The 57,671-nt window shown below is 65.0% G+C and carries 48 protein-coding genes (2 of these 48 cut by a window edge); 30 read left to right on the top strand and 18 right to left on the bottom strand.

All coding sequences use genetic code 11. From position 1 onward, the window contains the following. From HD842_RS10360 to HD842_RS10330, 7 genes are all read right to left on the bottom strand, one after another. A protein-coding gene (locus HD842_RS10360; RefSeq protein WP_183554103.1) for a cold-shock protein crosses the window boundary here: on the bottom strand, positions 1-98 show its beginning. The gene continues 109 nt to the left of window position 1, outside the view; 98 of the gene's 207 nt are visible here — the first part of the coding sequence; the start codon lies at positions 96-98; its stop codon lies beyond the left edge, outside the window. 193 nt (positions 99-291) lie between these two features. Continuing rightward, complete coding sequence (locus HD842_RS10355) at positions 292-1,710, bottom strand: hypothetical protein (RefSeq protein ID WP_183554101.1); 1,419 nt, start codon at positions 1,708-1,710, stop codon at positions 292-294. A gap of 38 nt (positions 1,711-1,748) precedes the next feature. Beyond that, complete coding sequence (locus HD842_RS10350) at positions 1,749-2,285, bottom strand: hypothetical protein (protein ID WP_183554099.1); 537 nt, start codon at positions 2,283-2,285, stop codon at positions 1,749-1,751. Between the two features lie 11 nt (positions 2,286-2,296). Further along, positions 2,297-2,986 carry a C39 family peptidase gene (locus HD842_RS10345; protein WP_370660821.1) on the bottom strand — a complete coding sequence of 230 codons (690 nt, stop codon included), beginning with the start codon at positions 2,984-2,986 and terminating at the stop codon, positions 2,297-2,299. Then, entirely contained in the window at positions 2,983-3,384 is a 402-nt protein-coding gene (locus HD842_RS10340) for a hypothetical protein (protein WP_183554097.1), read from the bottom strand. Before HD842_RS10340 ends, HD842_RS10345 begins: the two co-directional genes overlap by 4 nt. A gap of 100 nt (positions 3,385-3,484) precedes the next feature. Further along, positions 3,485-5,704: a hypothetical protein gene (locus tag HD842_RS10335; RefSeq protein ID WP_183554095.1), complete on the bottom strand. Its 2,220-nt coding sequence runs from the start codon at positions 5,702-5,704 to the stop codon at positions 3,485-3,487. 376 nt (positions 5,705-6,080) lie between these two features. Continuing rightward, positions 6,081-7,415 (bottom strand): sigma-54 dependent transcriptional regulator, encoded by a 1,335-nt coding sequence (locus HD842_RS10330; protein WP_370660820.1) that lies wholly within the window; start codon positions 7,413-7,415, stop codon positions 6,081-6,083. A gap of 491 nt (positions 7,416-7,906) precedes the next feature. Between HD842_RS10330 and ubiE the strand changes: the two genes are divergently transcribed. From ubiE to HD842_RS10270, 12 genes are all read left to right on the top strand, one after another. Then, complete coding sequence (gene ubiE / locus HD842_RS10325) at positions 7,907-8,641, top strand: bifunctional demethylmenaquinone methyltransferase/2-methoxy-6-polyprenyl-1,4-benzoquinol methylase UbiE (RefSeq protein ID WP_183554091.1); 735 nt, start codon at positions 7,907-7,909, stop codon at positions 8,639-8,641. 33 nt (positions 8,642-8,674) lie between these two features. Continuing rightward, the gene (locus tag HD842_RS10320; protein ID WP_183554089.1) at positions 8,675-9,667 is read left to right on the top strand and encodes a Tim44 domain-containing protein; all 993 of its coding nucleotides are present in this window, start codon (positions 8,675-8,677) and stop codon (positions 9,665-9,667) included. 131 nt (positions 9,668-9,798) lie between these two features. Further along, complete coding sequence (locus HD842_RS10315) at positions 9,799-10,488, top strand: ubiquinone biosynthesis accessory factor UbiJ (protein ID WP_183554087.1); 690 nt, start codon at positions 9,799-9,801, stop codon at positions 10,486-10,488. Then, a complete protein-coding gene (gene ubiB / locus HD842_RS10310; RefSeq protein ID WP_183554085.1) occupies positions 10,485-12,041 on the top strand; it encodes a ubiquinone biosynthesis regulatory protein kinase UbiB in 1,557 nt (518 codons plus the stop codon). The genes HD842_RS10315 and ubiB overlap by 4 nt, the downstream gene beginning before the upstream one ends. 380 nt (positions 12,042-12,421) lie before the next feature. Beyond that, complete coding sequence (locus tag HD842_RS10305; RefSeq protein ID WP_183554083.1) at positions 12,422-12,781, top strand: FmdB family zinc ribbon protein; 360 nt, start codon at positions 12,422-12,424, stop codon at positions 12,779-12,781. Positions 12,782-12,828: 47 nt separating this feature from the next. Continuing rightward, positions 12,829-13,455 (top strand): DUF502 domain-containing protein, encoded by a 627-nt coding sequence (locus HD842_RS10300; protein WP_183554081.1) that lies wholly within the window; start codon positions 12,829-12,831, stop codon positions 13,453-13,455. 67 nt (positions 13,456-13,522) lie between these two features. Continuing rightward, positions 13,523-15,325: an aspartate--tRNA ligase gene (gene aspS, locus HD842_RS10295; protein WP_229424711.1), complete on the top strand. Its 1,803-nt coding sequence runs from the start codon at positions 13,523-13,525 to the stop codon at positions 15,323-15,325. Positions 15,326-15,372: 47 nt separating this feature from the next. Beyond that, entirely contained in the window at positions 15,373-15,843 is a 471-nt protein-coding gene (gene nudB, locus HD842_RS10290; protein WP_183555273.1) for a dihydroneopterin triphosphate diphosphatase, read from the top strand. A gap of 338 nt (positions 15,844-16,181) precedes the next feature. Further along, positions 16,182-16,391, top strand: a complete 210-nt coding sequence (locus HD842_RS10285; protein WP_183554079.1) for a hypothetical protein — start codon at positions 16,182-16,184, stop codon at positions 16,389-16,391. Positions 16,392-16,524: 133 nt separating this feature from the next. Beyond that, positions 16,525-17,337 carry an endonuclease/exonuclease/phosphatase family protein gene (locus HD842_RS10280; RefSeq protein WP_183554077.1) on the top strand — a complete coding sequence of 271 codons (813 nt, stop codon included), beginning with the start codon at positions 16,525-16,527 and terminating at the stop codon, positions 17,335-17,337. 4 nt (positions 17,338-17,341) lie between these two features. Further along, a complete protein-coding gene (clsB, locus tag HD842_RS10275; protein WP_183554075.1) occupies positions 17,342-18,502 on the top strand; it encodes a cardiolipin synthase ClsB in 1,161 nt (386 codons plus the stop codon). Positions 18,503-18,514: 12 nt separating this feature from the next. After that, positions 18,515-18,901, top strand: a complete 387-nt coding sequence (locus tag HD842_RS10270; protein WP_183554073.1) for an RNA-binding S4 domain-containing protein — start codon at positions 18,515-18,517, stop codon at positions 18,899-18,901. A gap of 12 nt (positions 18,902-18,913) precedes the next feature. Here HD842_RS10270 and HD842_RS10265 read toward each other — a convergent pair whose 3' ends face one another. Next, positions 18,914-19,324 (bottom strand): hypothetical protein, encoded by a 411-nt coding sequence (locus HD842_RS10265; protein WP_183554071.1) that lies wholly within the window; start codon positions 19,322-19,324, stop codon positions 18,914-18,916. A gap of 339 nt (positions 19,325-19,663) precedes the next feature. Between HD842_RS10265 and HD842_RS10260 the strand changes: the two genes are divergently transcribed. The 6 genes from HD842_RS10260 (at position 19,664) to HD842_RS10235 (ending at position 27,143) form a co-directional block, all read left to right on the top strand. Next, positions 19,664-20,281 carry a TetR/AcrR family transcriptional regulator gene (locus tag HD842_RS10260; RefSeq protein WP_183554069.1) on the top strand — a complete coding sequence of 206 codons (618 nt, stop codon included), beginning with the start codon at positions 19,664-19,666 and terminating at the stop codon, positions 20,279-20,281. A 48-nt stretch (positions 20,282-20,329) separates the two neighbouring features. Continuing rightward, the gene (locus HD842_RS10255) at positions 20,330-22,120 is read left to right on the top strand and encodes an acyl-CoA dehydrogenase C-terminal domain-containing protein (RefSeq protein WP_183554066.1); all 1,791 of its coding nucleotides are present in this window, start codon (positions 20,330-20,332) and stop codon (positions 22,118-22,120) included. 137 nt (positions 22,121-22,257) lie between these two features. Then, on the top strand, positions 22,258-24,654 hold the full coding sequence (locus tag HD842_RS10250; RefSeq protein ID WP_183554064.1) for a 3-hydroxyacyl-CoA dehydrogenase/enoyl-CoA hydratase family protein: 2,397 nt from the start codon (positions 22,258-22,260) through the stop codon (positions 24,652-24,654). A 24-nt stretch (positions 24,655-24,678) separates the two neighbouring features. Beyond that, positions 24,679-25,875: an acetyl-CoA C-acyltransferase gene (locus tag HD842_RS10245; protein WP_183554062.1), complete on the top strand. Its 1,197-nt coding sequence runs from the start codon at positions 24,679-24,681 to the stop codon at positions 25,873-25,875. Between the two features lie 141 nt (positions 25,876-26,016). Next, positions 26,017-26,790 carry an enoyl-CoA hydratase gene (locus HD842_RS10240; RefSeq protein WP_183554060.1) on the top strand — a complete coding sequence of 258 codons (774 nt, stop codon included), beginning with the start codon at positions 26,017-26,019 and terminating at the stop codon, positions 26,788-26,790. Between the two features lie 116 nt (positions 26,791-26,906). Next, the gene (locus HD842_RS10235) at positions 26,907-27,143 is read left to right on the top strand and encodes a hypothetical protein (RefSeq protein WP_183554058.1); all 237 of its coding nucleotides are present in this window, start codon (positions 26,907-26,909) and stop codon (positions 27,141-27,143) included. Positions 27,144-27,176: 33 nt separating this feature from the next. On the opposite strand, the gene HD842_RS10230 is transcribed toward HD842_RS10235, so the two are convergent. From HD842_RS10230 to HD842_RS10215, 4 genes are all read right to left on the bottom strand, one after another. Next, a complete protein-coding gene (locus HD842_RS10230) occupies positions 27,177-27,620 on the bottom strand; it encodes a phosphate ABC transporter substrate-binding protein (RefSeq protein WP_221290443.1) in 444 nt (147 codons plus the stop codon). Between the two features lie 5 nt (positions 27,621-27,625). Next, positions 27,626-28,879 carry a hypothetical protein gene (locus HD842_RS10225; protein WP_183554054.1) on the bottom strand — a complete coding sequence of 418 codons (1,254 nt, stop codon included), beginning with the start codon at positions 28,877-28,879 and terminating at the stop codon, positions 27,626-27,628. A gap of 21 nt (positions 28,880-28,900) precedes the next feature. Next, a complete protein-coding gene (locus HD842_RS10220) occupies positions 28,901-30,340 on the bottom strand; it encodes a methyl-accepting chemotaxis protein (RefSeq protein ID WP_183554052.1) in 1,440 nt (479 codons plus the stop codon). Positions 30,341-30,647: 307 nt separating this feature from the next. Then, entirely contained in the window at positions 30,648-31,652 is a 1,005-nt protein-coding gene (locus HD842_RS10215) for a PEP-CTERM sorting domain-containing protein (RefSeq protein WP_183554050.1), read from the bottom strand. A gap of 496 nt (positions 31,653-32,148) precedes the next feature. Between HD842_RS10215 and HD842_RS10210 the strand changes: the two genes are divergently transcribed. The 8 genes from HD842_RS10210 (at position 32,149) to HD842_RS10175 (ending at position 45,483) form a co-directional block, all read left to right on the top strand. Beyond that, complete coding sequence (locus HD842_RS10210; RefSeq protein WP_183554048.1) at positions 32,149-33,504, top strand: sugar MFS transporter; 1,356 nt, start codon at positions 32,149-32,151, stop codon at positions 33,502-33,504. Between the two features lie 76 nt (positions 33,505-33,580). Continuing rightward, entirely contained in the window at positions 33,581-36,235 is a 2,655-nt protein-coding gene (locus HD842_RS10205) for a TonB-dependent receptor (protein ID WP_229424710.1), read from the top strand. Between the two features lie 37 nt (positions 36,236-36,272). Further along, positions 36,273-37,988, top strand: coding sequence for a hypothetical protein (locus tag HD842_RS10200; RefSeq protein ID WP_183554046.1), 1,716 nt, complete (start codon positions 36,273-36,275; stop codon positions 37,986-37,988). Between the two features lie 13 nt (positions 37,989-38,001). Continuing rightward, positions 38,002-39,246, top strand: a complete 1,245-nt coding sequence (locus HD842_RS10195) for an ABC transporter substrate-binding protein (protein ID WP_229424709.1) — start codon at positions 38,002-38,004, stop codon at positions 39,244-39,246. A 36-nt stretch (positions 39,247-39,282) separates the two neighbouring features. After that, complete coding sequence (locus tag HD842_RS10190) at positions 39,283-41,865, top strand: family 20 glycosylhydrolase (protein ID WP_229424708.1); 2,583 nt, start codon at positions 39,283-39,285, stop codon at positions 41,863-41,865. Between the two features lie 91 nt (positions 41,866-41,956). After that, positions 41,957-43,324, top strand: a complete 1,368-nt coding sequence (locus HD842_RS10185; RefSeq protein WP_370660819.1) for an ABC transporter substrate-binding protein — start codon at positions 41,957-41,959, stop codon at positions 43,322-43,324. After that, a complete protein-coding gene (locus tag HD842_RS10180) occupies positions 43,296-44,003 on the top strand; it encodes a response regulator (RefSeq protein ID WP_183554044.1) in 708 nt (235 codons plus the stop codon). Before HD842_RS10185 ends, HD842_RS10180 begins: the two co-directional genes overlap by 29 nt. 25 nt (positions 44,004-44,028) lie before the next feature. Then, positions 44,029-45,483 (top strand): ATP-binding protein, encoded by a 1,455-nt coding sequence (locus HD842_RS10175; protein ID WP_183554042.1) that lies wholly within the window; start codon positions 44,029-44,031, stop codon positions 45,481-45,483. A gap of 39 nt (positions 45,484-45,522) precedes the next feature. Here HD842_RS10175 and HD842_RS10170 read toward each other — a convergent pair whose 3' ends face one another. From HD842_RS10170 to HD842_RS10155, 4 genes are all read right to left on the bottom strand, one after another. Further along, positions 45,523-46,806, bottom strand: a complete 1,284-nt coding sequence (locus HD842_RS10170) for a ComEC/Rec2 family competence protein (protein WP_183554040.1) — start codon at positions 46,804-46,806, stop codon at positions 45,523-45,525. Beyond that, complete coding sequence (locus HD842_RS10165) at positions 46,806-49,160, bottom strand: TonB-dependent receptor domain-containing protein (RefSeq protein ID WP_183554038.1); 2,355 nt, start codon at positions 49,158-49,160, stop codon at positions 46,806-46,808. Before HD842_RS10165 ends, HD842_RS10170 begins: the two co-directional genes overlap by 1 nt. 113 nt (positions 49,161-49,273) lie before the next feature. Continuing rightward, positions 49,274-50,215, bottom strand: coding sequence for a FecR family protein (locus HD842_RS10160; protein WP_183554036.1), 942 nt, complete (start codon positions 50,213-50,215; stop codon positions 49,274-49,276). Between the two features lie 22 nt (positions 50,216-50,237). After that, positions 50,238-50,795, bottom strand: coding sequence for an RNA polymerase sigma factor (locus tag HD842_RS10155; protein WP_183554034.1), 558 nt, complete (start codon positions 50,793-50,795; stop codon positions 50,238-50,240). A 154-nt stretch (positions 50,796-50,949) separates the two neighbouring features. On the opposite strand from HD842_RS10155, the gene HD842_RS10150 reads away from it, so the two are divergent. Then, positions 50,950-52,008, top strand: a complete 1,059-nt coding sequence (locus HD842_RS10150; protein ID WP_183554032.1) for an alpha/beta hydrolase — start codon at positions 50,950-50,952, stop codon at positions 52,006-52,008. Here the strand turns inward: HD842_RS10150 and HD842_RS10145 are convergent. After that, positions 51,947-52,519: a hypothetical protein gene (locus tag HD842_RS10145; protein ID WP_183554030.1), complete on the bottom strand. Its 573-nt coding sequence runs from the start codon at positions 52,517-52,519 to the stop codon at positions 51,947-51,949. The genes HD842_RS10150 and HD842_RS10145 overlap by 62 nt on opposite strands. A gap of 81 nt (positions 52,520-52,600) precedes the next feature. After that, positions 52,601-53,173: a GbsR/MarR family transcriptional regulator gene (locus HD842_RS10140; protein WP_183554028.1), complete on the bottom strand. Its 573-nt coding sequence runs from the start codon at positions 53,171-53,173 to the stop codon at positions 52,601-52,603. A gap of 288 nt (positions 53,174-53,461) precedes the next feature. Between HD842_RS10140 and cydD the strand changes: the two genes are divergently transcribed. The 3 genes in view from cydD to HD842_RS10125 are tightly spaced (at most 50 nt apart) and all read left to right on the top strand, a layout consistent with a single transcriptional unit that may run on beyond the window. Beyond that, entirely contained in the window at positions 53,462-55,147 is a 1,686-nt protein-coding gene (gene cydD, locus HD842_RS10135; protein ID WP_183554026.1) for a thiol reductant ABC exporter subunit CydD, read from the top strand. 50 nt (positions 55,148-55,197) lie between these two features. Further along, positions 55,198-56,934, top strand: a complete 1,737-nt coding sequence (locus tag HD842_RS10130; protein WP_183554024.1) for an amino acid ABC transporter ATP-binding/permease protein — start codon at positions 55,198-55,200, stop codon at positions 56,932-56,934. Between the two features lie 42 nt (positions 56,935-56,976). After that, positions 56,977-57,671, top strand: the start of a protein-coding gene (locus tag HD842_RS10125; protein ID WP_183554022.1) for a cytochrome ubiquinol oxidase subunit I. Its footprint extends 916 nt past the window's final position; only the first 695 of its 1,611 coding nucleotides appear in the window; the start codon lies at positions 56,977-56,979; the stop codon falls past the right edge of the window.

Below are 57,671 nucleotides of genomic sequence, written 5' to 3'. Positions count from 1 at the left end.
GCCGAGAAGTGCGCGAACAGATCTTCGCCGCCGCCGTCAGGCGTGATGAAACCGAAACCTTTTGCGTCATTGAACCACTTAACAATGCCAGTCGCCATTTTTATTCCCTCAAAAATTAATTTTACGTTGATGCCCTGTTTGCGTACCTAGGACAAAAACCAGGGTGACGCCTTACATTGCGAATCTGATTATAGGGCAAACTCTTAAAACGGAAGCAAGATTTTTCAATCGTCTCCGTATTTACCACAAGTCATCCCCCCTGCATGACCGATTTCAGGAATAAATTTCTGGTTAGAAAGTCATTGGCAAACGCAGCGTCAGGGTCACGTCCGGTGTGTCACGCGTGACGCCGGCGCCGACGGCGATGTTGAGCGAACGCTTCGGGCTCAGGCGGTAGGAATAGCCCAGCAGCAGCGTACCCAGCTGCGTGCGTACGGAGCCGATCGAGGTCGCGCCGTTCTGGCGCATGCGCCCGATCGTGCTGTGGTCGTAGCCCAGGCTCAGCGACGCCTTGTCGTTGAGCGCCAGGCCCATGCCGAAGTTAAAGCCCAGCACGGCGCCTGGTTGCAGCGAGCCGAGCGGTTCGCGCTCGCCATTGCGTACCAGGCGCGTCACGTCGTCGCGCTTGAAGTTGTGCACGTAGCTCAGGTTGCCGAAGAAGACGGCCGGATCAGACGGATACAGCCAGGTCAGCGTGGCTTGCAGCGAGTGGAAGCCCGAGCCGGTAGGCAGGTCCAGCGGCAGGCCGGTGCCGGTGACGTTCTCGCCGATGCAGCGGCGCTCGCAATCGGTGACCACTTCGAACGGATCGCGGCCGGTGCGGCTCTTGTAGCGCAGGCCGGCGATGTAATAGCCCTTGTCGGCGCCGCCGTTATTGAGCTGGTAGCGGCCGGCCACTTCGACGTCGCCCATGCCCTTGCCGGTCGTGTCGAACACGCGTTCGACTGCCGTGCCGGTGAATATTTCCCGGCTGACGGTGGCATCGGAGCGATACACATACGGCACCTTGACCTCGACTTCCATCCGGTTGCTGAGGCCGGTGCGGCCGGTGATCGCAGTGGTGAAGGTATTGCGTTTGATTTCACGCACGTCCACCAGGCCGATCAGCAGGGCCGGAATCACCGTGTAGCCGACCAGCGCCACGCGGTTGCTCGACGAGTAGCCGTATTGCATCGACGGCTCGAGCACATAGGTGCCGGGCGCCGTGAGCACGCCCGGCTGGTCGCCGATCGGTGCGACTTCCGGCGGCCGGTTCGGTTGCTGGCGGCTGGTGTTTTGCGCCTGCGCCGGCGCGGCGGGCTGGGCCGGTACGGGGGCGGGCACGCCGGGCTGGTCAGGGCGCTGCTGTGGCGGCAGCGGCGCCGGCACGCCCGTCACTGCTGGCGGCAATACGGGTGGCAACACGGGCGGCTCGGCCACCGGTGCCTGGCCGCTCATCGCGCCGCCCATGCCGCGTTGCTGCGACAGCAGTACGCCATTGGACGGCGTCCCCATGCGCTGCAATTGCTCGCGCTGGGCCTGGACTTCCAGCAGCAGGCGATTGACCAGCGCGCGTTGCTGCGCCAGCTCGTCCTTCAGCTGCGACAGTTCGGCAGAGGATGGCTGTGCGCCATTGTTCGACAGGGGAGCAACTTGTTGAGCGAGTGCAGGCGGCGCCAGAAGGGCGGCCGCCAGGCCCGCAGCGCCGAGCCGCGCGACGTGTGGATACATCCAGATTCTCCAGAGTGAGTGGTGGTGGTGTTGAACATTCATAGTCCGCCCGGGGAACGCACGACGGCGTCCCGGATCGTCGACTGGAAATTGATGTCCTTGATCAGCGACATGCTGTTGACGGTCGACGAAATGGTGGTCGCCGTGCGGATATCCTGGCCGCTGAGCGTGTTCTGGACCAGCGTCGCACCGTTGGGCAGGTTGAGGTCGGCAGCGGCATAGTTGTTGCCGCCGATCTGGATCATCCGCGCTGCGCCCAGCGCGTCCTGGGTCAGGCGCGCCTGCTCGGCCGTCATGGCCGCCAGGTCGGGGATGGCGATATTCGTGCGCGCCATGATTTCGCCATTGACCGACACGACGCGCTCGATGCCGAGCGACAGCGAGAGGCCACCAGCTACCTCGAAGCCGCCACGGGCGGCGTCCAGCGTGGTGGCGGCGACCGGCGTGCCAAGTACCGGTACGACCGGCTCGGTGGCCTGGGCGCCCGGTAGCGTGCCCATCAGCAGGCTCAGCAGGCTCAGCAGGCCCAGCAGGCCCGGCAAGGCGGTGTGCAAAGGGTAGGGTGGAAGGCGCATGGTGGTCCCCGTTAAAAATCGCCCGGCCCGAACTTGGGCAGGGTTGCGCTAAGCTGGTCCTGGTGCATGCCGGTGCCCAGCGGCGCACGCGGCGCGCCACGCCAGTCTTCCGGTGTGTTGAAGGCAACCTGGTCCTTGTGGCTGTGGATCACGAACAAGATCTTGTTGCGCCAGATTTCCTGGAACCGTTCCATGCTCACGACGCGGTTGCCGGTGGACGGGTCGCCGATCAGGATGCGGCCGTCTTCGGCGCCCTTGATGACCACGAAATGGTTGAAGCCACGGTCGGTGATCAGGACAATGGCCGGCAGTTTTTCGGCGATCAGTTTTTCAATGGGCAGCTTGAAGCCGTCGGCGCGAAAGCCGCGCGTGGCGAGAAAGCGCTGCATGTCGAGCAGCGAAAAACCTTCTTTGTGAATCTTGGCCTGGTCGCCGCTGGCATACATCTGCTGGAACACGTCCTGTTCGGGCGTGGGCGTCTGGTAGTGGTGCGACAGCAAGGTGGCCAGCGCGGCGGCGCCGCAGCTGTAGTCATATTGCTGGCGCAGCGTGCGCTGGAATTTGATGTCCTTGAGACTGGTTACCGGCACGTTGACGCGCCCGACGCCGGCCAGGTCCAGTGCATGCGCACTGTGCGGCGCAAGCAGGGCGCCGCACAGTGCGATGTGCAGCATCAAGTGAGGGCTGGGTGTCATGCTCATTGCAATTGCAGGTTGATGACGGTCGCGTTCTGGATCAGGACGTTCGCGCCGGAATTCTGGATCACGACTGGCAAGCCCGACGCGTTGGCGAACGAGCCGCCGCTGATCACGTTCATGCCGGTGGTCACGTTGGTGGCCGTGTTGTTGCCGACCGTGCCGCCCAGCGTCGCTTCGGTGGTGATGATGTCGGTGCCGCCGCGCAGGTCGCCCAGGACAGCGGCGTCGGTGGTCTTGCCCCAGCCGCTTGCGAGATCGTCGTCGGGGGCCGGCGCCACGTTCACGGTCGACAAAAAGCGCACCGCTACTGGCAATCTGGCCGGCTCGGTGACCTGGGCTGCTGCTGGCAGAGCAGCGCCTGCCGTCAGCAAGAGAAATCCAATCTGGTGTAGTTGTTTCATGATGCCTCGCTCGAAAGGACCGCCATGCGGGCAAAGCGCCGCATGGCGGGAGTGCAGGGCGCGCAGCGTGATCGCTGCCCGTCCTGCACCCGTTACCTGATCACTGGCCTGCGCCGCCGACGTTCATGTTCGACTGCACGTTGACGCTTTGCTGGATCAGCGAGGAGAAGCCGTTGTTCTGGCTGATGATCGAGATGCCGGCTGCCGACTGGGCAATGTTGTTCATCGAGTTCGACATGTCGAACGAGCCCGAGCTGACGTTGTTGGTGCCGCCATTGCCGCCCATGCCGGCGCCGCCGAAGCCGCCGGTACCTGCACCGGCCGTCATTTCGCCGCCCGAGCCGCCTGCGCCCGACGTGGTTGCACCACCAGCGCCGCCGCTGCCGCCGGCGCCCGAGCTTGCATCACCCGAGGTGGCCGAGCCGCCCGTGGCCGAACCGCCCGTGGACGCGCCGCCTGCGCCGCTGGCGCCGGTCGATGCGGTCGCTTCTGCGCCCGAACCGCCCATGCCGCCCGCGCCCGCCGTACCGCCCTGGCCCGCGCCACCAGCGCCGCCAGTGCCGGTCGCACCGTTGCCGCCCATGCCAGCCGTGCCTGCTGCGCCCGAGCCGCCGGCGCCTGCCGTGCCGGTGGCGCCTGCGCCGCCCGTGCCGGCCAGTGCCGCGCCGGCGCCGCCGGTGCCGCCGGTCGAGGTGCCGCCTGCTGCGCCGCTACCCGAGGTATTCGACGAAGCGGCGCCCGAGCCGCCCGCGCCGCCGGCTGAACCGGCACCGCCCGCACCCGCCATCGAGTCGCCCGCGCCATTGGTGCTGGCGCCGCTGGTCGGGCTGCCGGCCGTGCTGGTGCCGCCGGTATTGGTCGATGCGCCGCTGGCGCCGCCGGCTGCTGCCGGATCGCTGCCCGGCGTGCCGCCGGCGCCCGTCGTTGCCATGGCATCGCCGATGCTGGCACCGCCGCCGCTGGCGCCATTCGAGGCTGTCAGGCTCGAACCGGCCGAGGTGCCGCCCATGCCGCCTGCGCCGCCCGAGCCGCCTGCACCACCTGCACCGCCCCATGCCGAGCCGGTATTGCCACCCGCGCCGCCTGCGCCGCCCATGGCCGCACCGGTGCCGCCGCCATTGCCGCCAGCCAGCGAGCCGGTCGAGCCGCCTGCGCCGCCCGTGGCCCCGCCGCCTGCCGCGCCCGAGCCGCCATTGGCCCCGCCGCCCATTGCACCCGCGCCGCCCGTGCCGGCGCCGCCTGCAGCGCCATTGCCGCCGGCAGCGTAGCCACCCATGGCGCCGGATGCACCTGCGCCGCCCGTGGCGCCTGCAGCACCCGTCGCCCCGCCGGCGCCGCCAGCGGCGTTACCGACGCTCGATGAGCCCGTCGAGGCCGTACCAGCAGCAGCGTAGCCGCCCGCGCCGCCTGACGCGCCTGCCGCGCCCGAGGCTGCCCCGCCGGCTGCACCGGTGCCGCTGGCCCCGCCGCCATAGCCCACGCCGCCTGCAGCGCCGGAACCGGATGCGCCGTTCGCGCCACCCGTGTTCTGTGCGGTGTTGCCGATATTGCTGATGTTATTGCCGCTGACATTGCCGGTCAGGGCGCTGGTCGACGTTGCCGAGGAGGTGTTGAACGAGTTCGCGACCGACGAGCTGGCGCTGCCGCCGTTGTTGGCTGCCGCGGCGCCGGCCACTTCGGCATTGGCGTCACCCGAGCTGTTGTTCTGCCCCGAGCTGTCCTGGCTGCTGTCGCTGCTGTTGTTGGTTGTGGTGGTAGTCGCGATGTCCGTCGTGTCGTTGCTGTCGATCTGCATATTGCGCGTGTCGGACTGGTTGCTGGTCTGGCTGTTGCTGTTGTTCGTCGTGGTGTTCGTGACGCGGTTGTCCGAGTTGTCCACCTGGTTGTTGCTTGTGGTGTTGGTGGTGTTCGTGTTGGTACGCTGGCTGTTATCGGTCTGCGTATTGGTGTTGTTCGCAGTGTTGGTATTCGTGTTCGTGCTGTTACTGGTCGACGTATTGTTGCTGTCGGTCTGGCTGTTGTTGGTGTTCGTGCTGGTACTGTTACTGGTGGCCGTGTTGTTGCTGTCGGTCTGGCTGTTATTGGTGTTGGTCGCGATGTTGTTGCTGTTCGCCTGGGTGTTGTCAGTGTTGGTGCTCGTTGTGATGTTATTGCTGTTGCGGGAGTCGGTCAGCGAGCTGTTGTCCGTATTGGTATTGGTGGTATTGGTGATCGTCGACGTTTGGGTATTGCCGCCACGGACGTCGTTCACGGTGTTCTCTTGGGCGTGGGCCATGCTGAAAGCCAGGGCGATCGCGGTTGCCAGGATAGTGCGCTTCATTATTGCTCCCCTAATATCACGGTTTAAGTATCCCGAGGTCTCGTGACGCCCGGTCCACTTCCGTATTAGCAGGTCTTGTGCCAGCACAGGCCGCTTGAGCAAGTCATTGATTTTGTAGGACTAATTTGATGAGCTCGCAAGGCCGATCGCCGAACGATGAAGCACACCAATAGCTGAAACGACAAGTGTCTCTGTCCTGTGACACTGTTGCAGAATTGATCAAGAAACTGTATCAAATTGCAACCGCCAGACCGGGTTGACAGAGTGAAGAAGGCGCTTCAGCGTGCTGCCTCTCGGCAAGCACGCTGCATAAAAACCCTGTGAATTCAAGGACAAACCCGGTAGGACGGGGCCGACGCCGGGCGAGGATTGGCGCCTACACCGAAATCTCGTGCTTGGCCATCAGGCGATACAGCGTCATGCGCGATACACCCAGTTCGCGCGCTGCCCGGCTGATGTTGTTGCCGCTGCGGGCCAGGCTTTCGCCGATGGCCACGCGTTCGGCGCTCAGGCGCGATGTGCCCAGGCCAACGCCGTTCGGGCAGATGGGCCCGACACCCGGCAAATCGAGGTCTTCCGGCATCACGAGGCGATGCTCGGCCAACACCATGGCGCGGCGCATGCGGTTGATCAGCTCGCGGACATTGCCGGGCCAGTCGTAGCGCGCCATCGCCTGCAAGGCTTCGCGGCTCACGCCCTTGAGTTGTGGACTGCGTTCGCTGGCGAACTTGTTGAAGATGAGATCGGTCAGCAACGGCAAGTCTTCCTTGCGTTCCCGCAGCGCCGGTACGCGGATGGGAAACACGCTGAGGCGGTAGTACAAGTCTTCGCGGAAGCGGCCGTCGGCCACGGCCTGGGGCAGGTCGACGTGGGTGGCGGTGATCACGCGTGCATCGACCGCGATGGTGCGGGTGCCGCCGACCCGGTAGATCACGCGCTCTTGCAGGAAACGCAGCAAGCTTGCCTGGAGGTCCAGCGGCAGGTCGCCGATCTCGTCGAGGAAAATGCTGCCGCCCGATGCCGCTTCGAGCAGGCCCTGCTTGTCGCGCATGGCGCCGGTAAAGGCGCCCCGTTCGTGGCCGAACAGTTCCGAATGGATCAGCGTCGGCGCCATGGCCGCACAATTGATGGCGATGAACGGGCCGGTGGCGCGCGGCGAGCGCAGGTGGATTTCCTGCGCGGCCAGCTCCTTGCCGCTGCCGCTCTCACCGCAGATCAGGACCGGTGCGTCGACGGCGGCGATCTTGTCGATGTGCGAGCGCAGGCGGGCGATCGCGGCCGAGGCGCCGTCGATGTGGCTCACGCGCAGTGCGCCATCGTGCAGCGCCGGCCGCGTGGCCATGCTCGCCATGCCGTGGGCGTGGCCCAGCGAGTGCTGCAGCCGCAGCGTATCGACCGGCAGCGTATGAAAGTCGACCAGATGCGCCGCAATCAGTTCGCGCAGGGCCGGCTGGACGAGGCGGTGCGCGTCGAACACGCCAACCCAGCGCACATGGTGGTGCTGGTGCAGGAAACGTTCGAGCTCGGCATCGTCTGCGCTGTCGCTGCTGTCGAGCAGCAGGCCAACGCCATAGTGTTGCTGGGACAAGACCTTGCGCGCCGCAGCGGGATGCTCGACGACGCAGACATCCCAGCCGGGCAGGGCGCCATGGCAGGCGCGGGCGTGCGCACTGCCTTCACGCGTAATGCAGATAAGACGTTTTACAGGCACCGGTATCCTCATCAAACTGGTTGGCACCCGCTACGCTGTGATGCATCCCGGCACACCATGGGGAACATGCAACGTCGATGGGCGCAACGACCGGCGCTTGCCGGCTGGAAGATCGTGTTAATTAAACCAAAAATGCAGCACGCATGGCGCACAGCTATTGATAAAAGTCTAAGGAGAAATGCGATATTGAATTGAAAGTTTGATTTTTCGCATAACAATTTGAAAATAGAGTTTGTCTGTTGCTAATGATCTTAGTCGCGGCGAGCGGCTTGGAAAAGAGGCACGTGCGATGATTTTCTCTTAATCGCACACTGTGGCGCAGATGCGTTGTGGGTAACCAACAAGCGTAAAAAGTTGAATCCAACCGGGCGCAGGGCGCGTAATCCCCTTGCTGGCGCCTGTGTTGAACGCGCTGGTGACAGTCAGCTCAGCAGCGCGGCCCTCGCGCCGGGTCCTTGTATAATGTGGCAACCCCCAACCTGCATGCCACTATGACAAACACCACCCACTTCGGCTACAAGACCGTCGCCGAGGACCAGAAGGTCCAGGAAGTCGCCAAGGTCTTCCACTCGGTCGCCGCGAAGTACGATGTCATGAACGATCTGATGTCGGCCGGCCTGCACCGCGCCTGGAAACTGTTCACGATCGCGCAGGCGGGCGTGCGGCCCGGCTTCAAGGTGCTCGATATCGCCGGCGGCACGGGCGACCTGGCCAAGGCTTTCGCCAAGCAGGCCGGCAAGACGGGCGAAGTCTGGCTCACCGACATCAACGAGTCGATGCTGCGCGTTGGCCGTGACCGTCTCTTGAATAAAGGACTTGTCACCCCAACCATGTTGTGTAACGCCGAAAAGTTGCCGTTCCCGGACAATTACTTCGACCGGGTCAGCGTGGCCTTTGGCCTGCGCAACATGACGCACAAGGATCAGGCACTGGCCGAAATGCGCCGCGTGCTCAAGCCGGGCGGCAAATTGCTGGTGCTCGAATTCTCGAAAGTGATCGCGCCACTGCAAAAGCCGTATGACGTGTATTCGTTCTCGGTGTTGCCGTGGCTGGGCCAGCGGATTGCCGGCGACGCTGAAAGCTATCGCTACCTGGCCGAATCGATCCGCATGCACCCCGATCAGGACACCCTGAAGGGCATGCTGGAGGACGCGGGACTGGAGCGGGTCCAGTATTTCAACCTGACGGCGGGTGTGGCCGCTTTGCACACCGGTATCAAGCTGTAGTTTTAACTGAAGTTCCAATAAAGGACGGAGACAATGAAAAAATTCCTGGTCACGACGCTTCTCGCAGTCACCGCATTCTCGATGGTGGCCGAGGCCTACGCACGCCCGATGGGCGGCAAGCGCTCGGTCGGCCGCCAGTCGCAGGCCGTGCGCCAGATGCCGGCCCCGGCACCGGCGCCCGCACAGAGCATGCAGCGCCAGACCCCGAACCAGGCCGCACCAGCTGCTGCCGGCGCGGGCGCCGCGGGTGCTGCGGCCGCCGCCAAGAAGCCAAGCATGATGCGCAACATCCTCGGCGGCGCACTGCTGGGCCTCGGTCTGGGCATGCTGCTGTCGCACCTGGGGATTGGCGGCGCGATGGCCAGCATCATCGCGGGCATCCTGATGTTCGCGCTGTTCGGCCTTGTCATCATGTTCCTGGTACGCATGTTCCGCCGCAAGGACACGCCGGCCAATCCATCTGCAGCCGGTTTCAGCGGCGGCTTCAAGCCGCAGGCGGCCGGTGGTGTTGGCACGCCTGAAATCGGTTCCGGTCTGCGTCCGCAGCCCACCGCATTCCAGGGCGGCGTGGCACTGGAAAAGGACCGCGGCGGCCTGAATGCAGCGAATTTCGGTAATGTCGCTACTCCGGCAGCGCACCAGCAATGGGGCGTACCGGCCGACTTCGACAGCGAAAGCTTCCTGCGTCATGCGAAGTCGTCGTTCATCCGCATGCAGGCAGCCTGGGATCGTGGCGACACGAACGATCTGCGCGAATTCACGTCGCCTGAAGTCTTCGCTGAACTCAAGCTGCAGATCCAGGAACGCGGCGCCGTCGCTGATTTCACCGACGTCGTCAATGTCGATGCGCAGTTGCTGGGCATCGAGCAGACAGCCACCGATTACCTGGCGAGCGTGCAGTTCAACGCCATGATCCGCAGCGCGAAAGACGCATTGCCAGAGCCGTTCGTCGAGGTCTGGAACATGTCCAAGCCGCTGTCGGGCGCGGGTGGCTGGGTGCTGGCTGGCATTCAGCAGCCGAACTAAGTACGCCGCAGGCGAACCGGAATTATTTTGTTTGCCGATTCCGTAACACCGGGTGCATGCCCGGCGAACTGGTAAGATCAAAACCGCCCGAATCACTCCGGGCGGTTTTGTTTTTTGAGGGTAGTCCCGCCATGTTTCCGAATCTTCCATCCCTGTCGACCTTGTCACCCCAGCATGCGCTGACCGTGCCTGCCGTTGCCGCAATCAATCACCTGCTGGCCCAGGAAGCCTGGGCTCGCGCTGCGCTCGCGCGCCATGTCGGCAAGCAGGCATGCATCGATGCCGGTGTGGCCCAGCTGCGCGTGCTGGTGGCGCCTGACGGCCTGTTCGAGGCCAGCCAGGATGCAGCGCCGGCCAACGTCACCATCCGCATCAAGCCGGCCGACCTGCCGCTGATCGCGCAAGACCGCACGCGCGCGCTGTCGTACGTGAAGATCGAGGGCGATGCCGAATTTGCCAACGTGATTTCGCAGCTGGCCAACGGCCTGCGCTGGGATGCCGAGTACGACCTCGAGCGTGTCGTCGGGCCGGTGGCCGCCTACCGCCTGCACCAGGGCGCGCGCCGCACCGTCAGTGGCCTGGGCGAAGCAGGGCGTCGCCTGGCCGAGAATCTCGCTGAATTCCTGGCCGACGAGCGGCCGGTGCTGGTGCGGCCGGTCCAGCGCGACGCCTTTGCCGCCGATGTCGTGCGCCTGCGCGACGATGTCGAGCGCAGCGCCAAGCGCATCGCGCGGCTCGAACATGCGCTGGCCCAGCGCAGCGCCGCCAAACCTTCTTCCACCTTTGCTGTAAGCGCAGACCAGAATCCGGATCGTCGATGATATTGAAATTCCTGCGCCTGCTGCGCATTCTCACCGTCTTCACCAAGTACGGCCTGGACGAAATTGCCGTCACCAGCATCAACGCTCCGCGCACCGCGCGCCTGATGAACACGTTCTTCTTCTGGCGCACGATCACGTCGCCGCGCGCCGTGCGGCTGCGCCAGGCGCTCGAAGAACTGGGGCCGATCTTCGTGAAGTTCGGCCAGGTGCTGTCGACCCGGCGCGACCTGGTGCCGCCCGATATCGCCGATGAGCTCGCCATGCTGCAGGATCGCGTGCCGCCATTCGGCTCCGACCTGGCGGTGGCGCAGATCACGCGTTCGCTCGGCACCCATCCCGACCAGCTGTTCGCCCACTTCGAGCGCGAGCCGATCGCTTCGGCGTCGATCGCCCAGGTGCACTTCGCCACGCTCAAGAACGGCAAGGAAGTCGCCGTCAAGGTGCTGCGCCCGGGCATGAAGAAGCTGATCGACGAAGACATGGCGCTGATGCGCATGGCTGCGAACCTGATCGAAAAGGTCTGGAGCGAAGCGCGGCGCCTGAAGCCGCGCGAAGTCGTGGCCGAATTCGACAAATACCTGCACGACGAGCTCGACCTGATGCGCGAGGCCGCCAACGCCAGCCAGCTGCGCCGCAACTTCGCCGATTCGACGCTGCTGATGGTGCCCGAGATGTACTGGGACTATTGCTCGAGCAGCGTGATCGTCATGGAGCGCATGCACGGCTTGCCGGTGTCGCAGATCGATCGCCTGGCCGCGGCCGGCGTCGACCTCAAGAAGCTGTCGCGCGATGGTGTGGAGATTTTCTTCACGCAGGTGTTCCGTGACGGCTTCTTCCACGCCGACATGCACCCTGGGAATATTCTGGTGTCGACCGCGCCGGAAACGCTGGGCCGCTACATCGCGCTCGACTTCGGCATCGTCGGCACGCTGACCGACTTCGACAAGGATTACCTGTCGCAGAACTTTTTGGCCTTCTTCCAGCGCGACTACAAGCGCGTGGCCGAAGCCCACATCGAGTCGGGCTGGGCGCCGCCGAGCACGCGCGTGGACGAACTCGAGTCGGCCGTGCGGGCCTGCTGCGAACCGATCTTCGACCGGCCCCTGAAGGACATCTCGTTCGGCCAGATCCTGCTGCGCCTGTTCCAGACCTCGCGCCGCTTCAATGTCGAGGTGCAGCCGCAACTGGTGCTGCTGCAAAAGACGCTGCTCAATATCGAAGGCCTGGGCCGCCAGCTCGACCCGGATCTGGACTTGTGGAAGACGGCCAAGCCGTACCTGGAGCGCTGGATGGCCGAGCAGGTGGGTTGGCAAGGCCTGGTCGAGCGCCTGAAGGCCGAAGCGCCGCGCTACGCCCAGATCTTCCCGCAACTGCCGCGCCTCGTGCACCAGGCGCTGGAGCGCGAGTCGAAAGGGCACCATCCGCACATCGCCAACAGCGAGATGATGGCGATGCTGGTGGTTGAGCAGCGCCGCACCAATCGCATGCTGACGTTCCTGACCTTGCTGGCGACGGGCGCCTGCACCGCGCTGGCTGCGCTGTACTTCCTCTGAGAGCAACCAAGTAGGGTGGACGGGTTTCCCGTCCACGCGTTCACCTGACCGCGCCCAAGAAAAAAGCCCGCGTGAGCGGGCTTGATAAGCTGTGTTCTTTTATGGGCTGCGCTGATACGAACATCTCGCAGCCTTCTGTTTCTTGTGTTCTCGCAGTGGCAGAGCTTTCCTGCGACCAACATCCGGTAAAGAAGCCGTATTAAATCACCGATGCTGTGCACGAGCAAACAGTTCGCCTGCTGACGTGGTGAAAAACAACACGATGCTGCTGCCATTTGCCGAATGCGGCGCTGTCTTGTACCCGGGCCGCCGCAATGCCGTAAATGCTGCGGCAAAAGCTTTATAATTCAGGGTTTTGAAGATTTTTGCGGAGCACCAGAATGCCGATTTATGCCTATCGCTGCGAAGAATGCGGTTTTTCCAAAGATGTACTGCAAAAGATATCGGACCCGGTCCTGACCGTCTGCCCGTCCTGCGCCAAGCCATCGTTCAAGAAGCAGGTGACTGCAGCCGGTTTCCAGCTCAAGGGCTCGGGCTGGTACGTGACCGATTTCCGTGGCGGCACGCCGCCTGCCACTGGCACCGCTGCGGGCACGGGCGGCGCTGACACGGGCGCAGCGGCCGCGCCGGCTGCCGCAGCTGCACCGGCCACGCCAGCGCCCGCTGGGCCTGCTACGCCTGCTACAAACAGCAGCAGCGGTGGCAGCACCAGCGGTGGCGGCGACAAAAGCAGCACCTGAGCCCGGCGCGTCCCTGCGCCGCGCCAACAAGAATAACGGGATATCCGATGCGTAAATATTTCATCACCGGCCTGCTGGTGCTGGTACCCCTGGCCATTACGGCCTGGGTCCTGAGCCTGATCATCAGCACGCTCGACCAGTCGCTGATGTTCGTGCCGGCCGCCTGGCAGCCGCGCCAGTTCATCGGCATGGACGTGCCGGGCATCGGCGCGGTGCTGACGCTGGCCATCGTGTTCGTCACGGGCCTGCTTACCAACAACCTGGTCGGCAAGTACATCGTGCGCGTGGGCGAGCGCCTGCTCAAGCGCGTGCCGGTCGTCAGCTCGCTGTACGGCAGCGTCAAGCAGGTGTCCGACACGCTGTTCTCGTCGTCCGGCAATGCCTTTCGCCAGGCGGTGCTGATCCCGTATCCGCACGCCGACTCGTATACGATCGCGTTTCTGACCGGCGTGCCGGGCGGCGACGTGACCAACCACCTGGTGGGCGACTTCGTGAGCGTGTACGTACCCACGACGCCAAACCCCACCTCGGGCTTTTTCCTGATGATGGAACGCAGCCGCGTGAAAGAACTCGACATGACTGTCGACGCGGCGCTCAAGTACATCGTCTCGATGGGCGTGGTCGCACCGAGCCACGTGCCGCTCGGCGCCGCCAATCCTGCGGCAGTCAAATAACGCATCACAGAATCTGGGCCGCCCGCGATGGCGGCGCCGACAAATCAATCAACCTGGAACGAAAACTATGTCCACCATGCGTACCAATTACTGCGGCCTCGTCACCGAGGAACTGCTGGGCCAAACCGTCAACCTGTGCGGCTGGGTGCATCGCCGCCGCGACCACGGCGGGGTGATCTTCATCGACCTGCGCGACCGCGAAGGCCTGGTGCAGGTGGTCTGCCATCCGGACAACGCCGCCGTCTTCAAGGCAGCCGAGCACGTGCGTAATGAGTATTGCCTGCGCATCGTCGGCACCGTGACCAACCGTCTGGCCGGCACCGTCAACGCCAACCTGGCCTCGGGCAAGATCGAAGTCACCGCGACCGAAGTCGAAGTGCTCAACGCCTCGGTGCCGGTGCCGTTCCAGCTGGACGACGACAACCTGTCGGAAACCACCCGCCTGACGCACCGCGTGCTCGACCTGCGCCGCGGCCAGATGCAGCACAACCTGAAGCTGCGCTACAAGGTGTCGATGGAAGTGCGCAAGTACCTCGACAACCTGGGCTTCATCGACATCGAAACCCCGATGCTGACCAAGTCGACCCCGGAAGGCGCGCGCGATTACCTGGTGCCGTCGCGCGTCAACGCGGGCAACTTCTTCGCACTGCCGCAGTCGCCACAGCTGTTCAAGCAGCTGCTGATGGTCGCCAACTTCGACCGTTACTACCAGATCACCAAGTGCTTCCGCGACGAAGATCTGCGCGCTGACCGCCAGCCTGAATTCACCCAGATCGACTGCGAAACCTCGTTCCTGACCGAACAAGAGATCCGCGACATGTTCGAAGAAATGATGCGCGTCGTGTTCAAGAACACGACCGGCATCGAACTGCCGAACCCGTTCCCAGTGATGGACTTTGCCACCGCGATGGCGATGTACGGTTCGGACAAGCCGGACATGCGCGTCAAGCTCGAATTCACCGAGCTGACCGAACTGATGAAGACGGTCGAGTTCAAGGTCTTCAACAGCGCCGCCAACCTGCCTAACGGCCGTGTGGTCGGCATGCGCGTGCCGCAGGGCGGCTCGATGCCGCGTTCCGAGATCGACGCGTACACCCAGTTCGTCGCGATCTACGGCGCCCGTGGTCTGGCCTACATCAAGGTCAACGAGAAAGCCAAGGGCCGTGACGGCCTGCAGTCGCCGATCGTCAAGAACCTGTCCGATGAAGTCTTGGCGCAAATCCTGGAACTGACGGGCGCGCAGGACGGCGACCTGATCTTCTTCGGCGCCGACAAGGCCAAGGTCGTCAACGACGCCCTGGGCGCGCTGCGCGTGAAGATCGGTCACTCGGAATTCGGCAAGAAGGCCGGCCTGTTCGACGACGTCTGGTCGCCGCTGTGGGTCATCGACTTCCCGATGTTCGAACACGACGAAGACGGCGATCGCTGGACCGCAACCCACCACCCGTTCACGGCCCCGAAAGACGGCCACGAAGACATGCTCGAGACCAATCCGGGCGCCTGTATCGCCAAGGCCTACGACATGGTCCTGAACGGCTGGGAACTGGGCGGCGGTTCGATCCGTATCCACCGCGAAGAAGTCCAGAGCAAGGTGTTCCGCGCGCTGAAGATCGACGCCGAAGAAGCGCAGCTCAAGTTTGGCTTCCTGCTGGACGCGCTGCAATACGGCGCGCCGCCGCACGGTGGCCTGGCCTTCGGCCTGGATCGCCTGATCACGCTGATGACGGGCTCCGAGTCGATCCGCGACGTGATCGCGTTCCCGAAAACGCAGCGCGCGCAGTGCTTGCTGACCAATGCACCGTCCGAAGTCGACGAGAAGCAATTGAAAGAGCTGCACATCCGCCTGCGTAACGAACCGAAGGTGGCGTAATGGCGGGCGGGGGAGGTGGCCTGGCTGCCAACCCCGCTCTTTCTGTCATGCAAGCCTACAAGATCCCTGAATCGGTGCTGGTCGTCATCCACACGTCCGAGCTGGACGTGCTGGTGATCGAACGCGCCGGTCAGCCGGGCTTCTGGCAATCGGTCACCGGCTCGCTCGACCGGCTCGACGAGCCGCTGCTGGAGACCGCCGCGCGCGAACTGTTCGAAGAGACCGGCATCGTGGCTGACGGCGAGCAGATCGTCCTGTGTGACTGGCAGTTATCCAATATCTATGAAATCTACCCCCTCTGGCGCCACCGCTACGCCCCCGGCGTGACGCAGAACACCGAGCACGTGTTTTCCGTCTGCGTGCCGCGCGACATCCCCATCATCCTCAGTCCACGCGAGCACATCGCCCACGCCTGGCTGCCCTACCTGGAAGCGGCCGATCGCTGCTTCTCGGCCTCGAATGCCGAAGCCATCCTGCAGCTGCCGCGCCAGCTCGCGCCCAATCCCAAAAGCAAATAAAATTTCTTAAAAGAAGCATATTTGCAGTAAATCATCATTGAATATTGCTTTTACGGAGCAATAAAATGACGTTTTACAGCAAAAGTACGTAAGTGCTTTTTTTAATTTGACTCTGTTCGCTAACACTCACATACACACCAAAAAGTGAACGTTCTCCTATGAAGATACATTTCGCGACACTTGGTGACACGTTTCGCGAGTGAATTAAATATGGTAGGTAACGGACAGGCACCATATATTCCACGGTTGACAGTCAGAAATCAGTAGTCTAAGGTCAATAGTTCACCCAGTGTGAATTTTCGATGTGCAACTTTTAAGTGGATGATTCTGAGAGAAAAATGGATAACTTCAAACTGAATAGCGACAAGAAAGTAAAAGCAATCACACTCGGCGACGATTGCATCTATATCGACCTGATGGATGGCCTGCGCCTGTGTGGCCCAATGGCGCCCCGCGCGCAAAAGGATGAGGCGGCTGCACACCGCCCGCGCCGCATGATCGTCTCGGGCCACGAAGCAGTGTACGACCAGGCGCATGCGATCGCCTGAAGGTAGTTTGTTACTATTGGTTTCTAAAAAGAGTGCGAGAACTGGCAACCTGCCGAACGCGCCAGCGCTTTAATAAGCGCACGATTGGGTCCGTTTCACGAGAACGGCAGTCCGATCCGGGTAGAATGTTCCCATGAAAATTCGTGTGGCCACCTACAACATTCACAAGGGCGTTTCCTCGCTGCGCAGCACGCCCCGCGTGATCGCACTGAAGAAAGCGATCGCTGAATTCGACGCCAATGTCGTCTTCCTGCAAGAAGTCCAGGGCCGGCACGACCGGCACCAGGCACGCTTCGGCAAGGAAGACCGTGGCCATCGGCACTGGCCTGAAACAGCCCAGTACGATTATTTTGCCTCCGACCTGCACCACACGGCGTATGGCATGAACGCGGTCTACGACCACGGTCACCATGGCAATGCGCTGCTCAGTACCTACCCGATCGAAAACTCGCACAACCACGATGTCTCGGACCACGCCTACGAGCAGCGCGGCATCCTGCACTGCGTGCTGGGTACGCCCGAGTGTCCGGTGCACTGCTATGTCGTGCACCTGGGCCTGTTCGAAGGCGGGCGAGGGCGCCAGACGCAGTCGCTGATCGATGCCGTCAATTCGTCGGCGCCCAATGGCGAGCCGGTCATCATCGCTGGCGACTTCAACGACTGGCGCAACACCTTGAGCGACAAGCTGCGCGCCGGCCTGGGCGTGTGCGAAGTGTTCGACGAGCTGAGCCCGCGCTCGCCGATGGGCGACATGGTGCGCGGCTGGGCCGGGCGCAAGCCGCGCCTGGCGCCGGCGCGCACGTTCCCGGCGATGCTGCCGTGGTTCCGCCTGGACCGCATCTACGTGCGCGGCTTCAAGGTCAACTCGGCGCAAGTGATGCACGGCCCCCTGTGGGCCAAGCTGTCCGACCACGCACCGATCGTGGCGGAACTCGAGCTGGCCTGAGGCCATGCGCAGCGTCACCTTCGTCGACGATAACGACATCACGCTGTTGGAGAGCGGCGTTGCGTTCTTCCCGGCGCTGATCGCCGCGCTCGACGCTGCCCGGCACGAAGTCCTGTTCGAAACCTATATCTTTGCCGAAGACGACACGGGCGACGCCGTGCGCGATGCGCTCGCGCGCGCGGCCCAACGCGGCGTCAAGGTGCGGGTGCTGGTCGACTGGTTCGGCACCGGCCACCGCGTCACCTCCCGGCTGGGCCAGGTGCTGACCCAGGCCGGCGCCCAGTACCGCGTCTTCAATCCGCTGTGCAAGCGCGGCATCGCCCGCTCGCACCGCAAGATCACTGTGATCGACCGCGAAGTCGCGTTTGTCGGCGGCATCAATGTCAACGACGACTGGCTGTGCGACCACGCCGACGGCCACCGCCTGCCGGCGCCGCGCTGGGATTTCACGGCATTGCTGCGCGGGCCGATCGTCGCGCAGATCCACCACGAAGCGCAGGGCCAGTGGACCCGCACCGGCCGCCTGCGGCTGCGCAAGCGCCTGGAACTGTTCCGCGAAATGCGCAAGCAACCGCCGCCCTCGTGCGCCAGTCCCGCGCGCGCCGCCTTCGTTGTGCGTGACAACCTGCGCAACCGCACCACCATCCAGCGTGCCTACCTGCAGGCGCTGGGCCATGCGCGCCACAGCGTGCTGCTGGCCACGCCGTACTTCGCGCCGGGCCGCAAGTTTCGCAAGGCGCTCGCGCATGCGGCGCAGCGCGGCGTCGCCGTCACGCTCCTGATCGGGGTGGGCGAGTTCGCGATCCAGGACGCGGTGGCGCAATCGTTCTATCCGAAACTGCTGGCCGATGGCATCCGCGTGGTCGAATACTGCAAGACACAACTGCATGCGAAGGTGGCGGTGGTGGACGACTACTGGGCCACGGTCGGCTCGAGCAACTGCGACGGCCTGTCGCTGTTCGTGAACCAGGAAGCCAATATCGTCGTCGACGATCCGGTGTTTGCCGCGTCGATGCGCGCGCACATCGAACGGGGCATCGCGGACGGGGTCGAAGTCTGTCCGCAGGAATTTGCCGACATCGGCTGGCTGCGCCGCGCCGTCAACGGCTGTGCGTATGTCGGCTACAAACTGGTGATGCGCGTGTGCGCCATCGGGTATGCGTAATAAGGGATAACGATGGACAAAGACAAAGAAAATGTCCGGCTGGACAAATGGCTGTGGGCAGCACGCTTTTTCAAGACACGCTCGCTGGCCCAGGATGCGGTCGAGCGCGGGCGGGTGCGGATCGACGGCGAGCCGGTCAAGCCGGCGCGCACGGTCAAGATCAACGACAAGATGCTGATCGATAACGGCTCGGACCGCTGGGAGATCATCGTCGCCGCCATCTCGGGCGCGCGCGGCGGCGCCCCGGTGGCGCGCACGCTGTATTTCGAAACCGACGAGAGCATCGCCAAGCGCGAACTCGACAAAGTCGCGCGGCGCCTGTATCCGGAGCCGAGCTTGGAGATCAAGGGACGGCCGACCAAGCGCGATCGCCGTGCGATGGAGCAGGCAGGCGAATAGACGTGGCGGGCGTTAGCGCATGACCAGCAAAGCCACGACCAGCGCGACGATCACCAGCACGATGGCGAATACCCGGATGCTCTTGCCGGATCGGGGGCGCACATGCTGCGCCGGTGGTGCGCTTTCGAGCGCCCGGTTCGAGGCCACGACATCGACGGCCTTGTCGACGACGACCTGCGCCGTGCCCTGGTCCAGGCCGCGCCGGACCAGGTCGGCAACCGCGTCGTCCGCCGTCGTACCGCTGTCCAGCCGCGCACACGCATGGCCGAGCAGCACCAGAAAGTGCTGCATCGAATCCGCGCCGCTCGTTGCTGCCTGAGCGGGTTCGGCGCCACCTTCCTGCAACGAGAAGGCGCGGATGGCCAGCTGCAGTTCGCTGTCGTCCGGTTCGACGACCTGTTCAATCTGATAGTTGCCGCTCATGCTGTGGACCTTTCGTCTGCGCGCTGGATGTTGCCAAGTTTGTTGCTCGATTATTAATGGTAACAGTCAAGCTGCATCGAGGTGCGCCGTGCTTGTAAATCACGCACCGGACACCCCGAAAATGCTGTACCTTTAGCAGATGAAACAACTGTTTTCTGCCGCTCGCCTGCAAGCCGGGCCGTCAGCAAAAGGCGCTTTCTCCGGGTGTCGCGGGTTGTTTTTCATCAATAGAACCGCACCTCTAAGTTCCCGTTTGACATTCCAGGCCCGATAGATAATAGTACGAGCGTTCGGATTTTTTCGAGACCAGGGGAAGCTATCAGTACTTCAGCAAAATTCATGCGCAAGGGCGAGCAGACGCGGGCGGCAATTCTCGACGTCGCGCTCGAACTCGCCAGCCGCAACGGCCTCGAAGGCTTGACGATTGGCCTGCTGGCCGACCGGATGAGCATGAGCAAGTCCGGCGTGTTCGCGCACTTCGGTTCGCGCGAAGACCTGCAACTCGAGGTGGTCAAGCTGTACCACCATCGCTTCGAGCAAGAGGTTTTCTATCCGAGCATCAAGGAAACCCGTGGCCTGCCGCGCCTGGTGGCGATGTACACGCGCTGGGTCAAGCGGGTGTCGGTCGAAATCGCGTCCGGGTGCATCTATATCAGTGGCGCCGTCGAATACGACGACCGCGAAGGGCCGATCCGCGAAGAGCTGGTGTCGATGGTCCGCGCGTGGCAGGGCGCCTTGCTGCGCAGCGTGGAGCAGGCAATGGAACTGCGGCACCTGCACACCGGTTTCGATGCCGAACAGCTGGTGTTTGAAATGCACGGCCTGATCCTGGCGCTGCACCACGATGCGCGTTTCCTGCGCAATCCGGGCGCCGTCGAACGGGCCCGGGCCGGCTTTGAACGCCTGATCGAGAATTACCGCAATTCCCAACAATCGCAAGACCACCAGGCGGCATAAGGCCGCCTGTCACGTCCAACAATCGTCACACCTCTTCAGGAGAAAACCATGGGTCAGTACGTCGCGCCAATCCGGGATATGCAGTTCGTTCTGCACGAGTTCCTCAATGTCACCGAAGAATTCAAGAATCTGCCGAAATACCAGGAAATCGATACCGACATCATCAACCAGGTACTCGAAGAAGGTGCAAAATTCACCCAGGAAGTGCTGTTCCCGCTGAACCACTCGGGCGACCGCGAAGGCTGCACGTTCAATGCTGCCGACAAGAGCGTGACCACGCCGAAGGGCTTCAAGCAGGCGTATAAACAGTATGTCGAAGGCGGCTGGGCTGCGCTCGCGTGCGATCCGGAATACGGCGGCCAGGGCCTGCCGATCACGCTGAATAACTCGTTCTACGAGATGCTCAATTCGTCGAACCAGGCCTGGTCGATGTACCCGGGCCTGTCGCACGGCGCCTACGAGTGCCTGCTCGAGCACGGCACCGACGACCAGAAACGCCTGTACCTGCCAAAGCTCGTCTCGGGTGAATGGACCGGTACCATGTGCCTGACCGAAGCGCACTGCGGCACCGACCTGGGCCTGTTGCGTTCGAAAGCCGAACCGCAAGGCGACGGCACCTACCTGATCACCGGCTCGAAGATCTTCATCTCGGCCGGTGAACACGATATCTCGGACAACATCGTCCACCTGGTGCTGGCGCGCCTGCCGGATGCACCGGAAGGCTCGAAAGGCATCTCGCTGTTCCTGGTGCCGAAGTTCATGCCGAACGAAGACGGCTCGATCGGCGAGCGTAATGGCATCGCCTGCGGCGCCATCGAAGAAAAGATGGGCATCCACGGCAACTCGACCTGCCAGATGAACCTGGACAACGCACGCGCCACGCTGATCGGCCAGCCGCACAAGGGCCTGCAGGCAATGTTCGTGTTCATGAACGCGGCCCGCCTGGGCGTGGGCATGCAGTCGCTGGGCCTCACCGAAGTGGCGTACCAGAATGCGCTGGCGTATGCAAAAGACCGCATCCAGATGCGCAGCCTCTCGGGCGTGAAAGCACCGGACAAGCCAGCCGACCCGATCATCGTGCACCCGGACGTGCGCCGCATGCTCTTGACCGCAAAAGCCTTCGCTGAAGGCGGCCGCGCGTTCTCGTCGTACGTCGCGCTGCAGATCGACCGCGAACTGAACCACACCGATGAAGACGTGCGCAAGGAAGCCGCTGACGAAGTCGCGCTGCTCACGCCAATCATCAAGGCATTCATCACCGATAACGGCTGGATCGCGACCTCCGAAGCGATGCAGGTCTACGGCGGCCACGGCTACATCGCCGAATGGGGCATGGAGCAGTACGTGCGTGACGCGCGCATCAACATGATCTATGAAGGCACCAACACGATCCAGTCGCTGGACCTGCTGGGCCGCAAGATCCTGATGGACAACGGCGCCAAGCTGCGCAAGTTCGGCGAGAAGATCAAGAGCTTTGTCGAAGACAATGGCCTGGACGAGAACATGTCCGAATTCGTCACGCCACTGGGCGAGCTGGGCGACAAGGTCACCAAGCTGACGATGGAAATCGGCATGAAGGCGTTCCAGAATCCAGACGAAGTGGGCGCGGCCGCCGTGCCTTACCTGCGCGTAGCCGGTCACCTGGTCTACAGCTACCTGTTCGCGCAGCAAGCCAAGATCGCACTGGCCAAGCTCGATTCGGGCGACCGCTTCTATGAATCGAAGCTGGCGACGATCCGCTTCTACTTCGCACGTCTGTATCCGGAAACCGCGATGCTGATCCGCCAGGCACGCTCGGGCGCCGCGAACCTGACGGCGCTGGACGCCGACCTGTTCTAACACTACGTCACGCTGATAGACCATCGCCGTCGTTCCCGCGCAGGCGGGAACCCAAGTTTAGCGCAGCGGTAACGCCGGCAAACTGAGGTTCCCGCCTTCGCGGGAACGACGTGCCAACCAAGGATTAAGGAATCTACATGTCCAATTTCATCGTCAAGAAAGTCGCCGTGCTGGGCGCCGGCGTGATGGGCGCGCAAATCGCCGCCCACTGCGTGAACGCCAAGGTGCCAGTCGTGCTGTTCGACCTGCCTGCAAAAGAGGGGCCGAAGAACGGCATCGTCCTGCGCGCCATCGAGAACCTGAAAAAGCTCTCGCCAGCCCCGCTGGGCAACAAGGATGACGCGGCCCTGATCGAAGTGGCCAACTACGAGGACAACCTCGACGTGCTGGCCGGTTGCGACCTGATCATCGAAGCCATCGCCGAGCGCATGGACTGGAAACACGACCTGTACGCCAAGGTCGCGCCGCACATCGCGCCAAACGCGATCTTCGCGTCGAACACGTCGGGCCTGTCGATCAACAAGCTGGCCGAAGGCTTCGACGCCGAACTGAAGGCGCGCTTCTGCGGCGTGCACTTCTTCAACCCGCCGCGCTACATGCACCTGGTCGAACTGATCCCGACCACGGACACCCGTCCTGACATCCTGGACCAGCTCGAGACCTTCCTGACCTCGACGCTGGGCAAGGGCGTCGTGCGCGCGAAAGACACGCCGAACTTCATCGCCAACCGTGTCGGTATCTTCGGCATGCTGGCCACGATCGTCGAAGCCGAGAAATTCGGCCTGTCGGTCGACGTGGTCGATGACCTGACCGGCGCCAAGCTGGGCCGCGCCAAGTCGGGCACCTTCCGCACTGCAGACGTGGTCGGCCTGGACACGATGGGCCATGTGATCAAGACCATGCAGGACAACCTGAAGGACGACCCGTTCTTCAGCGTCTACAAGACGCCGGACATCCTGGCCAAGCTGATCGAAAAAGGTGCGCTGGGCCAGAAATCCGGCGCCGGCTTCTACAAGAAGGTCGGCAAGGAGATCCAGCGCCTGGACTTCGCCACGGGTGAGTACGTCACCGGCGGCGCCAAGGCAGCCGACATCGTTGGCCGCATCCTGAAAGAGAAAGACCCGGTCAAGAAGTTCAAGGCCATGCGCGAATCGACCAATCCACAGGCGCAGTTCCTGTGGGCGATCTTCCGTGACGCGTTCCACTACATCGCGTTCCACCTCGAATCGATCGCTGACAATGCGCGCGACATCGACTTCGCCATGCGCTGGGGCTTCGGCTGGAGCGTCGGCCCGTTCGAAACGTGGCAGGGCGCCGGCTGGATGCAGATCGCGCAGTGGGTCAAGGAAGACATCGACGCCGGCAAGGCGCTGTCGACCGCGCCGCTGCCAGCCTGGGTGTTCGAGGGTTCGGTCGCCGAGAAGGGCGTGCATACGCCTGAAGGTTCGTACTCGGTTGCCAAGAGCGGCTATGTGCCGCTGTCCGATCTGCCGGTGTATCAGCGCCAGCAGTTCCGCGCACCGGTCGTGGGCCTGGGCGGCGCGGATCCGAAGACCGCCGGCACCACCGTGTTCGAAGACGAATCCGTGCGCCTGTGGCACTCGGACGACGAAGTCCTGGTCGTTTCGCTCAAGACCAAGATGCACGTCATCGGCGATGGCGTGATCAAGGGCCTGCAGCGCGCACTGAAAGAAGCCGAAACCGGCTTCAAGGGCATCGTGATCTGGAACACCGACGCAGCCGAAGGCGGCGCGTTCTCGGCCGGCGCCGACCTGCAATCTGCTTTGCCAGCCTTCATGGCCGGCGGCGCGAAGGCGATGGAGCCGATCGTGCGCGAGCTGCAGGACACCTTCATGGCGCTCAAGTACTCGAACGTGCCGGTCGTCGCCGCAGTGGCGGGCCTGGCGCTGGGCGGCGGCTGCGAGCTGGCGCTGCATGCCAGCAAGCGTGTCGCGTCGATCGAGTCGTACATCGGCCTGGTCGAAGTGGGCGTGGGCCTGGTGCCTGCCGGCGGCGGCCTGAAGGAAGCAGCGCTGCGCGCGGCAACCGAAGCCAAGGGCAACGACATCCTGCAATTCCTGAAGAACGGTTTCATGAACGCGGCCACCGCGCAAGTGTCGAAGTCGGCGCTGGAAGCCAAGGCCATGGGCTACCTGAAAGAAGACGACGTGATTGTCTTCAACGCCTACGAACTGCTGCACGTGGCGAAAACCACGGCGCGCGCCATGGCTGATGCCGGCTACCGCGCACCGGCGCGCCGCACGTTCCCGGTCACCGGCCGTTACGGCTGGGGCACGATCCGCGGCCAGATGGTCAATATGCGCGACGGCGGCTTCATCTCGGCCTATGACTACCAGCTGGGCGACACCATCGCCGAGATCGTCACTGGCGGCGACATCGACCAGGGCAGTGTGGTCAGCGAGCAGTGGATCCTCGACCTGGAGCGCAAGGCCTTCGTGGCGCTGCTGAACAATCCGAAAACGCAGGAACGCATCATGGGCATGATGCAGACCGGCAAGCCAGTGCGCAACTAAGCGTCGACAGAACAGGACACTGACATGAGCAAACAACTTCAAGACGCATACATCGTCGCAGCGACCCGCACCCCGATTGGCAAGGCGCCGCGCGGCATGTTCAACAAGACCCGCCCGGACGACCTCCTGGTGCACGCGATCCGCGGCGCCATGGCGGCCGTGCCGAACCTGGACCCGGCGTTGATCATCGATGCGATCATCGGCTGCTCGTTCCCGGAAGCCGAGCAGGGCTTCAACATCGCCCGTAACTCGGTGGTGCTGGCTGGCCTGCCGAACACGGTGGGCGGCGTGACGGTCAACCGTTACTGTGCGTCGGGCATTACCGCACTGGCGATGGCTGCTGACCGCATCCGCGTGGGCGAAGCCGATGTGATGATCGCCGGCGGCGTCGAATCGATGTCGATGGTGCCGATGATGGGCCACCACCCGTCGATCAATATGGACACGTTCAAGGACGAGAACGTGGGCCTGGCCTACGGCATGGGCCTGACGGCCGAGAACGTCGCGAACCAGTGGAAGATCTCGCGCGAAGACCAGGATGCCTTCGGCCTGGAATCGCACCGCCGCGCGATCGCTGCGCAGCAGGCCGGCCACTTCAAGGACGAGATCACGCCGGTCGAGGTCATCACCCGCACGCCGAACCTGGCCACCGGCCAGATCGACGTCAAGACCCGCACGGTCGACACCGACGAAGGCCCGCGCGCCGACGCCAGCATGGAAAGCATGGGCAAACTCAAGCCCGTGTTTGCCGCCAAGGGTTCGGTCACCGCCGCCACGTCGTCGCAGATGTCGGATGGCGCCGGCGCCCTGATCGTCGTCAGCGAAAAAATCCTGCGCGAGCACAACCTGACGCCGCTGGCCAAGTTCTCGTCGTTCGCCGTGCGCGGCGTGCCGCCGGAAATCATGGGCATCGGTCCGAAGTTTGCGATTCCTGCAGCGCTGGCCGCCGCCGGCATCACGCAGGACCAGCTGGACTGGATCGAACTGAACGAAGCCTTCGCCGCGCAGGCGCTGGCCGTGATCCGCGACCTGGGCCTGGACACCAGCAAGGTCAACCCGCTGGGCGGCGCGATCGCCCTGGGTCACCCGCTGGGCGCGACCGGTGCAATCCGCGCCGCGACCGTCGTGCACGCGCTGCGTCGCAATAACCTGAAGTACGGCATGGTGACGATGTGCGTCGGCGCCGGCATGGGCGCTGCGGGCATCATCGAACGCGTCTAAGACGAGCAGGGCGGCGCGATGTGCGACCGCCAGCGATCACCGCGTGGGCGGGAGACCCGCCCACCCTACGTCAACGGTAGGGTGGGCGGTTTTCCCGCCCACGCGTCCAACTAGCCCAAGAATCAACGGGAGACACTCACCATGACCATCCTCACCACCACCGCCGACGGCATCCTCACGATCACCTTCAACCGCCTCGAACGCAAGAACGCGATCACCGGCACGATGTACCAGACGATGGCCGACGCCCTGCGCGCCGCCGAGCAGGACACAACGGTCCGCGCAATCCTGATCACCGGCCAGCCCGAAATCTTCACCGCCGGTAACGACCTCGACGATTTCCTGAACAATACCGGCGAAGGCGCGATGACGCCGGAGCGTCCGGTGTTCCAGTTCATGCTGGCGCTGGAAGGCTGCACCAAACCGGTGGTCGCGGCCGTGGCCGGCGCCGCCGTCGGCATCGGCACCACGCTCCTGATGCATTGCGACCTGGTCTACGCGGCCGACAACGCCAAATTCTCGATGCCGTTCTCGCAGCTGGGCCTGTGTCCTGAATTTGCCTCGTCGCTGCTGGTCGCGCAGTCGGCCGGCTACACGCGCGCCGCTGAAAAGCTGATGCTGGGCGAGCCGTTCCTGGCCCAGGAAGCGCTGGAGATGGGCATCGTCGCGCGCGTGCTGCCGGCAGCGGAACTGCTCGCGTTCGCGCAGGCGCAGGCGGCCAAACTGGTCAAGCTGCCCCCAGCCTCGATCCGCAGCACCAAGGCGCTGATGCGCCGCGCGCGCACCGCGCACGTCCGGGACACCATCGCGGCTGAAAACGAGCAGTTCAGCGCGATGCTGGGCGGCGCCGAAGCGAAGGAAGCCTTCACGGCGTTCTTCGAGAAGCGCAAGCCGGATTTCAGCAAGTTCGATTAAAGGCAAGGCGGCACCGGGGCGCACCCCCACTGCCGTTCGCCGGTATCATGTGCCGAACCGTGCCCGCCACCGATGACGATGTCCATGGGGCGGGCGCTCGCTAAAAAAAGGGTGATATGAGAACGACGGAAAATACTGCGGTCGCCGAGTTGGCGTTTGAACTTGGCAAGGTAACGCGCAGAGCAATCGATGGCAGTTATGGCAAGGCCGATCCGGTCGAATTGTCGCGGGTGGCCAATGCGCTGCTCGAAGCAGGCCAGGAAAAAATCCTGAATGATGTGCTGCTGGTGTTTGTCGCCGGCTTCGAAGAGGGCGACCCGCCGGAACGGCGTGCCGATCCCGAAAATCGCTGAAAACAGCTGATCGTGCGCTGGCAGCAACGCCTGTCAGCGCACGATCAGCACCGCGCGCACGCTGGGATCCAGCGCCGTGCGCTCGACATAGCCAATCATCCCCGGGTTCTCGGCGATCATCCTGCGCATGGCGGCATTGCCATCGACTTCGGCCGGTGGCTGGCCGCGGCCAGTGAAGATCAGTCTGGCCCAGTGCGCCTTCACGAGCGCCGGGGTGCGGTGCGTGACCTTGCTGTAGAACTCGTCACGCAGCGGCGAACCAAGGTCCTGGTCGATGGGCACCACTTCGCTGCCATTCGGGAAGCGGTTGGTCTGGAACAGGAAGATCTCGGCGACCTGGTCGGCACTGAGCATACTGATGTTGCTGCGCGCCGAGACGATCACGGCCAGCTCCGCTGCCGGGGCAGCGCCGGGCGCCAGCGCAAGGGCAGGGCCCAGGCACAGGGCCAGCAACAGTGTGGAAAGCGAACGGTTCATCATGGTCAGAAAACGACGTCCATGCCAAGGCTGATGACGTTGAACGCCTGGCCGGAACGGAACCCCGGCTGAACGTTGATCAGGGTGCCGATCGAGCCGCCACGCGGCTTGACGCGGTCAAACTGCCCCTTGAGGGCAATGTTCGGCGCGACGTCCCAGCGCACGCCGACGCTGGCCGTATCCTGCACGCCGATCTGGCGCAGCTGGTCATTCAATGCATTGTTCAAGAAGCCCGCCACTGCCGCCGCTTCGGGCGGCAAACCGTCCAGCGGCAGCCCGGCCGTTTGCGTGGCGAGGTTGGCGACCAGGCGCGCATAGGTGACATAGGGCGCCACATTGCCGAAGCGCCGGCCTGCCGACAGATACGAGGCGGTCTGGTCGCCCAGGAGCGAGCCGGTGTTGATGCGCCCGCTCTCGCCGGTGATGAACCAGTTGCCCGGATCGTAGTTGAAGCCGGCGCTGAACACGCGCACATGGCGCTTGGCGATGTCGTAGCGGTCTGCCAGCGCCTCGCCCGGCGGGCCGAAGGCGCGCAAGCCGTCGAACAGCGCTTCCGCGCCCGGCACCACCAGCAGCGCCTGGGCCGCCGTGAAGCGCACGGTCAATGCGCCAGCGGTCGCGCTCTCGGTGAGGCCGACGATGTTGCGGGCCTTGCCGGTGAGGTCCTTGTTCAGGCGCGCGGCCGCATGGCCAAGCGACAGTGTGGTCTCGTGCTTGACCTGCCCGGTATGCCAGCGGTACGAAGCGTCGACGCCGTCGCTGTAGGAAATCGGTATCAGGCTGTACAGTTCGACGGGGGTGCGCATCCAGGGCAGGGCGTAGCCGACCTTGCGATAGTCGGCGGCCAGGAACAGCGGCAGCGCAATGCGTCCGGCGCGCAGCGACAGCTCCGGCGTGGCCTGGAACTTCACATTGGCCCAGGTAAGGTAGGTCTTGTACGAATTCTCGATGCTTTTTTCCTGCGTCGCCTGAACCACTGCCGACCAGCGCTTGTCGAACCGGACATCGAGCTGCGCACCGGCGCGGCTGTCCACGTCGAACGCCCACGCTTTGGAGTAGCCCGCCTGGCCAGGCGAGTTGGGGTTGACCGTGTAGTCGCCATAGTCTTGCGTGGCATGGACGGCGGCGACGGTGCCGAACCCGGTCACCTTCCACGTTGCCTGCGCGCGCGCATCGCCCTGCGGCCAGGCCAGCAGGCTCAGCAGCAGGGCGACGGGGGCGACGCCACGCGCCGCCGGGGTAGTCAATATGAATGGCATGACGTCGTCATTGTACTGCGCTCAGGATAGTCCCATCTGCGCCGTGCCTGGCGTGTCGAGCCGGAAGATGCGCACGATCTGCGCCAGACCGTGGGCCCGCTGCTGCAGCGAATCGGCCGCGGCGGCGGTCTTGCTGACCATTTGCGTATTGTGCTGCAACGACCTGTCCATGGCGCCAATGGCGTCGGCCACCGCCTCCACACGCACGGCCTGATCGTCGCCAGCCGCGCTGATCCGGCCGACCATGCCAGTCACGTCGGTCACGCTTTGCACGATGTTGTCCATCGTGCGTCCGGCTTCCTGGGCCAGCGCGCTGCCGGCGCTGACCTGGCGCACCGATTCCTCGATCAGGCCCTTGATTTCGCGGGCGGCCGCGCCCGAGCGCTGGGCCAGTTGCCGCACTTCGGCAGCGACGACCGCGAAACCGCGTCCCTGTTCGCCGGCACGGGCGGCTTCCACCGCAGCGTTGAGGGCCAGGATATTGGTCTGAAACGCGATGCCGTCGATGACGGCGGTGATCTCGGCGATCTGGCGCGACGACGTGTCGATCAGGCCCATGCGCTCGACGACCGCACTGACCTGGCGCCCGCCGACGACGGCAATCCCCGACGCCTGCGTCGCCAGCGCATTGGCTTGCCGGGCGTGCCCGGCATTGGCGCGGATAATGTCGCCCAGTTCGTCGATGGAGGCGGCGGCGCGGCCAAAGGCCTCGGTCTGGTCCCGCGAGTGTTCGAACAGCAGCGCGCTGCCTTCGGCAATGTCGCTGGCCGCGCCGCGGGTGGTCTCGACCGTGTCGCGCACCTGGCCAATTGCCGTTTGCAGCGTGTGCAGCACGTCGCGCAGGGCGCGGCCGCTGCTGCTGGTCACCGGCGCCAGCGAGCGCAGGTCGATGATCCCGTGCTGGGCCTGCAGCATCGACACGCTGGCGCGCAGTTCGGCCGAGCGCAGCGCTTCGCGTTGCAGTACCAGCGCGATGTAGCACAGCACCATTGTTTCAACGATGACGTAGCCGGCGTGGATGAAGACGATCGCCAGTCCTGGCCGGGTCAGGCAAATGACGCCGTAGCCGAGCTCTTGCAGGTAATTGAAGCTGAAGTGGTGCACGGCGGTCAGGCCTGCCGCGAACAGGATCACGCGCCAGTCGCGGTAGCAGAGCAGGATCGCCAGCGAGACGAAGATCCCGAAGTGCAGTTCTTCCCGGCCGTTACCTTGATGAATGTGCAGCGCGCACATGGCCATCAGCGCGCCGGCATTGACGAGCCGGCTCGTGAGCGTGCCGCTGGCCAGGAACGTGACGCCGCTTGCGATGGCCACGATCGGCAGGCCGACGAAGAGCGACCATTTCATGGTGTCATGCATGCCGGTCAATGCCAGCGAAAAGCCCAGCATCGCCCACAGCACGATGATGAGCAAGCGGTCGGCATGGCGGTAGACAGGCAGCAGGTTGGGTTGGGTCGGCATCAGAGTCTCGTAGGGTGATTTTTCACCATTTAACCTGAAAAATATAGATTCAGAGAAACTGTTGGCGACGTTCAATATCTTTCCTTATTGAACGTCGTCCGGATCGCGCGCTTTCTTGCCACTCTTGTATCTACTGGCAGACCGGAGATCGGTAAATTTGATGAGAAAAGTGAGAAAGTGTGAGTAATTTCCAAACGGAAATTTGGCAGAACCTGCAGTATTGACATGCCTGACTGCCGCATCGTGCAAATCGGCCAGAAGTTATGGCAATTCGTACAGACATGGCAGCCAGTGTCGTAATCAGGTGCTACGCGACTGCGCCGTAGCGTGCCTTGGCATTGCCACGACGACGGCGCACGGCAACCAGCAAGCCACCGACGGTCGCAAACATGGCCAGCATGCCAGGCTCGGGCACTTCTTCCGCGTCCAGCTGCGCCGCGGCAAAGCCTTGCAGGGCCAACGCTGTCGCCACATTGATGCCAAGGTCGCGGGCGACGTAATCGCCCGCGCCCAGCGAGCGTGGATCGAGGCCGGTGACGTTGCCGAAGATGGTCAGCGCTTCCAGGTAGTAGCCATAGTTGCTGCCGTGGTAGGAGTCCGGCGCCCACAGATTGATCTGGCCAGCGCCAATGCCGTCGTACGGGTTGGCATCGGCCAGGCCGCCTGCGATGGCCTGGCTCCAGGCCTGACCCACGGGAATCACGCCATTGATGATGCTTGAGGCCGAATCGGCGGCGTCGTAGCCGGCGCGCACGTCCTGCGCCATTGCGTAGATCGACTTGCCAAACCACGGGCTATTGGCGTTCTTGTACGTCAGGTCGGCGCGCGACCAGGTCGACGTCAGGCGCACGTCGACATCCGGATTCTGTTCGCGAAACGCATTGGCCAGCAGGCCGGAATAGCGGATCAGCGTTTCCGGGTTGCCCGGCTTGGCGCCGTCGAGCGTGCTGTAGCTTTGCAGCAGCACCATGTCGAACGGCTTCACGATCGTGTTGAAGCGGTTGTTGTAGTGAAAATCCAGGCCCGAGCCGGGCTCGGTTTCCAGGCTGACCTGGTAATCCAGGCCGGCCTGCATCGTCATGGCCTTGAACAGTGCCGGTACGCCACCGATGCCCAGGCCGTTCAGGTCGGTCACGGTATCGGGACGGTAGTTCTGCACGAGTGGCGGCTTGGCGCCGGCCGGATCGCCATAGGTAAAGCTGTTGCCGACGAAGAGGATCGTCGTGGCGGAGGCGGGCAGGGCCAGGCCGCCCAGTGCGACTGCGGCGAAGAGTGCCGTGCCGGAACGGCGCAGGCTGCAAGGAATGGTCATCAAAGTCTCCAGTGTGTTTTTTAGTTGGTGTTCAAAATTAAGCAAGTCGCATGCCGACGACAGATATTACTGAATAATCAGTCAGTTATAGATGCCTGCTGCATACGACGCGGCCATGGTGTAAAGCAGGCCGACACCGCACGTCGCTGTCGATAAACCCGCCTTCATGTGGCGCTGACGTCACACTCCTGTAATTTCTCGCGTCGTTTTGTAAAGTTTTGCAAGCAAGCACCGCGCATTTCCCGCGCCTGGCAGCGTCAGGGTGCCCCGTTTGTAAAGAAGTGTGAGCAACAGCGGTGGGTGAGCAACCAACAATTCAATGAAATCATGAGGTTATGCGTTTCCTGGCAGCTGGTAGTCGCCCGCTGGCGCCGCTGCTAGCATGAATCATCGATAACACGAGGACATTCATGCAACAGTTCAAAACGCTCCCGCACCGTTTGTCGTGCGCACCGTTGGCAGCCATCGACGCAGCCATCGACGCAGGTAGCGCAGCATGGCTGTGACCCTCGCCAGCGCGCCGGTTGCCGGCAATTCCAGGCGCGACGTTGTCCTCGGCATGGCGTTTGTCGGCCTGCTGTTCTTTATCCTGGGCTTTGTCACCTGGCTCAATGGCTCACTGGTTCCCTTTTTGAAGATTGTCTGCGGCCTGAACAATTTCCAGGCCCTGTGGGTGACCTTCGCGTTCTACATTGCCTACACGGCCATGGCCCTGCCATCGGCTGCGGTGCTGGTACGCACCGGCTACAAGAAGGGCATGACGATCGGTCTTGGCATCATGTGCGTGGGCGCACTGCTGTTCATCCCGGCCGCGCAAAGCGCGCGCTACGAATTGTTCCTGGTGGCGCTGTTCACACTTGCCAGCGGCATGACGCTGATGCAGACCGCCATCAATCCCTACATCGTCTGCCTTGGCCCGCGCGAGAGCGCCGCCATGCGTATCAGCATCATGGGCCTGTTCAACAAGGGCGCCGGCGTGGTGGTGCCGCTCGTGTTCTCGACACTGATGCTGGCCGACATCGACAGCTTCTCGCACACGGCGCTCGAAGCGCTCGACCCGGTCGCCCGCAGCGCTGCGCGGGCCGGTCTGTCCGAACGCTTGGTGCTGCCGTATATCTGCATGGCCGCGCTGCTGTTCGTGATCATGGTGTTCATCCATTTTTCGAACCTGCGCGATATCGAGCCCGAGGCCGACACGCCCGAGGCTGGCGTCGAGCGCACCGGCGTGCTGCAGTTCCCGCAACTGGTGCTGGGCGCGATGGCGCTGTTTGCCTACGTTGGCGTGGAAGTCATCGCGGGCGACACCATCGGCCTGTATGGGCATGAACTGAACGTGGCCAATTTCGGCGTACTGACGTCCTACACGATGATGTGCATGGTGCTCGGCTACCTGATTGGTGTGGTGGCGATTCCGCGCTACCTGTCGCAACAGCGCGCCTTGCTGCTGTCGGCCGTGGCCGGCCTGCTGCTGACGATCGGCGTGGCCACCGGCTCGCCCACCGACAGCGGCGTCTCGCAAGCCCTGATTGGCTGGGCCGGCGTGCCAACGGTGCCCGACACGGTCATGTACCTGGCGCTGCTGGGCCTGGCCAACGCCATGGTATGGCCGGCCATCTGGCCGCTAGCACTGCAGGGCCTGGGCCGCTACACGGCAAGCGGCTCGGCGCTGCTGGTCATGGCGATTTCCGGCGGCGCGGTGCTGCCGCTGCTGTACGGCCACTTCGCCGACCTGAACACCTCGCGCAGTGCCTACTGGATGCTGTTGCCGTGCTACGGCCTGATCCTCTGGTACGCGGCCTACGGCCACAAGATCCGCCGCTGGCGCAATCCGGGCGCATCCGCCCGACCTTGATTTCCACCCCACAGGACTTGTCCGCACGGCGCTGCTGCGCGGTCCATCGTTTTTCATTTCATACCAGGAGCACCGGATGTCTCTACTGAAACCACATACAACGCTGATCAGTGCGGCTGTCGCCAGCGCCTGCATCGCCATGCCGGCCCTGGCGCAGGACACGCCCCCGGCGGCGACGCCCCGCCAAAACACCGGTGAAGCGATCGCCGAGGTGCGGGTGACGGCCACCCGCCATTCGACCTCGCTCTTGCGCACCCCGGTGTCGGTGACCGCCGTCGGCCAGGAAGAACTGACCCGCAAGGGCATCACCGACGTGCGCGGCCTGAGTGGCGAAGTGCCCAACCTGCAGCTGGGCAGTGCGACCGATGGCAGCTCGGGCGTGAAGATTTCGGTGCGCGGCGTGAGCAGCAACGACTTTACCGAGATCGGCAATCCGGCGGTCAGCCTGAACGTCGACGGCATCTACACGCCGCGCCCGCAATCGGCGCTGGCGCTGCTGTTCGACCTGGAGCAGGTCGAAGTGCTGCGTGGCCCGCAGGGCACGCTGTTCGGCCGCAATGCGACGGGCGGCAGCATCAACATCATCCCGAACAAGCCGCAATTCAATTCGACCGAAGGCAATGCCGGCCTCACGCTCGGGCGCTACAACCTGCGCCAGGTGACGGCCGTGCAGAACATCCCGGTCAGCGACACCTTCGCGATGCGCGCCACGATGATGGTCATCAAGCGCGACAGCTACCTGAACCAGGAGCAGGATTTCTACGCCGCGAACTTCCCGGAATTCGGCGTGACCCCGGCGCGCGATGCGGCCGGCAACGTCATTCCCGATGTCGACCAGCGCTACAACCGCAAGGTCGGCGCCAGCGATGCCTACGGCAACAAGGACGAATGGGCGGCGCGCCTGCAGGGCCGCTGGAAGATCCGCAACGATCTCGAATGGCTCGGTGCCTACGAGCGCTACACCAACAAGGGCGCCGGCGACATCGCGCTCAAGGATTGCACGATGGCGGCCGGCACGGCCCATGCCTGCCCGGGCGGGCAGTGGGACGTCAAGATCAACCGGCCGGGTGAACTCGACTGGAACATCGACACCTTCCGCAACCGCCTGACCTGGAGCGTGAACGACCACACGACCGTCGAATACAACGTGTCGTACTCGGAGCAAAACCGCCGCCAGATCCGCGACGGCGACTCGGGCTACCAGCCACTGGCCGAAGACATCAATATCTACGGCGGCTTCGTCAACGATTCGGCCGGCTTTACCAATTCGTCCAAGTTCAAGACCACGGTCCAGGAACTGCAGCTGCGCGGCGAGCAGGGCAATCTGCGCTACGTCACCGGCCTGTTCTGGATGCACGAAAAGAACGCGATCGAGTTCGGCGAAGACTCGATCTCGGCGATGGTCAACGCACCGGGCGCGCCGTACTACGCGCTGTACGACCAGACCGACCGCCAGTCCGAATCGATGGCCGCCTTCGGCCAGGTCGACTGGGCCTTCGCGCCGAAATGGAACCTGACGGTCGGCGGGCGCATGACGCGCGACGAGCGCGAAGACAAGAACGGCAAGTTCTACGACTCGGGCACCACGGGCGATCCGTACTCGTACTTCCAGGGCCAGTACACGCCGATTCCGGGCCGCTTCTTCAACAGCAGCGACCTCAAACCCGGCATGGGTTCGTACTACGGCGTGGCCGGCATGGCCGGCATCACGCCTGACGTGAGCAGCAACCGCGATTCGTGGAACAAGTTCACCTGGCGCCTGGGCCTGAGCTACCAGGTCACGCCGGACGACTTCGTGTTCGGTTCGCTCTCGACCGGCTACAAGGCCGGCGGCTTCAGCGACAAGCAGAACATCTGCGCACGCGGCCTGGGCGGCAACTGCGCCGACCGCGAGCCGGGCCCGCACTACACCTTCCTGCCATGGAAGCCTGAAACGCTGACCAATTTCGAGGTCGGCTACAAGGGCCGCATGCTGGACAACCGCCTGTCGTTCTCGGCCACCGCCTTCCATAGCCGCTACAAGGACATGCAGATGACGGGCGCGGTCGAGATGGGCAAGATCATCCCGGCGATCCCGTGCACTGCGGCCAATCCATCGTGCGATTCGGCAGTGTTGTACGGCACCACAAATGCGGCCGAAGCGAAGATCTCAGGCCTGGAACTGGAAGGCAAATACCGTCCATGGGCGGGCGCCGAAGTCAATTTCCAGTACTCGCACCTGCGCGCCAAGGTGGTGTCGTACCCGGATTACACGCAGACCTGGCGTGACGTGCCGTGCGGCCCGTTCCGCGCTACTTACGGCGTCGAGCCGTGCGTGCGCTACACGGGACCGAACCAGGCGCTGGTTGGGCGCTTCCCGGCGAACGTGGTGGGGAATGATTTGCCAAACGCGCCGCGCAATTCGGCCCGGATCGAAGTCTCGCAGCGCTTCATGCTGGCCGGCGACTACGAACTCACGCCGCGTCTGTCGGCGCGCTGGCAGGACAAGATGTACTTCAGCATCCAGAACCTGGACAACCCCAAGGTCGGCAATCAGCAGAACGCCTACGCGACCTATGATGCGTCGCTGCGCTTGACCGCACCAGGCGGCAACTGGCGCGCCGAGGTCTACGTGAACAACCTGAACGACGTGCTTGCCAAGAACAATGCGCGCATCGTCGACCCGGGGTATGTCATTGGCCAGTACAACGAGCCGCGCATGTTCGGTGTGCGCGTGGGTGTGGACTGGTAAAGCAAGTTGTCAGCAGTGTGTCCTTCAGGAGAATGCGATGCGTGGTGCGAACAATGGTCTGGGTAGTGTAGCGACGGCGCTGGTAGGCGCCGGCATGATGGTGCTGGCCGGTTGTGGTGGTACTGCCACCGATGGCGGCGCCGCAGGGGACGTGTCGCGGCAGTTGTCGGCGGCGCCCGTCGCCGTGGCTGCTGCATCGCCGTGGCCCGTCTGGTCGGGCTGGGATTTTCCGTACAATGAACCGCCGCTCGCCAGCGCGCCGGCCGTGGCGTTCGGTGTCTCGCAACTGACGCAGTCGGCCACGCAGACCGTGTTCCGCGGCGCGCATGCGCTGCCGGCGGGGAGCGTGCAGAACTATCGGCTGGGCGTGTTCATCCACCACGATGTGTTCTACTACCAGGCCGATGCGAGCGCCGTCATTAACGCCGACGGCACGTTCACACTGACCCTGCCACGTTCGGTGGGCAGCGCCGACCGCGCCGTGCTGGTGCTGCACCCGGCGTCCTACGATCCACTGTCGGGCCCCAACTGCAATGCGGTCGGTGGCTTTTGCAGCGGCCAGATCACGGGCACGACCAAGCTGTCGCTGCCGATCGATCCGGCGGCGGTCACGGCCTACACCGCCGCTTACTTCCCGGCGCCGGCAACATCCGCCAACGCCCAGATCGCCGCACTGCAGCGCATGATGAATACGCCGCAGGTCACTGGCGGACCGTATGGTGCGGGGCGCCTGATCCGCAGCTTCCACGACATGGATTCGGCCTTCCTGTACGACCAGGCGCTGGCCGTGATCGCCTTCAGCCTGGCCGGCGAGCAGACCAGCGCCGAGCAGATCATCAACGCGCTGGCCAGGTCGCAGACAGCGTCCGGCGCCTGGGTGTTTGCCTATCTGGCCGATGGCGCCGACGCCAATCCCGGCGTGGACATGCGCATCGCCGGCGCCAACGCCTGGTTCGGCATGGCACTCAACGCCTACCAGAAAGCCTTTGGCAGCACGAAGTACCTGGCCATGTCGACGCGCCTGCACGACTACCTGCGCGCAGAAACCGTGGCCGTGACGATCAATGGCGTGGGCCGCCGCGGCCTGCGCTTTGCGCCGACCAACTACGTGGCGGGCCGCACCGGCATCTTCGCGCTGGAGCACCAGCTCGATGCCTACGCCAGCCTGCACCAGTACCACGCGCTCAATGGCGGCAGCCAGTACCTGACCGCGGCCACGCAGTTGCGGCAGATGGCCGAAAGCCTGTGGAACGGCACGCGCTTTTTGGGCGGCTACGACGCCAATACCGGCACGCTCAATACCGGCGAGCGCTATCTCGACACGTATTCGTGGTCGGTGCTGGCGCTGGGGAACACGGGCAGCGCCGGACAGAACTTCGCCGCCGCACTGCCAGGGATGTGCGACTATTTCAATACCGCCGGGCGCCTGGACTACCCGTCGCGCAAGGTGACTGGCATCGTTGGCTTCTACGACGTCATCTACGACAACGTGCCGTCCAGCGCGCCGTTCGTCTGGAGCGAAGGCAGCCTGGGCGCGATCATGGCGATGCGCCAGGGCGCGCCCACCATGGGGTGCGCGGGCAACGGGGCCAGTCAGATGCTCGAGTCGCTGAACTACATGGTCGACAAGCTGGGCAGCATGCCGTACGCAACGCGCAATACCAATGCGGACTTCACCAGTTCGGGCAGCGTGGCAGGCACCGCCTGGTTGTACTACGCGAACCGGAACAAGAATCCGTACGCGCATTACTGAGAAGGGCAGGTCGATGCACTTTGCCGGATGGATGCTGTGCGCACTCTTGACCCTGGTGGCGCCGTTCGCGCACGCCGGCACGCTCGTGATCGAGAGCTGGCGCGTGGACGACAAGGCGCTGTGGGAAAAGGTGCTGATCCCCGCGTTCCAGCGCAGCCATCCCGGCATCGACGTGAAGTTCGCGCCCACCGCGCCCACCGACTACGATGGCCGCCTTGCGGCGCGCCTGGCCGACGGCAGCGCCGGTGACCTGGTCGCGTGCCGGCCATTCGACGCATCCTTGAGCCTCTATGCGCAGGGGCATCTGGAGCGCCTGGATGGCAAACCGGGGATGCAGTATTTCGAGCCGGGCGCGATGGTGGCCTGGCAGACGGCCGGCGGCAAGGAAGCTTTCTGCATGCCGGTGGCGTCGGTGATCCACGGCTTCATGTACAACAAGGCGATCTTCAGAAAATACGACCTGCAGGCGCCGCGCACGGTGGAAGAATTCTTTCGCGTGCTCGATGTGCTGAAGAAGAACGGCGTCGCGCCGCTGGCGCTCGGCATGGCCGATGGCTGGGAAGCGAGCCAGCTGGTATTTACCAATATCGGGCCGAATTTCTGGCGCGGCGAAGCCGGTCAGAAGGCGCTGGCCGACGGGCGCGCGCGCCTGACCGATCCGCCGTTCGTCGACGCGCTGCGCTTTGGCGCGCGCATGGGCGCCTATCTGCCCGCGGGCGCTGCCACGCAAACCTATGGCCAGAGCCAGGCGATGTTCGCCACGGGCCGCGCCGCGATCTATCCGGCCGGGTCCTGGGATATCGCGCGTTTCAGCAGCGCGCCCGGACTGGAGCTGGGCGTGTTTGCCGCGCCGGTCAAAAAACGCGGCGACGCCTGCTTTATCTCGGACCACATGGACCTGGGGCTGGGCGTGAACCGCGCATCGAAGAACAAGCAGGACGCTTTCAAGTTCCTGGCCTGGGTCGGCTCGCAGGAATTTGCCGACATCTACAGCAACCGGCTGACCGGCTTTTTCACGCTGTCGAATCACCTGATTGCGATGCGCGATCCGGTCGCCAAGCAGATGGTCGAGTGGCGCAACAGCTGCGCGTCGACCGTCCGTCTGAATGCGCAGGTGCTGCATCGCGGACAACCCAGCATGGAAAGCGTGCTATGGCGCGTCAACGCCGACGTGCTGAAAGGGACGCTGGCGCCGGAACCCGCGGCGGCCAGGCTGCAACGTGATTTCGACCGGTGGTACAAGCCCCCGCAACCCTGAACGACGAACCCACTTTTGGCTGGATTGGAGACACTCTTGGATACCTCACACCTGGTTCGACGCTGCGCCCTGGCGTCGCTACTGCTGGCCACGCCGCTGGCCGGCATGGCTGCTGCACCGGCTACCCCGCTGGCAGCATCCGCTGCTGCCAGCATGGAAGGCGTCGCCAGCGGCGCCCGGCTGCAGATGCGCTGGGAACTGCTGCGCAACGAGTACACGCCGCAGATGCCCGAGGGCCGCGCCAAGGCGCGCATGACCCTGACCAACAACGACAGCCAGCGCCTGCCGGCCAAGGGCTGGACGCTGTACTTCAACAGCATGGACGGCGTCGTGCCGGGGGCGGTGACGGGCAATCTGCGCATGGAGCAGGTGGCCGGCAATCTGTACCGCCTGCGCCCGCAGGCAAACTTTGCGGGCCTGGCGCCGGGGCAGTCGCTCGACATCGATTACTACCACCCGCAGGTAATCATCAAGATGGCGCGGGCGCCGATCGGGCCGTACCTGGTGTACGACGCGCAGCCCGAGGTCGGCGTGGCGATCAGCGACTTCGCGCTGCTGCCGGTGACGCGGCCCGAGCAGCTTGACAAGGGCGATACGGGCGCCCGGCCCGTGGTTACCGCTGCCGATACCTACCGCAGCAACCAGCGTGCCGACCTGCTGCCGGCGAGCGCCGTGCCCCTTGTGCTGCCGACGCCCCTGCAGCTGACGCAGGGCAGCGGCAAGTTGCGCCTGTCGGGCAAGCCATCGGTGAGCGCGCCGGCGGCGCTGGCAGGCGAAGCCGATCTGGCGCGCTCGCTGTTCCCGGCATCGCTGCAGGGTAGCGGGCCTGCGCTGCGCCTGAGCGTGGGCAAGGTCGAAGGACAGAGTTCGCCAGAAGCGTACAGCCTTACGGTGCGGGCAGGTGGCGGCGCCGGTGCGGGCATCGCAATCGTCGGCAACAGCCCGGCCGGCGTGGCGTATGGCTTGCAGACCCTGCGCGACCTGCTGCCGTTGCCCGGCGCCGCCGACCAGTCGGTGCCCGAAGTGACGATCGTCGATGCGCCGCGCTTTGCCTATCGCGGCTTCATGCTCGACGTCTCGCGCAACTTCCACACCAAGGAAACCGTGTTCAAGTGGCTCGACCTGATGGCGCGCTACAAGATGAACAAGTTCCACTTCCACCTGACCGAAGACGAAGGCTGGCGCCTCGAGATCGCCGGCCTGCCCGAACTGACGTCGATCGGCGCCGTGCGTGGCCACAGCGCCAAGCCGGGCGTGCGCCTGCAGCCGGCCTATGGTTCCGGGCCCGACCCGCGCGATACGGGCGGCAGCGGCTACTACACGCGCGCCGAGTACATCGAGATCCTGCGCTACGCGGCGGCGCGTCACATCGAAGTGATCCCCGAACTCGAAATGCCGGGTCATGCGCGCGCCGCCGTGCAGGCGATGGAAGCGCGCTACCACCGCCTGAAGGCAGCCGGCGACAAGGACGCGGCCAAGTACCTGCTCAATGATTTCGCCGATCGCTCGGTCTACAAGTCGCCGCAGCTATACAACGATCACGTACTGAATCCAGGCCTGGAGTCGAGCTTCACGTTCGTCCAGCACGTGGTCGACGAAGTGGTGAAACTGCACCGCGAAGCGGGCGCGCCGCTACACACGATCCACATGGGCGGCGACGAACTGCCCAACGGCGCCTGGGAACAATCCCCGGCCAGCCGCGCCATGATGGCGCGCGAACACCTCCAATCCACGGCCGACCTGTGGGATTATTTCTATGAACGGGTCGACGGCATGCTGCGCAAGCATGGCCTCTACACGTCGGGCTGGGAAGAGCTGGCGGCGCGCAAGACCACGCTGCATGGCAAGAACAAGCTGATTCCGAATCCGCGCTTCACGCAGAAGGGGTTCCTCGCCTGGGTCTGGAACAACACCGAAGGCGCCGAAGACCTGGCCTATCGGCTGGCCAATGCCGGTTACGACATCGTGCTGGCGCCCGTGACCAAGATGTACATGGACATGGCCCACAACGCCAACCCGGAAGAACCGGGCGTGAACTGGGGCGACTACGTTGAACTCGAGACCCCGTATGACTTCATCCCGTTCGACTACCTGAAGAACGCGACTGAGGCTGCGCGCGTGGGCAAGGACGGCCTGACCGATTACGGCAAGCGCCGCGTGCGCGGCCTGGAAGCGACGTTGTTCACCGAGACCGTGCGCGACCCGGCCCGCATCGATTACCTGGTCATGCCGCGCCTGCTGGCGGTGGCCGAACGGGCCTGGGCGCCGGATCCGGCCTGGGCCACCGAGCCCGATGCCGCGAAGGCGGCGGCGCTGCACCGCACGGCCTGGTCGGGCTTCGTCAATGCGCTGGGCCAGCGCGTGCTGCCGCGGCTCGACCTGGATCGCACCGGCGTGGCGTACCGCATTGCGCCACCGGGCCTGCTGCTCGACGGCGACAAGGTCCTGGTCAATCACGTGTTACCGGGGATCGCGCTGCGCTATACCGTGGATGGCAGCACGCCGACCGCCAGCAGCCGGCGGGTGACCGGGCCGATCGCCGAGCGTGGACTGATCCAGGTCGCGGCCTTCGACCGCAATGGCAGGCCGGGACTCGTGGCGCGCATCGACCGGCGCTGACGGCGTGGCCGAAATGCCTGCTGGGTAGCGGAACACGGGGCTATAATCAGCGTTTTCTGCGGGATACCGGGTGAGAGCGTCGATCGGAAAAGTGGCAGGACGTTGGTGCGACTGGCGACGCCTGCGGCTTGGCGCCATCCTGGCAGCGTGCGCCTTCCACGGCGCCGTGCAGGCGGCGGCGCCAATGCTGGCGATCGTGCCACCGGCGCCCGCGATGTCGTCTGCAGCGCCGGCGTCCGGCCTGCAGGTGCTGCACTGGTGGACCTCGGCCAGCGAACGCCGCGCGGCCGACCTGCTGGCGCAGCGCCTGGGCAAGGAAGGCGTGCAGTGGGAGGACGCTGCCATCCCCGGCGGCGCCGGCATCGGCGCCGGCAAGGTCCTCAAGGGCAGGGTGCTGGCCGGTGACGCGCCCGAAGTCACGCAGATCATCGGCGTGTCGGTCGCCGAATGGGCCGAGATGGGCCTGCTGCTCGAACTGGACAACGTGGCCGTTGCCGACAACTGGCGCGGCGTGCTGTTCCCCACGGTCCAGAACCTGATCCAGTACCGCAAGCACACGATGGCCGCGCCGCTCGGCATCCATCGCGTCAATACGCTGTTCTACAATCGCGCGCTGTTCGCCCGGCTCAAGCTCACGCCGCCCACCACCTGGACCGAATTCGACGCCGTCGCCGCGCGCCTGCTGGCCGCGGGCGTGCAACCGCTGGCGCAAAGCAGCGAAGCCTGGCAGGTGGCGGCGTTGTTCGAAAACCTGGTGCTGGCCGAAAGCGGGCCGGCCTTCTACCGCGCGCTGTTCGTGCGCCGCAGTCCCGCCGCTGCTTTCGATGCGCGCACCGCGCACGCGCTGCAGCGCCTGCGCACGATCAAGGGCTTGGCCGGCGGCCAGCTGGCCGAGCGGCCCTGGACCGAGGTCGTACGCCGCTTCGCCGCCGGCCAGGCCGGCATGATGATCATGGGCGACTGGGCCAAGCCCGAACTGGCCGAACACCGGATGGTGCTCGACCAGGACTACGGGTGCGTCGGCGCACCGGGTACCGGCGCATATCACCTGTACAGTGTCGATACGCTGTCGATGTTCGCCGGCGACTACCGGCACCGGGAGGCCCAGGAAAAGATGGCGCGCCTGCTGCTCTCGCCGTCGATCCAGGCCGACTTCAATCTGCTCAAGGGCGCAGTGCCGGTGCGGCGCGATGCCGAGCCAGCGCGCATGGACAGTTGCGCGCGGGCGTCGTGGACGACCTTCGCCGGCGGTGAAGCCGTGCAAGCGCCCAGCCTCGTGCACCGGATGGCGACCGACGAAGCCAGCCGCGACGCGATCATCGCCGAGGTGCATCGCTATCTGCTCGACGACACCGTGCCGGTGGCGGTGGCGCAGCGCCGCCTCGCCGCCTTGTTCAGACTATTCAATCTAACCAGCCAGGGGACGCCGGGTGCGCAAGATACTGATCGTAGACGATGACAAAAAAACCTGCGTGCTGCTCAAGACGTATCTGGAGAAAAACCAGTACGACGTGATCCTGTCGCACAACGGCGAGAGCTTCCTGGCCGAATTCCATGCGCACCTCGAGACGCTATCGATGGTGATCCTGGACGTGATGCTGCCCGATACCGATGGCTTCGCGCTGTGCAAGCAGGTGCGCCAGCGCTCGAATGTGCCGATCATCATGCTCACGGCCAGTTCGGACGAAACCGACCGCATCGTCGGCCTCGAGCTGGGCGCCGATGACTACATCGCCAAGCCCTACAGCCCGCGCGAGCTGCTGGCGCGCATCAAGGCGATCCTGCGCCGCGCTGCGCCCGAGACGCCGTCGGTGCGCTATCACCGGTTTGTCGGCTTCACGCTCGACCTGATGGAACGGACCGTGACCGACAGCGCCGGCAACCCGGTGGCGCTCACGGGGCTCGATTTTCAGCTGCTCAAATACTTCACCGAACACCCCGGCAAGATCCTCGACCGCGGCCTGCTGTGCGAAGAAACGCGCGGGCGCGATGCCGGCCCGCTCGACCGCTCGCTGGACGTGCAGATCAGCCGCCTGCGCCTGCGGCTGAACGACGACGGCAAGCAGCCGGCGCTGATCAAGACCGTGCGCGGGGCCGGCTATGTGTTTTCGGCCGACGTCAGCGTGTCCAGTGTCTAGCCGCAGCAGCAACCCGCTCGCGCGCATGCACCAGCCGTTGCAGCGCTGGTTGCCGGCGTCGCTGCTTGGCCGCCTGACGCTCGTGATGGTGGCCGGGGTGCTGGTGACGCAGCTGGCGGCCAGCGCAATCTGGGCCAGCCAGCTGCGCGCCAAATCGCAGGTCGAAGCGCAGTCGTCGGCGCAGTACGTGGCGCACAGCGCGGCCGGCGCGATCCGCTTCTTTCGCAGCCTGCCGCCGGCCTATCGCCTGCTCATCATCCAGCAGTTGCGTGAAATGGGCGGCACGCGCTTTTTCGTCAACCTCAATCATGCCTACGTGCCGATCGAGCAGATCGCGCCGCACCCGCTCGCGCAAAGCGTGATTGCCACGGTCGACGCCACGCTCAGGAGCGACCTGCCGCATTCGCCGGGCTTCCGGCTCGCGTTTGCCCGGCCTGACCGGCTGGTGGTGGCCGAACACGATGTGCGCCTGGACGACCTGCCCAATGCCTGGGTCCAGCACGTGCTGCTACTCAAGCCCGACCCGGCCCCGATCCTTGTGATCCAGACCGAGATCGAGCCCGGTAACTGGCTGTACATGGCGGCGCTGATGCCGAACCCGTATTTCCTCGACAGCAGCGACCCGTTCGCGTGGGATCGCCTGATGCCGCAAATCCTGTCGCTGGCCGTGGTGCTGCTGCTTTGCCTGCTCGTCGTGCGCTCGATCACGCGGCCGCTGGCGGCGTTGTCCGATGCCGCGTCGGCGCTGGGCCAGGGCCATGACGACGAGGCGCGCCCGCTGCCCGAAACCGGCAGCCGTGAATTCATCAACACCGCGCGCGCCTTCAGCGCGATGCGCGAGCGCATCGGGCGCTATATCGACGATCGCGAGCGCTTGTTCATCTCGATTTCGCACGACCTGCGCACGCCGATCACGCGCCTCAAGCTGCGCGCCGAGCTGCTGGACGACGAAGCGCTGCGTGACGAATTCGAGGAAGACCTCGATGAACTCGACATGATGGTCAAGGGCGCGCTGCAATGCGTGAAGGACAGCGACATCCACGAAAATCCAACCGAGATCAAGCTCGATACGATGCTGGGCCGCATGGTGCGCAGCGCCGAACTGGCGGGGCACGCGGTGGCCTGGCAGCCGTCCGGCGTGACGGTGCGTGGCAAGCCGCTGGCGCTCAAGCGCGCGCTTGGCAACCTGCTCGACAACGCGCTGTTCTACGGCGCGCGCGCCGAGATCAGCGTGCGCCAGGAGCCTGGCTGGGTGCTGATCTGCCTGCGCGACCACGGGCCTGGCGTACCCGATGAAGCATTTGCCAGCCTGTTCGATCCGTATGTGCGGCTGGCGCATGGGCGCGAGCAGAATGACGGCGGCATGGGGCTGGGCCTCGGTATCGCGCGCGGCGTGATCGAAGCGCATGGCGGCCGGCTGGTGCTGTCGAACCATCCCGAGGGCGGCCTGAATGCAGTGGTGCGCTTGCCGGCCGTTTGACCCTCGCGTGCCTGATCGGGCAATGGGGTGCGCCGCACCTTATGCGGCAAACTGCTCCGTGACCATTCTGACGCTGTCATGTTCATCGGCATTGCCGGTGACGGCCACGTAGAAACGATCGCCACCCGGCGGCACCCGCACCACCACGTGGCCATCGTGGCTGAGCAGCTTGCGCGTCAGGCGGCCGTTGGCGAGCAGGTTTTCGCGCATCACCGTGGTGGCGAATACGGCGCGCGGTCCTGGATAGAGCCGCTCGCTGAACATGCGTTCGAGTTGCAGCATGTCCGGATGCGCGATGTGCCAGGATGGGATGATCCAGGCGCGTGGACGCAGGGTGCGTACGACATCCGCGCTCAGACCGTCGAACATGCCATGATGGTCGGCGGTTGCTACGGACACCGGGCCGGCGGCGCGCGCGGCCGGGCCGAGGACATCGTGCCAGGGCAGGGCGCCATCCTGGGTGTAGCTGGTCAGGTCGCCGGCAGTGAAGTAGCTGAAACGCCCGCTCGCGATGCGCACTGCGGCCGAACACTGGTTTTCGTTCGGCCAGTCGGCGCGCGCGACTGACGCCAGCGGTGGGAACAGCGTGCGTGTGGCGCTGGCCTGGCCGGTCCAGACCTCGCCGTTGGCTGCGATATTGCGTACCTCGAAACCGGTAGCAGCCGACCGGTGCCCGCGCGCCGCGATCTGGGCGGCACTGCCGACCACAAAGGCCTCGACGCGCTGCCCTGCCTTGCGTCGCGCGGCGATCCAGGCGCGGTAGTTGTTTGCAAAGGGGGCATCGACGCGCAGCGGAACATCGTAGTCCGGGAACCCGCGGTCAATGACGGTGTAAATCGGAATCTGCTCGGCGACATCGGTCACGCCGCCCAGGCGCCACGCGCCAGCCGCTGCCAGCGGCGAGGCGGCATCGACATCGCCCGTATGGTCCGGGTGCAGGTGGGTGGCCAGCAGGTAGTCCAGGCCCGCCAGTCCGGCGCGTCCGAGATGGCGGCGCAGGTAACGCGCGATCCATTCGCCCGGCCGGCGGCTGCCATCGGGCCGGGGGGCCACCGAAACATCCAGGCCATTGAGCGAGGCGCCGGCATCGATCAGAAGGCTGGTACCGTCGGGGAACATGACGAAGGTCGCGTTGCCGCGGCCGGTCGCGATGTGGTGAATATCGAGCCAGCCGGGCTGCCAGGCGGCGAGCGGTGCGCCTTCACGCTCGGGTGCAGGCGCAGGCGTAACCAATGCGCGCAGCGGCGTTGCGCCGGCTGATGCTGCGGCCAGCGGCAGCAGCGCGCCGAGCAGCCGGCGACGCCTGTCGTTCGGCGCCGTCATCAGAAGCGTCCCGTCAGGCTCAGGCCGAAGGTACGCGGCTCGCCCACGTAGCGCGCGCGCACGACCTGGGTCGAGCGGGTCAGGAGGTATGCGGTGTCGTTGGCATTCTTGACCCAGGCGAGCAGGCGCCAGGTGCCATCGGGCGATTCGACGCCGGCGGAAAGATTGGCCAGGCCGAAGGCGGGCAATTGCAGGTTGGGGTCGTTGGCCGCGCCCGTGTTGTAGCTGTCCTTCCAGGCATAGCTGGCTGCGCCGACCAGGTAGCCGAACGAGACCGGGTAGCGCAGGTCGGCGGCGATGCCGGCCTGGCGCCGCGGCGAATTCGACATCGGGTTGCCGCTGTTGTTGACGGTGCCGACGACGAAACGGTCATAGCGTCCGTCCAGGTAGGCAAAGTTAGCCGACAGGTCGAGCCAGCTCGCGGGCTTGACCGCCAGTTCGATCTCGCTGCCGTCGACCGTCGCCTTGCCGGCATTGAAGATGGTGAGGATGCCGGTCTGGGTATTGTTGACCAGCTCCTGCTTGTCGCGGTACTTCATGTGAAACACCGAGGCGTTCAGGCGTACCCGGTTGTGCAGCCACTGCGACTTCAGGCCCAGTTCGTAGTTGTCGACCGTTTCGGGATCGAACGGCATGCGAAACGCCGTGGCGCTCGATGCATCGGCGTTGTAGCCGCCACTGGTGAAGCCGCGGGTGGCGCTCAGGTACGTCATCAGGCCGGCCGCCGGCCGCCAGGTCAGCACCGCGCGCGGCGTGACTTCGTTCCAGGTATTGCGCAGAGCGCTCACGCTGAAGTTGCTGGCGGGGCGCAGCAGGTCGCTGCGCACCAGGCTCGCGCTCTTGCGGTCGCGCGTGTAGCGGGCGCCAAGGGTCAGGTCGACCACCGGGGCCAGGTGCACAATACCGTCGGCAAACACGCCGGCGCTGCGGCTGTCGACCTGTTGCTCGGCCAGGGTGGCGCTGGCCAGTGCGCCGGTACGGGCCGCTAGTCCGCGCACGCCGAGACGGCGCGCACCATCTTCGTCTGAAAAGTACAGGCCGGTGACGACGTTACCATGCGCCCATTTTGGACTGGCATAGCGCAATTCTTGCGAGAAGGTGGTGATCTCGTCCTCGTCGCGGGTGACGCTCTGGCTGCCGCTCGTCAGGAAGGTGTAGCTGGCGCCGACACCCGCGTAATCTTTGCTCGATGCCGACCGGCGCCAGGCGCTGATCGAGGTCAGTTCGCCCGCTGCGAGGCGCCATGCCAGCCTGGCCGAGATGCCCTTGATGGTGCGCTGGTAGCCCTGGTTGACGCCCAGTTCGGACGTGCGGACATCGCCATCGTCGCCCAGCGTATCGGACGAGAGCGTGCGGCCACCGTTGCTGTCGTCGCCATAGTCGGCACTGAAGGTCGCTTCCACGCCTGGCGCCAGGCGTACCAGGGCCTGGGCGCGGATATTCTGGCTGTCGATGTCGTCCTGCTCGCGGCCCGTCAGGCGATCGCGTCCCGTCCCGTCGCGCTGGCGGCTCGACGCAGAAATCTTGAGGGCGGCGCCGTCACCCAGCGGCAGGTTGACCAGGCCCTTGGCCTGGCGTTCGCCATGATTGCCGGCGATGATCTCGCCTTCGACCGCGATACGCTCGGTGTCCGGGCGGCGGGTGTTGATGACGATGGCGCCGCCGGTCACGTTGCGGCCGAACAGCGTGCCTTGCGGGCCTTTCAGGACGGCGATCGATTCTAGGTCGAACAGCTCGAAGCTGGCGGCGCTGTTACGCGGGATGAACACGTCGTCGACGAACACGCCGACCGGCTTGTTCACGCCGATCTGCGAGAACGTGTTGCTCACGCCACGAATCGCGATCGTGGGATTGGCCTGGCTGAAGGCGGAGACAAGCAGGCCAGGGGTCAGGCGGGCGACATCCTGCAGGTTCTGCACCCGGTGCGTCTCCAGGGTACGCGCAGACAGGGCAGTCATGGCGATCGGCACGTCCTGGGCCGACTGTGAGCGCTTTTGCGCAGTCACGGTGACCGTGTTCAGTTCCGTGCCCTGGTCGCGGTTGCCGGCGGTGGACGGACCGGCCGCTTCGCGAAAGATCATCACGGCGCCGCCGTCGCGCCGCACCGCCAGGCCTGTGCCCGCCAGCAGCGCCTCGAGCGCCTGGCCCGGATCGAGCTGGCCCCGCACGCCATCGCTTTGGCGGCCCTGCACGTCTTCGGCGCGGTACAGGAGCTGTACGCCGGTCTGCCGCGCATACTGGTCGAGTGCCGGCTGGAGCGCGCCCGCAGGAATGTCGAGCGTCAGGGTCTGCGCCTGGAGCGTGCCGCAGAAAGTCAGGGCGCACAGGGCGCCGATCAGGGTTGGATTCGCCATCGGGTTTTTCCTTGCGTGAGGGACGCCACGCGGTGATGCGCGGCGGGCAGCATGAGTTGCTTCCCTATAAGACGGGTGGGCTGGAAAAATCCGGTATGCGAACCAAAAATAATTCAGCGCGAGATGACGATCTGGCTGGTGCCGCGCTCTGCCTGCAGCCCGAAGCCCTGCTCGAGCAGGCGCACGAAACCGTCGATATTCGACGGCGCGAAACTGCCGCCGATACGCAGTGACGCCGCTTCGGGATCCGTGATGACCAGCTTGCGGTCGTTATAGCGGTTGAATTCGGCGATCGCCTCGCCCAGCGTGATCTGGTCGAACACGATCCGGCCTTCGCGCCACGCCAGGCGCTGCTCGGTCTGGACCTGGCTGTGCTCGGCCCGTGCGATGTGGCCGGCCGCGCTGCGCGCCTCCTGGTTGGGGGTCAGTACCACCGATGCGTCGCGTTCATCTACCTGCACCCGGCCCTGTTCGACCAGCACGCGCGTGCGCTCGCCATCGCGCCGTACCGTAAAGCGGGTGCCCAGCACGGTCACCCGGCTGGTGCCCGCTTCGACGACGAAGGGGCGCGACGGATCGTGGGCGATGTCGAAATATGCTTCGCCGCTGTCGAGCCATACGTGGCGACCGCCGTCGGGAGCGGTGCGCAGGCGGGTGGCGGTATTGAGCATCAGGCGCGAACCGTCGGCCAGCGCGATGGTGCGGTTCTCGCCGGTGCCGGTTGCATAGCGCTGGCCCTGCTGCCAGCCGACATCGGGTGCCAGGAATGCGCCCAGGCCACAGGCCAGCAGTAGTCCTGCCGCCATGCGCCAGCGCGAGAAACGCGCCAGCGGACGGCGTGACGCGGGGCGTTCGATGGCCTGGCCGGCCATGGCATCTGCGCGCTGCCATGCTGCGCGCAGGCGCAGGTACGCCACCCGGTGGCGCACGTCGTCGCGCAGCCAGGCATCGCGTTCGGCCTGCAGGTCTGCGTGCCACCCATCGCCGTCTTCGCGGGCCAGCCACTGTGCTGCATCGGCCTCGATCGCCTCCGCGTTGTGATTTGCTTCGTTCATTGCACGTCGTTTGCTGTAGTGGTTACTTGCCTTGCTTGCGCACCTTGCGCTCGCGCCGGACGATGTCGGCGCCGATACCGCGCGCGAACAGGGCATCGGCGATGGCGCGCATGCCTTTCATGATCTGTTTTTCCACCGTGTCCTCTGTGATACCCATTTCAGCGGCGACTTCGCGCTGCGACATGCCCTCGACCTTGCGCAGCACCACCACTTCGCGGCAGCGCGCAGGCAAGGCGTCGAGTACTTCCACCAGTGTGGACAACTCGGCCCGGCCGCTGGCATGTCGCTCGGGCGTCAGTTCGTACACCGACAGGTCGTCAAGTTCGGCAAACGCCTCGATCGACACGACCTGGCGCCGGCGTGCGCGGTCAATCAGCAGATTACGCGCGATGGTCATCACGAACGGCGTTACCCGCTCCGGCAGGCCGCTGCGCGCCGCTTCGTAGGCGCGTGCGTAGACTTCCTGGCGCAGGTCGGGCCATTCGTCGCTGTCACGCCAGTTCAGGCGCAGGTAGCGCATCAGGATGCCTTCCAGCGGCAGCACCTCATGGATGAACCAGTCGTCCAGATCATTGCACATGTCTTATGTCGGTAGACGAAGGGCGAGAGAAATTCCGGTATCGGAACACACAAAATCGTGGCTGAGGGTAGCATGCCAATATGACTCGCAAGTGACTTTCGGTATCCGATATCCGGGGCGCGTGAGCGGCTCACCATTGAACAGAAGGCCCTGCATGCCAATGATGTTGGACGACCAGACACTGAACGAAGCGAAACGCTTCAACGCCAGGCTCGCGCGCGCGCCGCGTTTTGGTACGCGCTATCGCTTGATGCCGCCGCTGGTGCAGGGCCTGCTGCGCCTGTCCCAGGTCGGCGCCGACCGCAAGCTGCGCCGCGCCGGGCTGCAGGTCGAGACGCGCATGGTGGGGCTGGAGGGAGTGCAGGTGCAGGTCCGGATCATCCGCCCGCGCGGGCCAGTGGCCGGCATCGTGCTCGATATTCACGGTGGCGGCTGGGTGATTGGCAATGCGCCCATGAACGATGCGTTCAATGCGGCCTTCGCCAGCCGCTGCGGTCTGGCTGTGGTGTCGGTCGATTACCGGCTGGCGCCGCGCGCATCGGTGCACGAGCAGATGGAAGAATGCCTGGCTGCCGCCCGCTGGCTGCTGCAGGACGGCTTGCCAGAATATGCCGACCACGCCGACCACGCCGGCCATGCCGGCTTGCCGGTCATCGTGGTCGGCGAATCGGCGGGTGCGCACCTGGCTGCTGCTACGCTGCAAGGGCTGCGGGCCTGGCCGGCGCTGCTGGCCCGCATCGCAGGTACCGTCCTGTACTACGGCGTCTACGATATGGCCGGCACCGACAGCGTGCGCAGGGCAGGGCCCGAAACGCTGGTGCTCGACGGGCCGCGCATGCTGGCCGGGCTGCGCGGGCTCACGCCGGACCTGGACGACGCCGGGCGCCGCCAGCCGCCGCTATCACCGCTGTTCGGCGAACTGGCCGGCATGCCGCCGGCGCTGATGATCGTTGGGGGCGGCGATCCGCTGCTCGACGACACGCTGCGCATGGCGCAGCGCTGGCAGCAGGTGGCCGACGTCGAACTGAATGTGGCGCCCGAAGCGCCACATGGTTTCATTCATTTTCCGACCGCGATGGCCAGGGTGACGCTGGCGCATGCGCAGGCGTGGGTGCGGCAACGCATCGCAGCGATGCCGCAGCAGGAGGCGTTCAGCGCATCTGCGTCACATGCGCCTCGCGCAGCGGGTGCCAGCCCAGGCGCGCCGCGATGATGCGCCGGTACGCGGTGTCGATATGGGCCGGCGTGCGGCGGATGTAATCCTCGGCGGCGTCGCGCTGCGCGCCGCTGCAGCTGTCCAGCCATGCCACGGCTTCGTCGACGGTCGGCACGCGGCCGCTCACGCCATCGAATTTGGGCGGGATCGCGGTCCAGATGGCGGCGTCGATGCCCTTGGCGCGCAGCCAGGCAGCCACGCGCGGATTTTCTGCCGCGCCGTCCTGCGCGGGCACGCTGCCGATCCATTCGGGGAACGCAGCCCGGATCTTTTCGCGCTCGAACAGCATGGCGCGGGCGGTATCCAGGTTATCGGTGGCGACGTAGGCCCAGTAGGTGGGCATGAGGCGTGCGCTGTCGCACAGCACGAGTGCCAGTTCGGGACTGTCGTCGCTCTGGCGGGCAAATTCGATGGGCATGGCGGGGCCGCCCGGATGCCATCCGGAGGCGAGCTTCAGGCCCTGGGGTTTCCAGAGCAGCGAGCCCCAGGCGATACAAGCGATATTCATAAACTGGACTGGTAAGGGGAAAAGGAAAAGTCCAGTCTAGCCGGTCGGCCGAAAGAGGCGAGCACGGCTCTGCTGACCGCCTTATTCTTCCGGCGTTTGCTTCGGCGCCTTGCCGTCTTTGGCAGCGAACAGGCGGTCCTTGGCCGAAAGCAGCTTCTGGACTTTGGAACCCATCTTCATCAATTGCGCCATCGACTCGGGCGACAGGCGCTGCAGGTCGTCGAACCAGTTGTTGGCCAGGTCGACCAGCTCGTGCATCTCGCGCATGCGCTCCTGCGCGAACTTGTCTTCGGGGTGGCTGGCATTGGCCATCAGCGACTCGCGCAGCACCGACAGCGTCGGGGCGACCTCGCGCCGGCGCCGCTCGGCGGCGACCACGCGGAAGATTTCCCACACATCGCCCAGCGACGTGAAGTATTCGCGGCGGTCGCCCGGAATGCGCGACAGGCGCACCAGGCCCCACGACTGCAATTCTTTCAGGCCGATGCTCACGTTCGAGCGCGAGATGCCGAGTTTTTCGCCGATGTCGTCGGCATGCAGCTGGTCTTCGGAAACGAAGAGCAGGGCATAGATTTGCCCCACCGTGCGGTTGATGCCCCAGCGGCTGCCCATCTCGCCGAAGTGACTGACAAACGTTTGGACAAGTGGCGTCATGGTTGCGAACTTTTCGATGCTTGTGAAAGGTGAATTATCCCACGTCACCCGGACACGTACCACGCATGCACGTGTTTGCCGCCATTGTTGTTAATACGTTCGTAATTCCCGACTAACCTGGTCACCCATTACAGACAAACCAGAAGTTTCAGCGCATAATCCGCTCACCTTCCGAAATTCCTGAAGTTTTAGAAAATCCAAAAAGTTTATTCCGGGGCACGTCCGATGTTGATGGCCATGGCCCCCGTACGTCTGCCGTTTTGTTGCAACAACGTTTGGAGAACCACCATGCACCGCAGCCAACCCCGCCGCCCGGCATTGCTTACAGGCCCTGGCCCTGCGCGTGGCGCCACGCTGGCGATGAGCGGTGCGGCGCTGCTGTGGATTCCGCAGGCGGCGCTGCTGGCGCATGCGGTGGGGCGTCTGGCCCAGGGCGCCGGGCTGGTCGACATGCTGCTGCCAGCGCTGGCGTTCCTGGTCCTTGGCGTGCTGCGCGCCAGCAGCGAAGCGTGGGGCGCGCGCCGCTTGTTTGCCGTGTCGCGCAGCCAGCTCACCGCCATGCGCCAGGCAGCCGTGCAAGCCCTGGCCGCGCGCTCGCCGCTGGACCGTGCACGCCTGCCATCCGGCCAGGCCGCCAGCATCGTCGCTGAACAGGCCGAAGCCGTGCTGCCCTGGCTGCTGCGCTACGGGCCGGCGCGCATGCGGGTGCTGCTGGCGCCGCCCGTCATCGCACTCGTCGTCTGTTACTTCTCGTGGCTGGCTGCGCTGATCCTGGTGCTGGCCGCGCCCCTGATTCCCCTGTTCATGGCCGTCATCGGCTGGCGCGCCAAGGCTGCCAGCGAAGCGCAACTGCAGCTGGTTGGCGGCATGAGCGGCTTTCTGCTCGACCGGCTGCGCGGCCTGTCGACGCTGCGCGCACTGGGCGCTGTCGACGCCACCGCCCGCCGGGTAAGGGCTTCGGGCGAAGCGGTCCGCGCCAGCACGATGCGCGTGCTGCGCATCGCTTTCTTGTCGTCGACCGCGCTTGAACTGTTTTCGGCGCTGGGCGTGGCGCTGGTGGCGGTGTACGTGGGTTTCCACCTGCTCGGCGAAATCGGACCGGGCAGCTGGGGCAGCCGGTTGACGCTGGCCGAAGGCCTGTTCGTGCTGCTGCTGGCGCCGGCGTTTTTCGAACCGCTGCGCGAACTGGCGGCAGTGTGGCACGACAAGGCCGCCGGCGAAGCAGCGCTCGAGGCGCTGGACAAGTTGCAGGCGGCCGGCTTGCCGTTGCCGGGCGCGCTGCAAGAGCCGGACGAGGCGCTGTGCATTGGCCGTGCGCCATCGGTCGATATCGAGGGCTTGCGCTTTGCGCATCCGGGTGAAGCGCCGCTGTTCGACAACCAGGATGTGTATGTGCGCGTCGGCGAGCACGTGGCGCTCGTCGGCCCCAGCGGCAGCGGCAAGACCACGCTGCTGTCGATGATCGCGGGCCTCGTCCCGGTTGACAGCGGCACCGTGCGCATCGGCGGCGTGCCGCTGGACGCCGGGTCGGCTGCCGGCCTGCGCGCGCGCATGGCCTGGATCGGCCAGAAGCCGCACGTGTTTGCCGGCTCGGTGCGCGCCAATGTGGCGCTCGAGCGTGATGGCGTGACGGTCGATGCCGTCAGCCACGCCGTGGCGCGCGCGGGCCTTGGCCGGATCGAGCACGCGACGCCGGGCGAGAGCCTGGGCGAGGGCGGCCTTGGCCTGTCGGGCGGCGAGCTCGTGCGCCTTGCGCTGGCCCGCGCGATGTGTGCGCCGCACGCCGGCCTGCTGCTGGTCGACGAACCCACTGCCCACCTCGACCGCGACACGGCCGCCGGCGTGATCGAGGCGCTGCTGCAGCTGGCCCAGGGCCGCACCATGATTGTCGCCACCCACGATCTGGCACTGGCCGCGCGTCTGGGCCGCGTCGTGCGCCTTGGCGAACCATTGATTCAACGGAGCGCAGCATGAGACGTGGCAAAGACACAAAGCGTGGCAAAGAAACAAAGCGCGGTAACGACATGAAGCGCAATAACGACATGCAGCCAGTGCTGTCCCTGTTCATCCGCACTGGCGGGCGGCGCCTGGCCTTGGGGGCGGGCCTGTCGACGCTGGTGGTGCTGGCCGGGATGGCGCTGCTGGGCACCTCGGGCTGGTTCATCACCTCGGCGGCCCTGGCCGGCAGCGCCGTCATGTTCAATGTGTTCGTGCCGAGCGCCGCGATTCGCCTGCTGGCCCTGGGCCGCACCTTTGGCCGCTATGCCGAGCGCACGGTGACGCACGACGCCACGTTCGGCGTACTGGCCGCGCTGCGCGAGCGGCTGTTTCGTGGCTGGGCCACGCCGGATGCCGCACGCGCGCTGCTGCGCCGCCCGTCGCGCCTGCTGTTTCGGCTGACGGGCGACATCGATGCCCTCGAATCGATCTACCTGCGCCTGATCGTGCCGGCTGGCGCGGCCTGCGGCGCAGCGCTGCTGGCCGGCCTGGTGCTGGCAAACCTCGACTGGCGCCTTGGCCTGGCGATGTTCGTCTGGCTGCTGGCGGTCGGCTGGGGCGTGACCTTGCTCGTAGCGCGCCTGGCGCGGCCGGTGGCGCTGCGCCGTGTGCGGGCGCTGGAGCGGCTGCGCGCCCAGGCGATCGACCTGGTTGCCGGCCAGACCGACCTGGCGCTGGCCGGCCGGCTGCCCGCGCAGTGCGACCAGCTGGCGCGCCTCGACATGACCCTGGCGCGCCATGACGCCGCGCTGCACCGGCTGGACACCGGCGCCGGCTGGCTGTACGCGGTCGGTGGCCATGTCACCGTCGCCGCCGTCCTGCTGGCAGTGGGAGCGCTGGCGCAGCAAGTGGCATCGCATCCGGCGCAGCAGCAGGTGCAGCAGCTGGGGGCACCCGCCGCAGCGCTGGCGCTTCTGATCGCGCTGGCCGCGCTGGAACCGTTTGCCGCGCTGCGGCGCGGCGCGATCGAGGCTGGCCGTAGCTGGCTGGCCATGCGCCGCGTGGCGCCGCGTCTGCGCCAGCAGGATGACGCAAACGTGCCAGCGCCGCCCGGCACGGGTACCGGCATCGGCACCGGCACCGGCACCGGCACGGCATTGCTGCTGCACGCTGCTACCGTGTTCCACCCCGGCCGCACCGGCGCGGCCCTGCATGCGGTCGACCTGCGCATCGCCGTTGGCGAGGGCGTTGCCGTGGTCGGCAGCAGCGGTGTCGGCAAATCGACGCTGCTGGCGCTGGCGGCCGGCGAACTGGCTGCCCAGGCGGGCCAGGTATGGGCGCGGCCAGCTACCTGGCTGACCCAGCGCACCGAGCTGTTTTGCGACAGCCTGCGCGACAACCTGCGCCTGGCCGATCCCGCCGCCACCGACGGGCAGTTGTGGGCCGCACTGCAGGCCGCCGGCCTGGAGCAGGACGTGCGCGGCTTCGCACAGGGTCTTGACACCTTGCTGGGCGAGGGCGGCCTTGGCCTGTCGGGTGGCCAGTCGCGCCGCCTGGCGCTGGCGCGCTTGCTGTTGCGCCGGGCTGATTTCTGGCTGCTGGACGAGCCGACCGAGGCGCTGGACGGCGCCACTGCAGCCGATGTGCTGGCGCGCCTGGCGCGGCATGCCAGCGGCCGCACGCTGCTGGTGGCCACGCATCTGCGGCGCGAAGCCGGGCTGGCCGACCGCCTGCTCGTGATGAAGGACGGACGTATCGACGCCGACCTGCGGCGCGGCACCCCTGCATTCGATGCGGCGCTGGACACGCTGCGTCAACACTAAGAATAACCAACCACTGACGTATTCAAGAAGAAAGGATTCACCATGGATCTCGACGTTGTCGGGCTCTCCCGACTGCAGTTTGCCTTGACGGCGCTGTACCACTTTCTGTTTGTCCCCCTGACCCTGGGGTTGTCGATGCTCATCGCCATCATGGAAACCGTGTATGTGATGACCGGGCGCCCCATCTGGCGCCAGATGACCAAGTTCTGGGGCGTACTGTTCGGGATCAATTTTGCCATTGGCGTCTCGACGGGCCTCGTGATGGAATTCCAGTTCGGCATGAACTGGAGCTACTACAGCCATTACGTGGGCGACGTGTTCGGCGCGCCGCTGGCAATCGAAGGCCTGATGGCGTTCTTCCTCGAGGCGACCTTTGTGGGCCTGTTCTTCTTTGGCTGGGATCGCCTGTCGAAGGTGCAGCACCTGGCCGTGACCTGGCTGATGGCCCTTGGCACCAATTTCTCGGCGCTGTGGATTTTGATCGCCAATGGCTGGATGCAGAACCCGATCGGCGCCACGCTCAACCCGCAGACGATGCGCATGGAAGTGACTGACTTCGGTGCGGTGCTGGCCAATCCGGTGGCCCAGGCCAAGTTCGTGCACACCGTGTCGGCCGGCTATGTGATCGCGGCGCTGTTCGTGCTGGGCATTGCGGCCTGGTACCTGCTCAAGGGCCGCCATGTCGAGCTGGCCAAGCGGTCGATGACGGTGGCCGCGTCGTTCGGGCTGGCCGCCTC

This window comes from Massilia aurea (assembly GCF_014200505.1).
Taxonomy (GTDB): domain Bacteria; phylum Pseudomonadota; class Gammaproteobacteria; order Burkholderiales; family Burkholderiaceae_D; genus Telluria; species Telluria aurea_B.
The sequence above is the reverse complement of the archived record's forward strand: the minus strand, read 5'-3'. Positions and strand labels throughout refer to the sequence as shown.

Excerpts from the sequence above, each read along its gene's own strand:
- HD842_RS10355 (WP_183554101.1), bottom strand. The coding sequence starts at position 1,710 with ATGTATCCACACGTCGCGCGGCTCGGCGCTGCGGGCCTGGCGGCCGCC.
- HD842_RS10350 (WP_183554099.1), bottom strand. The coding sequence starts at position 2,285 with ATGCGCCTTCCACCCTACCCTTTGCACACCGCCTTGCCGGGCCTGCTG.
- HD842_RS10345 (WP_370660821.1), bottom strand. The coding sequence starts at position 2,986 with ATGAGCATGACACCCAGCCCTCACTTGATGCTGCACATCGCACTGTGC.
- HD842_RS10340 (WP_183554097.1), bottom strand. The coding sequence starts at position 3,384 with ATGAAACAACTACACCAGATTGGATTTCTCTTGCTGACGGCAGGCGCT.
- HD842_RS10335 (WP_183554095.1), bottom strand. The coding sequence starts at position 5,704 with ATGAAGCGCACTATCCTGGCAACCGCGATCGCCCTGGCTTTCAGCATG.
- ubiE (WP_183554091.1), top strand. The coding sequence starts at position 7,907 with ATGACAAACACCACCCACTTCGGCTACAAGACCGTCGCCGAGGACCAG.
- HD842_RS10320 (WP_183554089.1), top strand. The coding sequence starts at position 8,675 with ATGAAAAAATTCCTGGTCACGACGCTTCTCGCAGTCACCGCATTCTCG.
- HD842_RS10315 (WP_183554087.1), top strand. The coding sequence starts at position 9,799 with ATGTTTCCGAATCTTCCATCCCTGTCGACCTTGTCACCCCAGCATGCG.
- ubiB (WP_183554085.1), top strand. The coding sequence starts at position 10,485 with ATGATATTGAAATTCCTGCGCCTGCTGCGCATTCTCACCGTCTTCACC.
- HD842_RS10305 (WP_183554083.1), top strand. The coding sequence starts at position 12,422 with ATGCCGATTTATGCCTATCGCTGCGAAGAATGCGGTTTTTCCAAAGAT.
- HD842_RS10300 (WP_183554081.1), top strand. The coding sequence starts at position 12,829 with ATGCGTAAATATTTCATCACCGGCCTGCTGGTGCTGGTACCCCTGGCC.
- aspS (WP_229424711.1), top strand. The coding sequence starts at position 13,523 with ATGTCCACCATGCGTACCAATTACTGCGGCCTCGTCACCGAGGAACTG.
- nudB (WP_183555273.1), top strand. The coding sequence starts at position 15,373 with ATGCAAGCCTACAAGATCCCTGAATCGGTGCTGGTCGTCATCCACACG.
- HD842_RS10285 (WP_183554079.1), top strand. The coding sequence starts at position 16,182 with ATGGATAACTTCAAACTGAATAGCGACAAGAAAGTAAAAGCAATCACA.
- HD842_RS10280 (WP_183554077.1), top strand. The coding sequence starts at position 16,525 with ATGAAAATTCGTGTGGCCACCTACAACATTCACAAGGGCGTTTCCTCG.
- clsB (WP_183554075.1), top strand. The coding sequence starts at position 17,342 with ATGCGCAGCGTCACCTTCGTCGACGATAACGACATCACGCTGTTGGAG.
- HD842_RS10270 (WP_183554073.1), top strand. The coding sequence starts at position 18,515 with ATGGACAAAGACAAAGAAAATGTCCGGCTGGACAAATGGCTGTGGGCA.
- HD842_RS10265 (WP_183554071.1), bottom strand. The coding sequence starts at position 19,324 with ATGAGCGGCAACTATCAGATTGAACAGGTCGTCGAACCGGACGACAGC.
- HD842_RS10260 (WP_183554069.1), top strand. The coding sequence starts at position 19,664 with ATGCGCAAGGGCGAGCAGACGCGGGCGGCAATTCTCGACGTCGCGCTC.
- HD842_RS10255 (WP_183554066.1), top strand. The coding sequence starts at position 20,330 with ATGGGTCAGTACGTCGCGCCAATCCGGGATATGCAGTTCGTTCTGCAC.
- HD842_RS10250 (WP_183554064.1), top strand. The coding sequence starts at position 22,258 with ATGTCCAATTTCATCGTCAAGAAAGTCGCCGTGCTGGGCGCCGGCGTG.
- HD842_RS10245 (WP_183554062.1), top strand. The coding sequence starts at position 24,679 with ATGAGCAAACAACTTCAAGACGCATACATCGTCGCAGCGACCCGCACC.
- HD842_RS10240 (WP_183554060.1), top strand. The coding sequence starts at position 26,017 with ATGACCATCCTCACCACCACCGCCGACGGCATCCTCACGATCACCTTC.
- HD842_RS10235 (WP_183554058.1), top strand. The coding sequence starts at position 26,907 with ATGAGAACGACGGAAAATACTGCGGTCGCCGAGTTGGCGTTTGAACTT.
- HD842_RS10230 (WP_221290443.1), bottom strand. The coding sequence starts at position 27,620 with ATGAACCGTTCGCTTTCCACACTGTTGCTGGCCCTGTGCCTGGGCCCT.
- HD842_RS10225 (WP_183554054.1), bottom strand. The coding sequence starts at position 28,879 with ATGCCATTCATATTGACTACCCCGGCGGCGCGTGGCGTCGCCCCCGTC.
- HD842_RS10220 (WP_183554052.1), bottom strand. The coding sequence starts at position 30,340 with ATGCCGACCCAACCCAACCTGCTGCCTGTCTACCGCCATGCCGACCGC.
- HD842_RS10215 (WP_183554050.1), bottom strand. The coding sequence starts at position 31,652 with ATGACCATTCCTTGCAGCCTGCGCCGTTCCGGCACGGCACTCTTCGCC.
- HD842_RS10210 (WP_183554048.1), top strand. The coding sequence starts at position 32,149 with ATGGCTGTGACCCTCGCCAGCGCGCCGGTTGCCGGCAATTCCAGGCGC.
- HD842_RS10205 (WP_229424710.1), top strand. The coding sequence starts at position 33,581 with ATGTCTCTACTGAAACCACATACAACGCTGATCAGTGCGGCTGTCGCC.
- HD842_RS10200 (WP_183554046.1), top strand. The coding sequence starts at position 36,273 with ATGCGTGGTGCGAACAATGGTCTGGGTAGTGTAGCGACGGCGCTGGTA.
- HD842_RS10195 (WP_229424709.1), top strand. The coding sequence starts at position 38,002 with ATGCACTTTGCCGGATGGATGCTGTGCGCACTCTTGACCCTGGTGGCG.
- HD842_RS10175 (WP_183554042.1), top strand. The coding sequence starts at position 44,029 with ATGCACCAGCCGTTGCAGCGCTGGTTGCCGGCGTCGCTGCTTGGCCGC.
- HD842_RS10170 (WP_183554040.1), bottom strand. The coding sequence starts at position 46,806 with ATGACGGCGCCGAACGACAGGCGTCGCCGGCTGCTCGGCGCGCTGCTG.
- HD842_RS10165 (WP_183554038.1), bottom strand. The coding sequence starts at position 49,160 with ATGGCGAATCCAACCCTGATCGGCGCCCTGTGCGCCCTGACTTTCTGC.
- HD842_RS10160 (WP_183554036.1), bottom strand. The coding sequence starts at position 50,215 with ATGAACGAAGCAAATCACAACGCGGAGGCGATCGAGGCCGATGCAGCA.
- HD842_RS10155 (WP_183554034.1), bottom strand. The coding sequence starts at position 50,795 with ATGTGCAATGATCTGGACGACTGGTTCATCCATGAGGTGCTGCCGCTG.
- HD842_RS10150 (WP_183554032.1), top strand. The coding sequence starts at position 50,950 with ATGCCAATGATGTTGGACGACCAGACACTGAACGAAGCGAAACGCTTC.
- HD842_RS10145 (WP_183554030.1), bottom strand. The coding sequence starts at position 52,519 with ATGAATATCGCTTGTATCGCCTGGGGCTCGCTGCTCTGGAAACCCCAG.
- HD842_RS10140 (WP_183554028.1), bottom strand. The coding sequence starts at position 53,173 with ATGACGCCACTTGTCCAAACGTTTGTCAGTCACTTCGGCGAGATGGGC.
- cydD (WP_183554026.1), top strand. The coding sequence starts at position 53,462 with ATGCACCGCAGCCAACCCCGCCGCCCGGCATTGCTTACAGGCCCTGGC.
- HD842_RS10130 (WP_183554024.1), top strand. The coding sequence starts at position 55,198 with ATGAAGCGCAATAACGACATGCAGCCAGTGCTGTCCCTGTTCATCCGC.